Source organism: Phormidium sp. FACHB-592, assembly GCF_014695795.1.
In the GTDB taxonomy this organism is placed as follows: domain Bacteria; phylum Cyanobacteriota; class Cyanobacteriia; order Leptolyngbyales; family Leptolyngbyaceae; genus Stenomitos.
In genome coordinates, this window is record NZ_JACJOZ010000103.1 from 461,219 (window position 1) to 518,889 (window position 57,671).

The following is a 57,671-nucleotide window of genomic DNA, read 5'->3' on the forward strand; positions in this document are numbered from 1 at the left end:
ACCCACGATCGCATTTGCCTGAGGTTGGGCGATTAGCCATGCCAACGCCAGATTGCCAAGGCTGGTTTGGTAGCGATCGGCGATCGGGCGTAGTTTTTCTAAAGCAGTCTGGGCGCGTTGATAGGTCTCGCCTTGGAATAGCTTGTTCTTCGCGCGGTTGTCTTCTGGCGGAAAGCGGTGATCAGGTCCAAATTTGCCTGTCAGAAGTCCTTGTGCCAACGATGAATAAGCGATGATGGAAATCTTCTGCTCTACACAATAGAGCACAGCATCTTTTTCCACATAGCGCCAAAACAACGAGTAGGGTGGTTGCAGGCTGTCAATGCGCCCGTACTGAGCCGCTTCTTCTAGCTGTTTCTGGGAGAAGTTAGACACACCGATCGCCCGGATTTTGCCCTGTTGCTTCAAATCAGTGAGCGCCCGCATCGTTTCTTCGATCGGCACTACTTCACTCTTAAATGCACCAGAGGGCCAGTGGATCTGATAGAGGTCGAGACGATCGGTCTTCAAATTTTGGAGCGAAGCCTCACAAGCGGCAATCACCTGATCGTACTTAAGGTGATTGGAAAATACCTTCGTGGCGTAGACAACCTGATCCCGCACGTCCGAGAGCGCCTCGGCAACAACCCGCTCAGAATGTCCTTTTCCATAAACCTCAGCCGTATCAACGGTTGTGATCCCAGCATCAAACGCGGCTCGTATGGCTTTGATGGTTTCGGCATCTTCAACACCAACCCATTGGCTTTTACCGGCTTGCCAGGTGCCCGTAATAATGGGCGTAATATGGATGCCTGACGTACCAAGTTCTCGCGTTTCCATATTTGTCGCTAGGTTAGGGTTCACGCTCACTGTAACGCTGGCTATGAGTGTCGTGCATCGTTCGAGAGGTTTAGCTATCAGCAGTCAGCAGTTAGCGGTCAGCCTGTGATTTAGTAAATCCTAATAACTGATAGCTGATAGCTCTTAAATTGGTTCTCCATCGCCCTGACAAATTCAAAGGTCAGCAGTCAGTCGGTTATTTAGTGAACCTTGAAGGCTGATAGCTGATAGCTATCCATTAGTTCTTCATCGCCCTTACAAATTCAACGCTAGCTGAAGCTGTGACCGAGAGCGGTTTTCGGGTAGCGGTACAGGGCTGGCACTAACGGCTGAACAGTAACGGGCAAAGGTACAACGATCGCACTGCCGTCCGGTTTTTGGCTCCCAGCCGCGATCGTAGCGTAGCCGCACTGCCAGATTGCTAATCATTGATTCCACCTGCTGCCGATGCTCTGCTGTCGCTTCAAAGCGAATTTTTTCGCCCGTACGTAAAAAGATCAAGCTGAGGTATTTCAGGCTTTGCTGGTAGGTTTGCTCTAGTGCCAGGTAGTACAGACCAATTTGAACATCAATCTCTGTTGCGTCTGGCAGCTTCACCTCACGGCTCGATTTGTAGTCGATCAGCTCCAAGCCATCTGAGAGAAAGTCGAGGCGATCGTACCGTCCTGTGATCAAAAACTCCAAATTTTCGACTTGCAAAAAGCCTTGAATCCGCCCTTCTACCGCCAGCGGCTGCCTCAGTGCAACTTCGCTGGCGATAAAACGGTGGTAATAATTTTCCAGGATTTCAAATCCTTCCATAGCCTGGCTAGCGCTCAGTTCTGTCGAATGCTGCCGCCAGCAATGATGCACCCAGCGTAAATCTGGTATTGGCTGTTCGTAGTGCCAGTCTCGGTGGCATTGGGCAAGCGCCTGGTGAAGCGCAATACCCAATGAGGCTGACCCAAAAAACTCGTTGGTTGTTAGCTTTCGCTCATAGCGGAGGTAGTAGGCGTAGGGGCAGCGGTTGTACGCCTGAAGCTTCGTCGCTGAAATTTGGTAAGCCATACTGCTCGCTTTGAATGAAAGGCACTGGGAATGGAATTGCCAGCTAGTTTTCTGCATTCACCGTCTAGTCAAGGTTGACCACCGGCTACTAGTTACTAACCGCTAACGGCTGCTAGCTAATTGTTTTGCCCGATCGGACGTTTGAACAAGGCATCCAGGTAAATGCGCGAAGCCTGACGTTGGTTTTGCTTTTCTGGGAAAGCATCGGGGCTACGGTTTTGCAGTAGAAATAGCGATAGGGCAGCAGTAAACACCCGATCCTGATCCCAGTCAGGACGGACTTCTAGGTAATGCTTGAGGGAATCGTGTAGTACTTCAGGGACTTCGACTAACAGGCTAACGGTGCTATTCATAGAAATTTTGGTTCTCCCTAATCTGGGCAGGGTGAATGGGTGGAATACCTGGCGTTGCTGGATCTGAGATGAAGTCATCTAATCTGCCCTGCCCTTCTCCCACTCCTTTTGGGAAAGGGAGAAGGGTCAGGAATGAGCACAATTCATCTCGCTATGAAGCAACGCGAATACTTGGCGGATGGTGTGTTAAGCAGCCAAACGCAGCGCAAAGCTGACCTTGCCAGGAGACGCGCCCATCTCTGAAGTTAGACAGGATGGACGTTTGCCAGCAATCGGTCGGTGCGCTTTCAAGCCAGTCGTCACATTGTGCGGTCGGGTTCCCTGTCTTGTCAATGCTGCGAAATGTTACATACGACTTTAGACGATCAAAAGATTCACGAGGGAATCAGGGTTTGAGGCACTTTTTTGTTACATAACTTCATGAAGTTTGGGCGATTTTCGCGCCTTGAACCCGATCGTCCCCAATTGGTCGATCGCGGCGGCAAAGACCGATGCCTTCGTGCAGCCTGTGGAGAACTTTCGCAATCCTGTGGATAAGCTGTGGATTTCGTGGGGAAAAGCGCTTAACAACTTGTGGAAATACTGTGGATTTCGTGGGGAAAAATAAAGGCAATGATAAGAATTGCAAAAGGTGCAAAAGTCACAACTTGTTAGCTTTTTAGCGAGCGCTGTACAAGCTGCTAACACAAAAGCGCCGAGAATGCCGAGGAAATTCCCAGCAAACTCTGCGCCTCTGCTGGACGATACTTTTTGCGATCGCCTCCCTGCCTGTAGACAAAAGTTGTACCAATCCTCCCTAGCCCGCTTTCAAAAAGAAACCAAACTACAACGTTTAAGTTTCTTTATCTAAGGGAACTAAGGAGGGGCACTCTACAACCTGCGGCTCCCTGAGGGATCTATGTACACTGCCCCTGGTTAGGGGGAGATTTAACCTCACTTCTTGGGATGAGACTTGAAGTACGTCTTATAAAGTTCGTGAGCGATCGGCACTGCTGACACAGCCCCAAACCCACCATTCTCGACCACAACTGCCACTGCAATGCGGGGGTTACCTACAGGACCAAAGCCAACATAGAGGGCATGATCCGGTTGCCCCAACACTTCGGATGTTCCTGTCTTGCCGCCAGTCGGAGGAATCGAGCCATCGCTAAGCTGTTTAGCTGTCCCCTTTTGTACAACGGCGTTCAGACCTGCTTTAATAATGGCGATCGTGCCTGGGTCTAACCCAGTTGCTTCAGGTTTCAGTTGGGGATCAGCCGTTTGGGCTTTCAGTAGATGCGGCTTGACACGCTTGCCATCGTTCACGATCGCTGCTGTCATTACTGCCATTTCTAACGGTGTGACCTGCACCAACCCTTGACCGATCGCCATGCTTACGGTGTCGCCACCATACCAGGGTTCTTTGTATAACGTCTCCTTCTCCGCGGGTGTTGGTACTAAGCCCCGGCTTCCACCATCCAAGCCCATCGTGTCTGTAGTGCCAATCCCCAACCGTTTTGCCCATTTAGAAATTTGTTCAGGTCCCGCTGCCAGCCCCACCTGATAGAAGAACGTATTGCTGCTGTAAGCAAAGGCATCCCGAAAGCCAATCACCCCATAGCCAGCGCCATGCTCGTGAAACAAGTGCCCACCCAAGTTGAGTGCGGCAAAGGTTGCCAGCGTTGAATCGGGCGAAAACTTGCCAGACTGAATACCAGCAGCTGCCGTTACCACTTTAAAGGTGCTACCAGGTGGATAGCCTTGCAAAGCACGATTCAAAAAGGGCTGACTGCTGCTCTGTAGCTCTTTCCATTCGGCTGGAGAAATGCGGCGTGTGAACAAATTGGGATCAAACGTGGGTCCACTTGCCAGCGCGAGTACTTCACCTGTATGCACATCCAGAGCCACGACAGCGCCTCGACGCTTTGCCAGCGCTTTTTCTGCCGTTTTTTGTAACTCCAAATCGAGGGTTAGCTGCATCGGCGAACCAGCCTGCGACGGCTTCATGCCCAGCGATTTAACGATTTGTCCGGCGGCATCGACTTCCAGCAGTTGCCCACCCCACACCCCTTGAAGTGAGTTGTTGGCAATGCGCTCAACACCCATCTGCCCTACCAGCATCCCCATATGGTACTCAGGATGCTGCTTGAGATCATCAATCGTTGCTTCACTGATATAGCCCAGGATGTGCGAGGCTAGACTGCCATGGGGGTAGTGGCGGTTTGACTCACTGCGAATCTCTAACCCCGGAAACTGATTATGGGTCTCTGCTAAAGCAACAAAGGCAGACGGTGTCAAATCACGGCTCACGCGCACTGGTGCGGGAGAGTTATACCCACCCTGTTCTAGCTTGGCAAGAATCTCTTCAGGCGGCATGTTAAGAATGCGACCCAGTTTTGTTGCGGTGTCTGCCCACTGCGCCTTGGATTGTTCTCTAGGCGAAAGATAGACCGATCGCGCCAGTCGATTAGATGCCAGCAGCTTGCCATTGCGATCGAGAATGTTGCCTCGATCGGACGGCGAAGGCACTAGTGCAATCCGGTTTTTATCAACAAGATGTCGGTGATACTCACCCTGAACAAGCTGAAGCTGAATCAATCGCAACAGGCAAGTGCTGATCAACCCCGTTACAATCAACAGAAAAATCACCGCGTGCTGCGATCGCTGTGTCAGTCCAACGTGGATACGGCGGTTTTTAGAAGCAAGGGAAAGACCATTAGCCATGACTAAGAACGTCCAACGATAGAAGCATACCGGCTATAACTTTCAAGGCAATTGGGCAAAATTTTACAGTGAAAACTAAATCTATTACTAGCCGTAGCAAGCAACTGTCTGTCTAATACTCTTGCTTCTCTTATGCCTTCAATATATCCGCAAAGTTTATACAAACATTGCATAAGTTTCTCTCTCTAGCAGCGCTCTATCTGACCAAGCCCTGTAGCATTCGTCGTTAGCGCTTAACGAAACTCACTATATTTAGTGCAGCCAATTTTTTAGCGCTTAGATTAAAGTTAGCTGGCACTTAGATTAAAGTTAACTGGCACCAAAGCGAATTCGCAGTAACGATAAATCATCGTCTAACGCCGCTTGATTATTAAGTGTATGGATACGGTTCAGAATATGATCTAAGCCGTGCGCTTCAATCGCAGCGCGATCGTCAACTAATAAAGCAGCAAAGGCATCAAAGCCCCAAAGCTCATCGCCCTGAAAGAACTCATAAAGACCATCGCTGAACACATAGAGAACGCTAGCTTCGTCAATATCGCAACGCTGATCAGTAAAACGTGTATCAGGAAAGAGACCAATTGGCATGCCAGTCGTCTTTAAGTGCGTGACTTGAATACCTTGATCAGTGCTGTCATGCAGCAAGATAGCAGGCGGATGTCCGGCGCTTGAATAAACCAGTTGCTGCTTCGTCTGATTATAAACACCGTACCAAATTGTAAAGTATTTGGCATTCTGACTATCCATTTGAAAGGCTTCGTTAAGAGCCGTCAAAACATGGCTGGGTTGATAGAAGTTTACGTCACCCATTGACTGCGCTCGCAGCATATTTAGGACTGAGACGGATGGCAAGGCTGCACCTAAACCATGCCCAGAAACATCCAAAAGATAAATCGCTAAGTATTCAGGATCAAGCCAGTAATAGTCGAAGCAATCGCCACCTAGATGTTGTGATGGTACAAACCGTGAGTCAATCGCAATGCTGCCCTCTAAAGGCGCTGGCAAGAGCGATCGCACATACTCTGCCGCTTCGCTAAAAGCAGCTTCCAACAGGTTTTTCTGAGTCTGCAAGTCTTGATTTGCTTGCTGCAAACGCAAGCCTGCCCGCACTCGTGCCTTCAGTTCGTTGAGATCAACTGGCTTAGCTAAAAAGTCATCCGCACCATTATCTAACCCATGTACACGGTCTTCGATCGCACCGCGAGACGTTAACAAAATAAAGAAAATGTTGGCTAAATCAGAATCGGTTTTAAGCTGACGACACACTTCTAAGCCATCGATCAACGGCATCAGCCAATCGCAAATAATAAGCGATGGACGAAGTTCTCGTGCTTGTCTAATACCCTCTAGCCCATTGTTGGCAACAGCAACGTTGTGCCCCTGATCTTTAAGTATTTTCTTCAGAATAACCTGAGTAGTTGGATCGTCATCAATAACTAAGATTTGAGCCATAAAAAGAAAGTTAGTTTAAAGGTTTGGAGTTATCTTTTATAGCAATAGTCGGATTAGTTTTCCCAATCCTCCTAACTACCATAGCGATCACTTTAATTAAAATGACTAAAGTAAAAGCAGCAGCTTTAGGTGTCAATCTTTAGGTGTCAGTAAGTAGCTGGGCGTTATTTACAAGCTGCATTTCGACTTCGCGTTTGACGTTTCCGCTAAGCTCAACGTCGAAGCCTAAGCGCCCTTCGGCATGAATGCTCAGGTCGAAAGCTCATGCCGAAGTCTCAATGCTCTCAGTCTTATGTGTAGGCAGGTTGAGCACAGCCGAAACCCAGTCTCTAAGTAGTACTTAATTTAGCCCTCCTACTTAATGATTGATCAGATACCCATTACGGCTCAGGTTTCGGTTGACAGAAAGAGTTGAACAGCATCAAGGGTTTGTTGCAATTTAGCTAATTGTTCAACCGCATCTGCTTGAATTTGATTGTGCCGTGCCTCTTGCTCAAATTGAGACGCGATCGCGGACATTGCCGCTAGACCCACATTAGCACTGGCACCTTTAATATGATGAGCGGTATGTTCTACGTCAAGAAAATGACGGTGTTCGATCGCTACTTTCAGACTCACCAGATGATTACCAACATCTTCGACGAAAATATGCAGTAGCTCACGCTCAAACTCCTCATTATTGTCCGAAAGCTGATGTAAATAATTCCAATCAATCACGTGGCTCAATGCGTTGTTAGCCGTAGGTGGGTTGGCGATCGTAGAGGAAGCGATCGCGTCTGCCGATGGTGCCAATGGTGGCTGGAGAACAGTAGTTATTGCTGGGGATGGTAGCGCACTTGTAGCGGTCTGTCTACGTGCTAGCAGCACCTGGCTCCAGTGGGCTAATTTAGCAGCTAAAACATCCTTCCGCAGTGGCTTACTCAGGTAGTCATCCATCCCGGTTGCAAGACATCGATCGCGGTCTTCTTTCATCGCATTTGCCGTGAGCGCAATAATAATCACCTGTTGCAGTTGCCCTTCTTCCAGCCGACGAATGACACGAGTTGTGCTGTAGCCATCCAGCCCAGGCATTTGACAATCCATCAGTACCAGGTCGTAAGTAGTTTGGGTCATCATTTGTAACGCCACTTCGCCATCAGAGGCAACATCAGCGGTATAGCCTAAATGCTTAAGCTGGCTCAATGTCACCCGCTGATTCACAACATTATCCTCTACAAGCAACAAGGTCAGGGGGATTGCGGGATGAGCATTGTCAGGAGTTGAATCGGTCGATCGCCCTGTCTTGCTAGCTAGTAGCGAGCTAGCATCAAAAGAGCCAGCATCAAAAGGACAAGCCAACGGCTCAGCATCAGATGGTGCAGGGACGAGGGGCAATCGCAGCGATGGATCAGCCATCACGGCATTTAGGATGCAGTCGATCAAGCGAGACTGCTTAACGGGCTTGACCAGGTAAGCCGAAAACCCTTGCGCTAAAATCCGGCTACTGCTGCTCCCCTGATTAAGGGAGGTCATCATAATCAGCTTTGTGCTAGCTAGCAGTGGATCTGCCTTGATCTGACAGCCCAGCATCTCGCCATCCATCTCTGGCATTCGCATATCTAACACTGCTACGTCGTAAGGAATGCCCATACTGGCGTGTTCTCGCAACGCCTGGAGCGCGGTCGTTGCATTTTCAGCTTCATCAGCGTGCATCCCCCAGGCAGAAACCTGATAACGCATGATTTTGCGATTGGTGGCATTGTCATCCACGATCAGTAGACGGAGTTGATGGAGGGGAGCGGCGATCGTCAGTGGCGGTGATGTAGCCGGACGATAGGGGCGATCGAACGTCAGCGTGAACCAAAACCGCGATCCTTGCCCCAGCGTACTTTCCACTCCAATCTCGCCGCCCATCAGCTCGACCAACTGGCGCGCAATGGCTAACCCCAAGCCTGTACCACCATAGCGTCGTGTGGTAGACGCATCTACCTGCGAAAACGGCTTGAACAGCCGCTCTAGACCAGCAGCAGGAATACCAATACCCGTGTCAGTTACAGAGAACATAATGGTGGCTGTGGTAGACGTTTCAGCAATGAGCGATGCCTGCACCACCACCTCACCAGTGCTGGTGAACTTAATCGCATTGCCCACCAGATTGGTCAGAATTTGCCGAAGCCGATTGGCATCGCCGCGAAGTTGAGTCGGTAGGTTTCGGTAAACGAGGGTTGCCAGTTCAAGCCGTTTAGCATGGGCAACGGGAGCCAGGATGCCTGCGACCTCTTCGACACATAGGTTTAGGTTAAAGTCGATCGCGTCTAGCTCCATTTCCCCAGCTTCCAGCTTAGAAAAATCGAGGATTTGATTGATCAAATGCAGCAGCGTTTCACCACTGGTCTGGATCGTCTCGACAAAATCGCGCTGTTCTGAGTTAAGGCTGGTTTCCTTGAGCAGCCCAGTCATGCCCAAGACACCGTTCATTGGTGTGCGAATTTCGTGGCTGACAGTTGCCAGAAAGGTACTTTTCATCTGAGAGGCTTGCTCTGCCTCGCGACGGGCTTGCTCTAGCGCCACATTATGTTGTGCTAATTGTTCGCGCTGTTGGGTTTCGCGTACTAACAAATGCGCCTGCGTCAGCGCAATGCCCACCTGATCAGCTAGCTGGGTCAAAAAGTCAATTTCAAAAGCGCGCCAATGCCTAGGAGCAGCGCAATGATGAGCAATGAGCAACCCCCAAAGCCTGGTTTTGCCAGTGGCACTACGCCCTTCGAGAATGGGCACTACCAGATTGGCTCGCACTTGAAATTGAGCCAGCAGGTCTTTGTAACAGGTGGAAAGGGAAGCCTGTTCAACATCGTCGAGTATCTGCGTTCTGCCCCGGTAGTACACTTGCCAACCACCATCTTTAAAGCAGGTGTCCTGAACCATCGCTCCCAAGGTAGACATGCAGCCCGGAGCGACCGACTCCACAACAACCGTGCCATCCCAATTCGGTTCAAAGCGATACATGAGAACGCGATCGACTTGCAGAAACTGGCGCACCTCAGCCACCGTTGTACTCAAAATCTCACTTAGCTTCAGCGATTGCCGAATACGGAGAGTGATCGCGGTAAGGAGGTAGGCGCGGTAGTTTTGACTTTCTAGCTCTGCTTCTGCCAGTTTGCGTTGGGTGACATCGCGCACGATGATTACGGCTTCATCATCACCACTAACGGCAATGCGGGCTTCTTCATAGTGAATACCATCCTCCAGCGTCAGTTGATATTCACAAAATTGGAGTTCGCCGGTTTTAAGGGCTTGCTCCAGGCAGTGGCGACGCTTCTGAGCTACTTCGGGAGGCAGGGCATCGGCTTCACATTTGCCAATAATTTCAGCAGGCGGCAGAAGCGTACCAAAGTCTTTAGCAAATTTGACATCCAGGTAAACACCCTCACGGTTGACGCGTAGCATCAGGTCAGGAAGGGCATTAAGCAACGCCTGACTGCGAGCTTCAGTCTTGCGTAAGGTTTCCTCGATTTGCTTGCGATCGGTAATGTTGTTGAAGGAACAAAGAACGTGCTGGATGCTGCCATCAGGGTTGAAGTGTGGGTCGGCGTTGACTAAAAGCCAAGCCAGATCACCAAATTTGGGACGATACACGCCCATGACAACGTTATGTACAGGTTTGCCAGTGGCGATCGCCTGAGGTACAGGATGCTCTTCACCAGGGAAGGGAGAGCCGTCTTCATGCACGACTCGCCAGCGAGGATCTAGAGATGACATCCCCATCATTTGGGCTTCGTCTAGCCCCAACATTTTTAGGGCGGCTGGATTAACCAGCAACATTTCAGCCTTTGACCCCTGCAACGCAATACCTGTTGAGAGCTTTTGCACCAGGTCACGAAAATGGGCTTCGCTTTGCTGCAAGGCATGTTCGGTCAGCTTGCGCTGGGTAATATCTTGAAGCTGAGAAACCAGGTGTAGCGGATTACCCTCGGCATCGCGCAACAGAGACGATGTGAGCAAGACCCACACTATATGCCCTGTTTTGTGAAGGTAGCGTTTTTCTAACTGATAGGACTCAACCTCGCCTAACAACATTTGCTGAAAAAAGCGCAAATTTTGCTCCAGGTCATCAGGATAGGTCAACTCTTGAAAGGTTTTGGTCAGCATTTCTGACTCGGAGTAACCAAAAATGGCGCAGATTGAGCGATTGACTTGCAAGAAGCGTCCATCAAGCCCAACGAGCGCCATGCCGATTGCGGCAGAGTCAAACGCACCCCGAAAGCGACCTTCACTGCGTTGGAGTGCGACCTCGACCTGCCGCCGTTCGTCGATCGCAGTCGTCAACGCATCAAGACTCAGGCGTAGCTCTAGCTGTCTGACGACCTGGCGACCGAGCCGACAAAGAGCATCCACAAGCGCTGGCTGCGGTTCGCGAGGCTGCCGATCCATCACGCAAAGGGTGCCGATCGCATACCCTGATGGTGTAATTAAAGGAACAGCCAGATAAAAGCGGACATACGGCGCATCTGTTACCACTACGTTTTTGGCAAACTGAGGATCAGCGGCGGTATCAGCAATGATGAGAGGCTCTCGCCGTTCGACGCAGAGAGCGCAAAAGCCAACGTGAAGCTCTAGGGTATCGATCGCCACCCCTACTTTTGACTTAACCCACTGGCGATCGCCCGCTACCAGAGTCATCATCGCCATCGGTGTACCGCAAACCTGAGCCGCTAGCTGCGTCAGGTCATCGAAGGCTTCCTCAGGCGCTGTATCCAGAATTTGGTACTGAAACAGAGCCTCTAGCCGCTTCGTTTCCTCTGTTTGTGGCACTGCCTTCATATCTACCCTCTGGTTGCCTGCTTCAGTACGCCTTTTGCTCATCTGTAACCATTTCACCTACGCCATAAGACTGTTGTAGAGGCGCAGTTATTAGTCCTGCGTTGCTAGAGCTTTGCTTACAAATGACTGAGGCTGTCCGTGACTGCCCAAATATTTTATGAGTCTGCCCTAATCAGTAGCGACACTCACGCTCTCAGACCATTTTCCTGCACTTGGCAGCACGGCGATCGCCCTACGACTAAGTAGCTGAGCATAATTATTGATAAGCTGCCCTTCGACAGAGCACTTACGCCAGGGTCTCAAGGCTCTCAGTCCTATATGTCGGCGGGTCTCGACTGCGTTCAACCTGGTCTCTCAGTAGTGCTTAATTTAGCCCTCCTACTTAAGACTGCAAGCTTTTAAGCATACAAACTGAAGGCGAAGCTGAACAGACAGGCAATAGCCGTTTGCTAATCGTCGAGGCACCAGGATAGTAGCGCTAATGCCCCAGCTAAATAGAGCCATGTTGGCAGACTCAAGGCACTTAACCAGTCAAGTGGTAGCACTAACAGATTGATCAGCGCTAGGGTGGCAACCATCACGATGGTAAGTGTGACTAGCGGCATACCGATCTCACATTTGCAGTGGGCGTAGATCTAGAAGTTGACCGAATCGTTGACCAGATTGATCGCTACTGTCTGGTTCTACGAACCAAATTGTTTCTTTGCCTGTTCGTAAACCTCGATCGTAATCTGAGTCATGCCAGACTCTTGGGCAAATTTCTCAATCTTTTTGCGGGCAGCAGGACGCACGAAAAACGGAATTTCCTTCAAGCGAGCTTCCGCTTCTACTGTCCACTCAATGGCATTACTCATAAAGCCTTCATACAGGTTTTGTACAGCCTATTTAATGTAACCCGTGTTTTAGGATTAGGCAGCGTCAGGATGGCTCCATCCCTTTAGGATGGATGTAGTATGCAGCAGGCACCGCTCTAATGATGAGAACATTTACGCGAGAACCAGGTTCAGGGCTAGGTTTGGCGATCGCCACCCTCATAGCGATCTTTGCCACGCTGATGGTAAATGTACTGTCTAACCTGTATCCGCCGAAAGGTCTGAATATTGGCGCGATCGCCAACACCATTCTGAAAGGGGTGCAGATTACGCCCGCCAACTATGCCTTTGCCATTTGGGGACTTATTTACCTGGGGTTGCTTGCCTACGGCTTTTACCAGCTTCGTCCGGCTCAGCGTCGGCATCCCACGTTTCAGCGGGTGAACTGGCTGCTGATTGTTGCCTGTGTCGCGCAGATGATTTGGGTGTATCTCTTTACGCTGCGGTTCTTTGGGCTGTCGATCGTGGCAATGCTGGGCATACTGCTGGCGCTGATTGGGGCATACCTACAATTGAGCAGCGGCAACGTGCGAGTCTCACGCGATCGCTTGCGTTTTGCACACCTTCCCTTTAGCCTTTATCTCGGCTGGATTTCAGTTGCAACGGTCGTCAATGTGGCATCAGCACTGTATGCGGCTAGATGGCAAGGGTGGGGTATCAACGCGACTGCCTGGACGGTAATTATGCTGCTGGTGAGTGCAACGATCGCTGCTACTGTTGCGCTGCGGCAGGCAGATATCACCTTTACGCTCGTCTTTGTTTGGGCGTATGTCGCGATCGCGGTGCGTCAGGCTGCCAACCCAGCGATCTGGATAACGGCGATCGTGCTGTCGATCGTGCTGGTCGCTCTACTGGTTTTTAGCCGAAAGAAGCGAAGACCACTAGCCAGTTTTGTGGGCAAGTAAACAACCGTGTTCTGTATCAGTCAGGTTGCGATCGCTCTGTCAGTTAACCTACCACTGATAACACACAACATGAGGGAGCTTAAGCGAGCCGAGAAATTGCAAGTTGAGGATTGAGAAGTTAAAGGATGAGCTACACTGTTTCTAAAATTTTCGGAGTACCTTTTTATTGACTAGTGCAGCTTCATAAAGAACATTGACAGCAGAAAACCGAAGCCACGACGATTTATTTTTTTAGTTGCAATGTTGTTTTTGTATCCAGCTCTCAAATTTTCTAATAATCGTCACTTCAAAAAGATCTATTTCTATAGCCTCTCCTTCTTTAAGTTCTGACACCTTACTCACAAGTTCTTTGGTCAAGGTAAGTTTTCCTCGAATAGTGTCTTCGCGCTTGCCAAGCGAGATTTCTGTTCCAAAAATCTCTGCTGAAGAATTGGCAATTAACTCAACAATTTCAATAAACCCACCTTCGTCAGACTCTTCTATTAAAGGTTTACGTCGATCAGCAGTGTAGTTAATTTTTATCTTAGGGCAGTCAACATATAATATTCCTGTTGAGATGATCTCGAAAAGTTGATTTGTAAATGATATAGCCCAGTCACTAATATCTAAAGGAATATTTATGATGCATCCAGTTAGATTCTGTATTTTATACAACTTATCAACAAATTCAATGAAATAAGGAGGGAGAGGATTCAGTTGAGGTAAAAATTCGCTGAACTCGTCTAGTTTTATCCCATGTTCAGAGTTTGAAAATTCTACTACTATCCTTCCACCAGAAGCAGATATTTCCCAAAAATCTACAATTTTTCTAGTGTCTGTAACATTGTGTCCTGACAATGTGAATTGTGGTTGAAAAGTTTCGGTCCAGCCACCTTCTGTTTTTCGGTACTCTATCTGAAAATGAACTGGGTAAAATTGGTGTTCGTTACTGAGAAGTAACAATTCTGTTCCTGCTCGAATCGCACAGAATACGACATTCTCAAAAACAACTGACTTTCCATTTCTCCCAAGAAACTCAATCTTATTTGCAATAACCTCCTTATCGCCTTTCGGTATAATCTCAATTTGGTAAAAACGAGCACCATCAGGAAGAAACCACTTAGACCACCATTCTGAAAAATCTACTCCTTTGATATACTCTTCATCAAGAATTAAAGGTTCGCCCTTACGTATAAATTTTTGGAAATTTTCTTTTTCTTTCAACCCCTCGCTGGTATTTGTGAAGTTCGTTCTAAGTCTCAATTTGAGTTCTTTGTCTCTTGAGATGAGGGGATAGAAATAGTTCCCTATATTTCTACGAAGTTTTGCAAACCCACTATTGCTTGTATCGTTTTTCCAAACGATATTGACACTAACTGTTTTCTTGTTTCTCCAGGTTGAATTCTTTTCGTTCAGACAAGAGACAGCATCATCTACTAGGATCCATCGTCCTTCTCGAAGAATAATGTCCCAAATTACTAAAACAACTGGTTGATCAAATTCAGCCCAGTGTTTTAAGTCCTTCACCTCAAAGGGATAAGATAAAGAATCACTTCTTTTATTCCTGCGTTGTTCAAGATTAGTCACGCTTTTGAGTTGAATGTGAAATATAGTACCTGTCGCTCGACCATCAAAATAAACGTGAATCAGCATGTCTTCGCCTAAATCACGTTGCGGTTCAATAGCTTGCCAACCAAATCTCGTCAACCACTCCTTGAACTGACATCTGCTAATGTCTTCTTGCTGCATCTTTCCCGTAAGTCGGCGCGGTCGCTGATTCATGCTGATGACACGGATTGACCTATAAAATTTTACACATTATTGAAAAAATCAGAGAGATTGTAATTGCACTTTTGATAACCTCGGCTTTTGAGCAGCTTGTTGAATTTCTGTACCGATTTCCAACAAGTTTCTTGGGTTTGTTCTTTTGTGAATTGTTCCCCTATTACCTGCTATTTGGGTTGCTGTATCGGTTAAGAACCTAATTGCCTGCGCTATCGCCATTCTCTACTTATGCGATCGCCCCTCACTTCAAATAAATCTCTGGTCTCCACGGATCTCTTAATTGGTTTAGAATCTAAAGCCAAAGAACTGAAATCCTATGAGTGCTTTTCGAGTTGGGGTCGCGGGTCCGGTGGGTTCGGGGAAGACAGCGCTGGTAGAGGCGTTGTGTAAGGCGCTGCGCGATCGCTACCATCTGGCAGTCGTCACCAACGATATTTACACCCAGGAAGACGCACAGTTTTTGGTGCGGAGTCAGGCATTAGAGGGCGATCGCATCCGTGGGGTAGAAACAGGAGGCTGTCCGCATACGGCAATTCGGGAAGATGCGTCAATGAACCTGGCGGCGATCGAAGACCTGGAGCAGCAATTTCTTGATCTCGATCTGGTGTTTGTAGAAAGCGGCGGCGATAACCTGGCAGCCACCTTCAGCCCAGAGTTAGTGGATCTCACCATCTATGTGATTGATGTCGCGGGTGGCGACAAAATTCCCCGCAAGGGTGGTCCAGGAATCACCAAGTCTGATCTGTTAGTGATCAACAAAATTGACCTAGCCCCTTATGTCGGTGCAGATTTAGACGTGATGGATCGAGATGCCAAAAAAATGCGGGGCACCAAGCCATTCATCTTTTCCAATCTCAAAACTCAGGAAGGGTTAACGGCTGTCATTGCTTTTCTAGTTGCCAACTTGCCGCCCAGCCTCCACGCGAGTCAAGTGCAAACCTCTGCATAAGTTGAAAGCTCAACGCTGTCGTGCTGCTAAAGGGGTCAAAGCCCAATGACTTAAGGCAGATTGCCTGCGCATGGGAGCAAGGGAGCGATCGTGGCATGAACGTATGCCCTTAGCAATTTGTGATCTATCTCTTTGGTAGCTTGTGATCTGGCTCACCGAGTGCCTTTTAAGCTTGACCAAAAGTTATTTGTATAGCCAGATACAAATACTGTGCAGGCGTAACTCTAATATCACACAGTATTGCTGCACTCCTCTACATAAAGGATTACTAAGTCGGGCTTCGCGATCACGCCAGCTCGGTTGCATGGGATTGCACATACAAGCTTTTTACAGGAAGGAGAATTGCTTCATGAAGTCGCGTCGATCCCAGATCATACTTGGTGGCATCAACCGTCGTCGGTTTATCCAGTATGGTTCGCTTGCACTTGGCTCTAGTATTCTTGCCGCTTGCTCTGGCGGCACCCAAACGGGTGATACCGCTGCATCACCTGGTGCTAGCCCGGTGGCATCAACCGCATCTGGCGATGGCATCAAGGTTGGGGTAATGTACTCCACAACGGGATCGATCGCCATTGTGGAAAAATCTCTGCAAGACGCTACCTTTTTGGCGATCGAGCAAATCAACGAAGGCAAAGGTCCCTGGGCAGGTAAGCAAGGGATTAAGGGCAAAAAGATTGAGCAAGTGGTCGTCAACCCAGACTCCAACTGGGATTTGTACAACCAGATGTCAAAGCGGTTGATCGACGAAGACAAAGTGGTTTGCGTCCTGGGTTGCTATACCTCCGCCAGCCGCAAATCTGTACTGCCTGTCTTTGAAGAAAAAGACAAAATGCTCTACTACCCCGTTTACTACGAAGGAAACGAGTGTAGTTCCAACGTCATCTATACGGGCGCAGCACCGAACCAGCAAATCACTGACTCGATCCCTTACTGCGCTAAAAACTTTGGCAAGAAAGGCTTCTTCATCGGGTCTGACTACATCTACCCCAAAGAAAGCAACCGGATTGCGAAAGCCGAGCTTGTCAAAGCCGGTGGAGAAGTGGTTGGCGATGAATATGCTGCACTGGGGACAACCGAGTTCATCACCATTATCAACAAAATCAAGCAGGCAAAACCTGACTTTGTGTTGAGCAACCTGGTGGGTGATAGCATTCCCGCGTTCTACAAGCAGTACAAAGACGCTGGACTCACGTCAGCCGACACGCCCATCATGGCGTACCCCACCACCGAAGAAGAAATTCAGGCGATGGGTTCTGAGTTTGCCGAAGGGCACTACAGCAGCTTTAACTATTTCCAAACGGTTGATACGCCCGAGAACAAAGCGTTTGTAGAACAGTTCAAGGCAAAGTTTGGTCCCGATCGTGTAACCAATGGGGTGATGGAAGCCGCCTATCTCCAAACCTTCTTTATGGCACAGGCGATGGAGAAGTGCGTGAGCGAAGGCAAGGAATTGACAACCGCAAACCTGCGTGAAGCCACTCGTGGACAAGAATTTAAGGCACCACAGGGCACCGTCAAAGTTGACCCCGATAACTACCACACCTATCTGTACTCCCGCATTGGCAAGTGGAAAGAAGATGGGCAGGCAGAAATTGTGTTTTCCACTGAGGCGGCAGTGAAGCCGATTCCCTGGAGCCAAGCGCTCTACAAGGGTCGGATCTGCAAGCACAAGACACCTGACGATCGCAGCAACCCCACTATAGAAACGAAGAAGGATATTCCGGTTGAGTTTCTGAAGCAGGCATAGCGCCTGCAAACCTGAGCCTGACCGGACGCGATCGTGTTTGGTCAGGCTGTTTTCATCAAGGCTCATTTGACAAGATGCTGTTCTGGTTGAGTAGGGGGGTTCATGGATTTTCTTTCGTCTCTGGTCTATCTAGCACAGTCGTCTCCACCAGCAAAAAGCATTGACCCGATCGCCTTTGCCAATCAACTTTTGAATGGTATCGGGATCATAGGTATTTTGCTGCTAACTGGGTTAGGTTTGGCAATCACGTTTGGAGTGATGCGGATCATCAACCTGGCACATGGGGAGTTCATCATGCTGGGTGCATACACCACCTTTGTGCTGCAAAAGAACTTCAAGATGGATTTGCTGCTCACGATTCCCTTTGCCTTCTTGCTGACGGCAGTAATTGGGGCGATCGTTGAAATTACTATCATCCGAAAGCTGTATGGGCGACCGCTAGAAACACTGCTGGCAACGTGGGGACTCAGCATTGTGTTGCAAGGTGTCGTCAAGCTGATCTTTACGGCGCAGTTAAAGTATGTGAAAGCGCCACCCTATATTAAAGGCAATCTATCCCTCTTCAATGCGGGTGGTCAGTCGGTTGAAATCTCGTACTACCGGCTGTTCATCTTTGCTGTAGCGATCGCGTTACTGGGGTTAACGGCGTTCTTACTCTACAAGACAGCTCTGGGTCGTCAGATTCGGGCAGTGACGCAAAACCGGGAGATGACGCGGTGTTTGGGCGTGAATACGAGCCTAGTAGACATGGCAACGTTTGCCTACGGCTGTGGTCTGGCTGGCATTGCAGGTTCAGTCATTTCGTCCTTAAAAAGCGTGGCACCACCCATGGGGCAAGACTACCTGGTGGATGCCTGGATGACGGTTGTAACGGGTGGTGTAGACAAATTGATCGGCGTACTGGCAGGTTCGGTGCTGATTGGGTCGGCTAACTCCGCGATCGCCTATCTGCTAAACGATCCGGCGGCACGAGTCATTGTGCTCTTTTCTGTCATCGTCTTGATCCGTTACCGTCCCGAAGGTCTGTTCACGGTACAGAAACGGGCTTAGAGTTTTTAGCTGTTGGTTGTGAGATAGATATTCTGTTCTAGACCAGCAGCAAAAAACGTTGCATCGCTTGGCGGGGTTTGTTTTTTGCCATCAATGTAGGGGGTTTTCAACGTGACACAGGTTATGGGTCGGCTGCGACAATCAACCGTACCAGTCAAACTACTGGCGATCGGTGGCATCGCCTTTTTGATTCTCGCTATTCTGCCATTTGTCGCGGGTGAGTTTCAGGCAAACTTGATGGCAAAGCTACTGCTGTTTGGTGTGCTGGGAATCTCACTCGATCTGGTTTGGGGCTTTACAGGCATTTTGAGCTTTGCCCACGGCGTTTTCTTTACGCTGGGCGGTTATGCGATGGCGTATTACCTGAAGCTGAACCTCTCTGCAACTGCCAATAACTATGGCGGTACGCTGCCTGACTTCATGGTGTGGAACGGGCTAAAAGAGTTGCCCTGGTTTATTGCACCCCTGCAATTTTTTCCCATTGCAGCGATCGCGATGGTGGCGCTTCCCGCAGCATTTGCCTACATCATTGGCTCTTTCATTTTTCGCTCAAAGGTCAGCGGTGTTTATATCACGATCATTACGCTGGCGATCGCCTCAGCGCTCACTACATTCTTTGTCAGCCAACAGGCGTACACAGGTGGTACAAATGGCATTACAGATGTCTCTAGATTGACTCTGTTCGGTGGCTTAGTCATTCCGCCGATCGGTCTTTATTTTATGATTCTCATCTTTGCTGCCGCTGTGTTGGCGGGCAGTTATTGGTTAACGCAGTCTAACTTTGGCTTGGTTCTGCGTTCCATCAAAGAGAATGAACAGCGGATTTCCTACCTGGGCTATGACGTTGCCAGCTTCAAAATTTTCATCTGGACTCTATCCGCAGGCATTGCAGGGATTGCGGGTGGCTTGTTTGTACCGTTGAACCGCTTTATTTCACCCGTTTATCTGGGCGTTGCCTTTGGTACACAGGTCGTTATTTGGGTAGCAGTTGGCGGTCGGGGCACCCTGGTTGGTCCCTTAATTGCTGCCATTTTGCTGGGTCAATTGCAAAACTCTGTAGACCGAATTACACAAGACTGGCAGTTGATTGTCGGCATTATGCTGCTGATTGTTGTCTTGTTTTTACCAGATGGGCTGATGGGTTTGTTGCCGAAGCAGTTCAAGCTAGCCGAACAAAGCAGCCTTTTGCCCGCCCCCAACACAACCTCAGGTTTTGTGCAGGCACGGCTCTTTGATTGGTTCACTCCACTACAACGGATGGTGCAGCGTTCAGGTCGATCGCTCATTGCCTGGAGCAGAACTGTAAGCGGTTCAGCACGATCGTCCAAAGGGCGCTCAAAGCTGAAATAGTCTCTGAGTCAATGCGTTCTCAAAGCGCTAGTTAGGTCACAGAACAGCGGCGGCGAGGAATTGTAAGGTACGTTAATCAACTTGAACACAAGGCTAGTATGGATACACTCTTGTCTGCCAACGATGTCAGGGCACAACCCGCCGAATCGATTCTGTCTGTCAGAGATGTGAAAGTTGTGTTCTCCGGCTTTCAGGCGATTAAAGGCGTGAGCCTGGATGTCGCTGATCGGGAAATTGTCACCATTATTGGACCCAATGGTGCGGGTAAAAGTACGCTGCTGGATGCGATCGTTGGCAAATCGCCTGTTGCGTCTGGTCACGTCTATTACAAAGGGAACGAGATCACCAACAAAAGACCGCATGCGATCGCTCACATGGGCATTGGGCGCAAGTTCCAGAATCCCAACGTCTACAACGACCTAACCGTTTTTGAGAACATTCTGCTGGCGCTGAAAGGGTCGCATGGTGTGTTTGCCTCCATCAAAACCAAGCTCACAAGCGTCAAGAAAGCCAAAATTGAAACGGTTCTTGAGCGTATTGGTCTACTGGACAAAGCGTTTACCAAAGTTTCATCCCTTTCTCACGGGCAAAAGCAGTGGATTGAAATCGGCATGGTGCTGGCTCAAGATCCTACAGTAGTGCTGCTGGATGAACCCACCGCCGGTATGACCACAGATGAAACTCACGAGACGGGTGAGATTATCAAAACGCTGGCAAACCATCATGCAGTTGTGGTCATTGAGCACGACATGGAATTTGTGAAACAGATTGCTCAACGTATTGTGGTGTTGCATCAAGGCGAGAAGCTCACCGAAGGCTCCGTCCAGGAAGTACAGACAAATCCCAAAGTTATTGAGGTGTATTTAGGTCGTGAACGAATCGATGCCGCTGCTTAATCTATCGGATGTCACCGTCTCTTACGGTCAAACACCTGTGTTGTTCAACGTCGATATGGCAGTTGAAAAAGGCGAAATTGCTTGCATTCTGGGTCGTAATGGGGTGGGTAAAACGACACTTCTCCGCAGCGTGATTGGGCTGAACAAAGTCTCGTCTGGCAGCATTATTTTTGATGCAGACGAAATCACCAAAACGCCCACTTACTTGCGTGCCCGTTACGGTATTTCCTTTATTCCTCAGGGTCGGGAGATTATTCCCTACCTGTCAGTGCTGGATAACTTGAAGCTGGGCATGACCGCCGCCAAGCAAAAGTCGAAAAAGATCTCAGAAGAAATTTTTGAGTTCTTCCCCATGCTGAAGCAACATCTCAAGCGTCAAGGCGGGCTATTGAGCGGTGGACAACAACAGCAGTTGGCGATCGCCCGTGGGCTCTTGAGCAACCCCAAAATCATGCTGCTGGATGAGCCAACCGAAGGTATTCAGCCCTCGATCGTTCAGGAAATTGAAGAAACACTCAAGCGGATCAACCGTGAAAAAGGCATCACGGTTGTCGTGGTTGAGCAAAAGATTGACTTTGCTCGCCAGCTTGCCCAGAAGTTTTTCATCATGGAAAAAGGTTCGGTTGTGGCAAAAGGCAACACAGCCGATTTAACTGACACGCTGGTGCATAAATACCTTGCAGTTTAGCGTTGGTAGCGCTTGCATCTACGGCAAATAGATCACACAAAGCCCAACTTGCCGTTAGCACTGTCTATCGCTTCTGAGGCGGCTTTAACCACAGCGTAATAGGGAGGTTTACAAATATCTACCGATGTTGGTTCACGCTGTGCCTCATTTAAAGTGGCTACCTTTTGACCCTGCTGCACAATTAGTTCCTTCCCTTGGTCATTGCGGATTCTAAGCTGTCTGCCTGCCGAGTGCTTAAGTTCCTCGCAAGTATAGGTGCGACCGTTAAGCAAAAAGGTAACAGCGGCGATCGCGCTAGGTTTGCGGGCACCGACCAACTCTAGCTCCAGGGAAATTTCGCCGTTCCAGTCATTAGTTCGCAGACGGTACGCAAGATCAAGATGGCTGGGCAGTGGATAGTAGTCTCCCCAGCGCCACGCAATTGCTGTGAACTTGCGCGCTTCAGTTATGGCATCATCCTGGGTGACTACTAGCTTGATATGCCCTTTGCCAATGCGTTTTTGCTCACAGATGCGTACATTCGCAGACCAAAAGACCGGATCGGGGTTTTCGATGCCGCAGGGATGCAGTGCATCAATCTGGGCATAAAGGCTGAGATCAAGCTGTTCGACAGTTGCCTGGGTGTCGATAACGACTAAGGGCTTCAGGTGTTCGGGCTGAAGGCACTGATGTGCAAAAGTTTGAAGGCGCGATCGCAATGCTTCCAAATTGCTAGCCTCTAGGGAAAAGCCCCCTGCTGCGCGATGTCCACCGAACCTGCCAAGCAAATCGCTGCAAAACTGGAGCGCATCAAACACGTTGAATTCGGGAATGCTTCGTGCCGAGCCACGAATGTGGGTCTGGGCTTCATCTTCATAGGTGCCAATAAAGACGGGCACTCCGTACCGCTCCACCAAACGCGAAGCAACAATGCCAATGACGCCGTGATGCCATCCGGGTTGCACTACCACCAGAACACGTCCTTTGGTAGGCGGCGCAAAGGGACTGGCTAAACCGTTCGCTGTTTGGTTGATAGCATCTTCGACGATCGCGATCGCTTCTTGCTCAATCTGTTCACACAACTGCTGGCGCTGCTTGTTAATCTGTTCGCACTGCATTGCCCGCTCTAGCGCCTCACCATCATCGTCAGTCGTCAGCAACTCAATCACAATTTGCGGATCAGCCAACCGACCCACGGCGTTAATGCGCGGTCCTAACCGAAAGCCGATCGCTTCTGGCTTCATCTGCTTGGCACCGCTTAGACCTGTCACCTGAATTAAGGCTTGCACACCTGCCAACTTCGATTTTGGCAACAGTTGTAGCCCCTGCCTCACCCAGCGTCGGTTTACGCCCGTTAACGGTGCCAGATCCGCGATCGTACCGAGGGTAAACAGCTCCAGCAAGGAGTTACCTAACTCGTAGGTTTTGCCCAGGCTTTGTGCCAGCGAGATCGCCAGAATATAGGCAACGCCCACGCCTGCCACACCGCGATAGGGCGAAGTGGTAGCAATCAACTTGGGGTTGAGGATCGCATTTGCGTCTGGCAGTGTTGGCGGCAAATCATGATGATCGGTGATGATGACCGCAACACCCAGTTCGCGGGCACGGGCGATCGGTTGATGAGCCGCAATACCGTTATCAACGGTCAAAATCAGCTTTACGCCTTCGTCGTAGAACTCTTCCACAATGCGCTGGTTAATACCATACCCTTCACTCATGCGGCTGGGGATAGCGTAATCGACCTGTGCGCCCAGTGTTCGCAGTGCCCGTAGCAACAGGGCTGTACTGGTCATCCCATCCGCATCATAATCACCGCAAATCGCAATTTTCTGGCGCTGATTAATGGCATTGATCAGCAGTTCTAAACTGAGCGGCAGGTCTGTAAAGTCGTCCAGTGGTGACGTAAGCACCTCGGTTTCTGGATGCAAAAAGCGTTGCGCTTGCTCTGGAGAGTTGATGCCCCGGTTTAGCAGTACTTGCGCCAGCAGCGGGGAAAGCTTAGTCGCCTGGGCGATCGCCTTTACCTGGTCAGCTTGAGCGATCGCGATTTGCCAGCGTTGATCGGGTAATTTTCTGACGGTAGCGGCATCGGGGGAGAGTTGCTTGATCACAGAATTTGAGTTACAGGCTTTCAAAAAACAGACCAACCGTTAGCAGTGTTGGCATCGCTCAGTATGCACCAAGCGAGAAGCGAACTCCTACAGGCAAGAAAGTTTGGTACAAAGGTATTGCATCCTTCACCGCCATTAAATTTACCGCACGTTCACAGTACTTGACGCATGAATCTCTACAAAAAGGGGGAGCAATTCTGACTAAAAGTTCGTCACTTGAGTCCATTGTCAGCCTTTAGTAAGCACGCTTGTGATGCGACATAAAGATGACTATGATTCCTGTCAGCGTTGCAGAAAATTTGAGGGTGATTACACTGAAGCTATGCATTCGCGCCAATCTAGAGCTAACACTGTTTAATCTGATTGCGAATTAATCTGCTGAAGAAGCAGGTAATCAAAAACCCAGTTACTTACTCCAGGAGTTCACCGATGATGAGACATATTTTGGCAGGTTGTTCACTTCTGGTTGCGGTAGCTGTAAGTAGCTTGCCAGCACAAGCACAGAATACTCCCGCCCCTGCTGTAAAGCCAGCCCCAGCAGCACAGCCTGCTCCTGCAACTCAGCCCGCCCCTGGTGCAAAGCCTGCTCCTGCAACTCAGACTGCGCCAGCGGCAACCCCTGCACCCACTAAGCCAGCCACCGCTCAAGAAAAAGTGAGTCCAGAGGAGCTGAAAAAGTTTGCCAGTGCGACCAAGCAATTGTTGGCGATCGTGAATGACACAGAAAGCCAAATGGTGCAGGCTGTAGAAAAGCAGGGGCTCTCTCAAACCCGTTTCAATGAAATCTACCAGTCGAAGCAAAACCCCAATGCTAAACCAGCGACTCAAATCACCTCTAAAGAAGAGGCAAGCTATAAGCAAGCAGTAACTCAACTCACCCAGCTTCAGAAAGATGCTCAGACTAAGATGGATCAGGTTGTGCAAGCCCAAGGGCTACCTATGGAGCGGTTCAACCAGATCTTTGCGGCTGTGCAAAAAGACCCACAGTTGAAGCAAGAAGTGCGAAAAATGATCCAAAACTAACCGCGATCGCAGTACTCGAAGTCGGTAGCCAATATTAGGCTTAGGCTCAGAAAATTAGATCACCTGCAAACCTCACATATCGTTAGGGCATGGCAATCCCATGCCCCTACATAAAAAAGCTGGCTCTACTTCATCTGTGTCTCTTAAGGCTCTCATCTACCAACCCCTTTCCCCGATCAGAGACAGGTCAACAATGCGGCTTTCCGCACTTTCGCGTCAGCTCTTTGTGGATAAACTTCCTGGATGAATGTTACTAAAACAGCCCCATCTTGTCCCCCACTCTGGACAGGGGTGCTTCTAAATCTGCTTGGCTGGCTTGTTCTCAGCCCTACTCCTGCACAGGCAGCCGAAAAAGTTTATATCTCCTATGGTCTTTTGGAGCGATCGATTCCGGTTTCTTCCCTAGAAGCCTATGCCAAAGACGGTACGATCGATGATGACCTAGCTGTTTACGCGCAGTATGGGGATGCAAAGCAGCTCGCACAGCTTCAAAGTGCGCTTGTAGCACGGGCAGATGTTGATCTCGTGACTGTCGCGCAGTTTCTTTACACGCCTCAAGGCGAAGTGCTGCTGAAACGGTTGGGGCAAGTGATTCAGCCAGAAACGCGAGATTCCGGCTTTAAAGCCATTCGGGCAGCGCTGATTCTAGCAGCAGCCGATCCACAAGGGTTGACATTTCTCAATATTCTGCGTCGGTTCCCAACTCGTGCGTTGCGGATTGATGTAGCACAGAGCTTGCAGATTGCTGCTGACGTAGGGCAACTGATCGATCAAACCCAGCGAGCTACAACGGTGGTGACTCAAGCAGCACAGCAAGAGCAAGCGACAGACGGCATTACGATCCCATTTCCAGATCTGCGGCAACGAGGATCATTCACCTGGCAAAAACAAACGATCGCGTTGGTAGACCCTAGCCGTAGTGCGGTGCTAAATCCTACCCTTACGGGTACTGTTGCACCTTCGGCTCAAGCCGCTTTGCCAGAAGCGATTCCAAGTGATGTAGTTAGCGGGCGATCGATTCCTGTTGATCTCTATCTACCGACTCAAACGCAACCCCAGTCATCCGTCCCAGTTGTTGTGATTTCGCATGGGCTTGGCTCCGATCGCACCACCTTTGCCTATTTAGCTATTCACCTGGCATCCTATGGCTTTGCTGTGCTGGTGCCAGAGCATCCAGGGAGCAACGCCGCACGGCTTCAGGCTTTGGTCACTGGTACGGCTAGCGAAGTTTCGGAACCCGCCGAGTTTGTGAATCGACCACTGGATATTACCTTTGTACTCAATCAGGTCGAAAGTCGAATTAACGCAACACCAGAGCTACGCGGGCGGCTCAATTTTCAACAGGTGGGAGTGCTAGGGCAATCGTTTGGGGGTTATACTGCGCTAGCGCTGGCAGGCGCACCGATTAACTCGCAGCAGCTACAGGCAAGCTGTCAGAATTTAGAAGAAACGCTAAACCTATCGTTGCTATTGCAATGTCGGGCTGGTGCGTTGGCGCAGCCAGTACCCACACTACAGGATGGGCGCATTAAGGCAGTGTTTGCCATCAATCCCATCACAAGTGCTGTGTTAGGACAAGCCAGCATCAGCCAGATCAAAGTGCCAACACTGATGATGACCGGCAATGCCGATACGATCGCCCCGGCTGTCCCAGAGCAAATCCAGCCATTTACTTGGCTCACAACCACCGATCGCTATTTGGTGCTGATGGAAGGTGGCACGCACTTTTCGACCTTGGACCCAACTGCGTCTAAAGATGTGGTGCCGCTACCCCAAGAAGTGATTGGTCCTAGCCCTGCCACCGGTCGTCGTTATGTTAATGCGCTGGCGGTTGCTTTTTTCCAAACATACATTGCCAAGCAGCCAACCTATCGCAGTTATTTGAGTCCTTCTTATAGCAATGCTATTAGTGAAGCACCGTTGCCCTTAACCCTCCTTCGCACCTTAACAGCTGATCAGCTTACTCAAATCGCCGCTGGGTCTACGCAACCCGTTACAACTGCTGCACCGTAAGGAAGAGAGACGAGAATGAGCTGCGATCGCCTAAGGTTCGACCAACTCTGCTGCCAAGAGCTGTTGTAATGGGGCAATCAGCGGAGGCAGATTGTTGTGAATCGTTCGCCAAGCGAGGGTTAAATTGACGCGAAAATATTCGTGAGCGGCTATGTTTCGCATATCGTTCATCAAACGCCAAGGGCTATGAGGGTAGCGAGCCTGAATAGCCATCGGAATATTTCTGCTTGCCTCACCAATCACGATGAAATCAAAAAGAACGGCTTTAACGATCGTGTCATTTGACTCAAATTCCTCTAGCGTAAGGGTTGCAGTGCGCTGATGAATACCTTCAACGGCTTTCAAGATATCTTGACGGCGCAATCGCCAATCTCTAGAAGACATGGATTAGATCCCTTAAGATGGGTCCACGTAAGTCTTCCCTTAACGCCGCTTGAGTGCTTAAATCAACGCCACGTCCCAAAATAGCTTCCAGGTAATGTTGCACCTGAAACAAATCAAAAAAGCCAGCATGGATCGCAAACTCTAGTAAGAATCCACATCGCTTTCAGGACGAGCTTCATCGCGTGCAACAGAGCCAAAGAGGTCAAGTGACTTCACGCCCAGTTGCTTAAGTTCTTCCTGGTGAGCTGCCACTAGAGACAGCACTTCATCCCGTTTCATCACCATCTTTCCATACCACTCTTTCTTCAAACCATATCGGTTGTAAAGCTATAGATGGTTTGGGTTTGTAAGGTTTCGCTGAGCGTCGAAGGCCTTTGCTGGAGGGGAAAAACCTGACGATCGATTTGCACCTGTAAGCCTGTAAGTGGATCAGTGCCAGGAGAAACAATAAACTCAAGCGTTTGCAGGTTGGGCAACGCGACAAGGCTATCCAAAATATTGGCGATCGCTTGCACGTAGGGATGTCCAGGCGTATGATACCAGTCTGGGTTTCCCAAAAGCGGTTGGTCAAAGCCGAGATGAACAATCAGCGCAGAGTCACCAAACAACGCTTTGGCAACGGGTCGCACCTCTTCTTGCAACAGCAGATCGTGTGCTTTTGCAAGATAGCGTAGTTTTTGGAGGCGATCGTAGCGCTCTGCCACAGTATCAGCGGTTGCTTGCCAACGAATTGCCAGCGTCACTAAATACGTCCGTAAGAATAAATGACCCAGCTTTTCGGCTTTCGTTGCCAGGTAATCGGAATTGTAAGCGGTAGCCTCAATCAACAGCGGCACCCGTTCAACAATCTCTAATTCGTAGCCCTTCAGCCCAGCAACTTTGCGGGGATTGTTGGTAATCAGCCGCATTTGACGGATGCCCAGGTCATTGAGAATTTGGGCACCCATGCCATAGTTTCGCAGGTCAGCCGGAAAACCCAAATGCTCGTTCGCTTCGACGGTATCCAAGCCCATGTCTTGCAGTGAGTACGCCTTCAGTTTGTTTACCAGCCCGATGCCTCGCCCTTCTTGCCGCAGGTAAACCACTACGCCCTGTCCCGCATTCTCGATCATCTTCAGGGCGGCTTGTAGCTGCATCCGACAATCGCACCGAAGGGAACCGATCGCATCGCCGGTCAAACATTCAGAGTGCATCCGCACCATCACAGCCGCATCATGAAAGGTCGCTGGATTGCCTTTGACGATCGCTACGTGTTCGGTGTTGTCCAGAGTGTGGCGGTAGGCGTAGATCTGAAAGTGACCAAATTCGGTCGGCAAATCGGCGATCGCTTCCCGTTGAATCAGCCGTTCATGCTCCAGGCGATAGCTGATCAGATCGGCAATGCTGATGATTTTAAGCTGATGTTGTTTGGCATACTCGATCAGTTCGGGGAGTCGTGCCATGGAGCCATCAGAATTCTGAATTTCGCAAATGACACCAGCCGGATACAGTCCCGCTAACCGCGACAGATCAACAGCAGCTTCGGTATGTCCGGCTCGTTTGAGCACGCCGCCTTCTCTAGCACGCAACGGAAACACATGACCAGGGCGACGGAGATCGCTAGGGCGCGTTACCGAATTGATAGCAATCTGAATCGTACGGGCACGGTCTTCGGCAGAGATACCCGTTGTCACGCCAGCACTAGGTGACGCATCAATGCTGACGGTAAAGGCAGTTTGGTTGCTATCTGTGTTGTTCGTCACCATCAGCGGCAAATCGAGTTCGTCGAGTCGATCGCCCGTCATTGCCAGACAGATCAGCCCACGCGCCTCCACTGCCATGAAGTTGATCATGTCTGGTGTGGCAAATTGGGCAGCACCGATGAGGTCGCCCTCATTCTCGCGATTTTCGTCATCGACAACGACGATCGCCCGACCACATTTGAGGTCTGCCAGCGCTGTTTCAATGGCATCAAATTTAAAGGGAATGGGTTGAGAAGAATCAGCAGAGACGTTCAAGGCAGGAGTACCGTAAAGTTTTTTGAAGCGAACTTATCTTTAAATTGTAGTCTTTTTGCTCTGGCAGCATGAGGCTAGAATAACTGACTGAAGGAATCAGCTAACAGCTATCAGCTATCAGCCGTCAGCTATTAGCCATCAGCGAGCAGTGGTTGAGAAAAGCGTTATTGTTTCAGGCTTCCTTGTAGCCTGGACATCAAAGCACATCATGCATTGCTGACTTCTGAACGCTAGGCAGAGAGAGGAGGAAAGAAGGCTAAAGGCTGGCAGAAAGCTAAAAGCTGACCGCTGACTACTGCCCTCTGACTACTGACCGCTAACGCCTCCACAAAGTCAGCAATTCTTGGTAGATGGCAAACGATTTTCCCAAAAATGGGTGCGCTGGTACTACAATGCATCAAACATTGAGTCTTTTGATCCGCAAAGAAGGTAAATCATCATGGGTGATGTAGGACGCATTCCGGTTGGTATTGTCGGTGCGTCGGGTTATGGCGGTGTGCAGCTAGTGCGCCTTTTAATGGATCATCCGCGTCTAGAACTTGCCTATCTTGGTGGCGAAAGCAGTGCGGGAAAGCCGTTTTCAGACCTTTATCCCCACCTGGGACATTGCGTTCAGCAGGTTGTAGAGCCACTTGATCTGGAGAAGATCGCCGATCGCTGTGAGGTGGTCTTTCTGTCGTTGCCAAATGGCTTGGCGCACAAGATGGCTCCCACGCTACTGGCAAAGGGCTGTAAGGTGCTAGATCTGTCCGCAGACTATCGTTTTACCGATCTTTCTACTTACACAAGCTGGTATGGCGGCGATCGAACCGATCAGACGATCGCGGAAACAGCAGTGTATGGCTTGCCGGAACTGTATCGCGATCGTATTGCAGAAGCACAGCTAGTTGGTTGCCCTGGTTGCTATCCCACTGCCAGCTTGCTCGGTCTTTCACCCTTGCTAAAACAAGGTTTGGTGATTCCTGAGACTGCCATCATTGATGCAAAATCGGGTACGTCTGGTGGTGGCAGACAGGCAAAAGTAGGGATGCTGCTGGCAGAGGCTGACAATACTTTTGCAGCCTATAACGTTGGGGGTCGCCATCGCCACACGCCAGAAATCGAGCAAGTTTGCAGTGATCTGGCAGGACATGAGGTGCTGATTCAATTCACGCCGCATCTGGTGCCAATGGTACGCGGCATTTTGGCAACCATTTACGCCACCCTACGCGATCCTGGGCTGGTACGCGAGGATCTCTTGACCATCTACAACGCCTTTTACCGTAATGCACCCTGGGTCAGAGTCTTGCCCAGCGGCACCTATCCTCAAACCAAATGGGCAGCAGGCACAAACCTTTGCTACATCGGGGTAGAAGTTGATCCCCGCACCGATCGCGTGATTGTGATGTCCGCGATCGACAACTTAATGAAAGGACAAGCAGGGCAAGCAATCCAATGCGTCAACATCATGATGGGCTGGGATGAGACCCTGGGCTTACCGCAACTTGCCTTCTATCCCTAACCGAATCTAGCTAATAGCTAGTGGGTTCTTACACCCTCAGGGCACCAGAACTGAGATGGCTTTGGGAATGACGCGAAAATGAGCCGGAGTAGTGGTTGTAAGCTCGCCATCTGTGTTGATGGAGTGCTGTCGCAGCGTTTTGATCTCAATTTCTTGCCCTGAGAGCGATCGCACAAACGACCAGGAGCTATGGGTTCCTGATCGCATATTGGGCAACAGCGCTACCATTTGCCACCACTTCTGGATTTCTAAACTGTAGAGGTCGAGGCGCTGATCATCAATTGCTGCATCTTTGGCTACAGTCATGCCGCCGCCATAATAACGACCATTGCCGATCGCAATTTGCACAGTTCTCACTTGATAGCTCTCGCCATTCACGCGAATTTCAGCAGTAAACGGAACTGACTTTAACAACACCTGGATGGCTGCGATCGCATAGGCAAACACACCCCAACGTCGCTTAATATCACGACTTAGCCGCTGCGTAATCTTGACACCCAAGCCCAAGCTTGCCACGTTGAAGAAGTGGTTGCCGTTGACCCAACCCAAGTCAATCCGTTCCAATTGTCCTTTCGCAATTACATCACAGGCTTCGGCTAGTGACGTTGGCAGATGGAGCGTACGAGCCAAGTCGTTGGCGGTACCCAGTGGCAAAATTCCTAAGGGCAATTGGGTATCAATTAAGCCGTCGATCGCGGCATTTAGCGTGCCATCTCCGCCACCAATGATCACTAGATCAACTGCGTCCTTATGCTGCCGAATCACCTTTGAGATCTGCCCTGCCGACTGAATGGGCACTTCCACTAGCTCAAATTCAAGTTCGCGCAATCGTTCGATCGCCCGTGATAGATCTGTCTGTCCACGACGGGCATGACGGTTGACTAGGAGCAACGCTCGTTGGTTCATGGCAGAAGAGCTTTTAGGATGAATAGATACGTGCTGGCTGTTAGTTTACGCACAAATGCTGTAACAGTAACGTTCTCTAGCAACCCAGAAACAACAATTAACCCCTACGGCTTACGCCAAAGCTTATTTTCCAAGTCTCGAAGCTGTCGTTCTAAGCGATCGATGCGACCACGCAGTTCATCCACTTCTGACTGCCGGGGCACGCCCACATCTTGCATAATGTTACGAATCTGCCGCTGAACGACTGTTTCAAAGTTACCCTGCTCTGACTTTAGTGTCTGCATAAGGTCGTCTACAACGTCTTTCGCCTGCTCTGGGTTCAGCTTGCCGTCCTTCACAAGCTGTTCGCTCACCTCTTTCACCTTATCTGCAACTAGTGATGTTGTACCAACACCCAGCATCAACAGTTGCGAGAGCCAATTATTGTTATCCATGCGGTTTTCCTATAATGACGTTGAAAGTTAGCGTTGTGAGCAGTGGGATGATTGTCTCCGATCACCAACGCATAGTGCGAGGGTTAGAGAGGCGCGACTATGTTACACGGTACACTGCCATCCTGCTTTCCAGGCATTGTCCCTCACGTATAGCTTTATTCTGTCAAATTTGCGGTTACCTCTGTGTTGTTCAGGGTGCGGTTAACCGCATTCAACGCTACAACAGCGCAGTCTTACAGTAAAAAAGATTTACACTCAGCTGATTTCTGAGCGAATCATTCGCTACAAAGTACTTAGCGAGGGCATTAGTTGGTGCCTAATTCATCCAATCGAAACAAAAAACAGTGATTGATGCCGCTGGTTGCTAGTTGCATTCGTTAGCGTGCAGCGCTAGAGTACGTTTTCTCCATCATCACACATTGCTTTTATGGTTATTGAGTGGTTAAAAATCCAGGTTGACCCAGCATTGCGCGAAGCATTTGTTCAAAAAGACAACGAGATTTGGACAAAACAGTTGTCACAGCAACCGGGACACCTCAGCAAAGAGGTCTGGATCGACCCAATACATGCAGACATCGTTGTACTCATTAGTCGTTGGGCAACTCGCGAAGCCTGGAAAGCAGTGCCCGCTCAGGAACTAGAGGCAACAGAAAAGCGGTTCGTGCAGGCAATAGGTGAAGGCGTTCACAAAATTATTGAGGCAGGAGAATATCAAGTGCGGAAATTTCCTCAGGCACGATCGTAGCTTGGCGGTCGTAGCCTGACGTTCAATTGAACACGTGTCGGATAGACGCAGCCTATAACGACTAGCGTCCATCCGTCACGCTTCAGAGGTTCAACCGCTTTAAGGAATCGTGGCTTAGACTAATTAGCTGCACCAATGTAAGTTGCAGCTAATTAATTAGGGCTGTTAGAGAAGTTTCGACCGCCACCAGAAGGGCGGGCACCTTCACGCGGCTTGGCTTTGTTCACTTTAAGTTCGCGTCCCAGCCATTCAGCACCATCTAGCTCAGAAATCGCTAGATCTTCCTTCGCTTCGTCCTTCATTTCGACAAAGGCAAACCCTCGCTTTCTACCTGTCTCGCGATCAGTAGGAAGGCTAATGCGACCGACTTCACCATATTCTGCAAAGACTTCCTGCAAGTCTTCTTCGGTCGCTTGAAAAGATAGGTTTCCAACGTAAATAGTCACGCTTGTCTCCAACCAAATTTGAGGGGGCATCCCAAACTGGAGCGGTTGACCAAAGAACTTTGGCTACTCACCAAACCAACTTGGGATTCTTTTGAAAAATATTATAGCTGAATCTTTCTTAAGAAGCAGCACAAAGCTGGCAAAAAGTCTACAAACCAATTGGAGGAGACTGCAAGGGTAGTTTTCTAACGATGGCTCCAGCGCTTATGATGAGGTGAAGTCAAACACCGGGCGTGGTTGCAACCGAGGAAAAGTATGGATACGAGAGCCTTTAAGCGATCGCTAAACAGTTCAGACAATTATCACCGGAAGGGGTTTGGGCACGAGGCTGATGTGTCAGACCAGATGCAGTCTGAATATCAAAGCGATTTGGTGCAGCAAATTCGCAGCAATAATTTCACCATTCAGCGGGGTGATGTCACGATTCGACTGGCAGAGGCTTTTGGCTTTTGCTGGGGTGTAGAGCGAGCAGTCGCAATGGCTTACGAAACGCGGCAGCATTTTCCGACTGAGCAGATCTGGATTACGAATGAAATTATTCACAATCCTTCAGTGAATCAGCGCTTGCGGGATATGAAGGTAAATTTTATTGATGTTAAGGATAATGAAAAAGATTTTTCGGGTGTCGATCGCGGCGATGTAGTGATCTTGCCTGCTTTTGGAGCCAGCGTGCAGGAGATGCAGTTTTTGAATGAGCGAGGCTGCACGATCGTCGATACCACCTGTCCCTGGGTCTCGAAGGTTTGGAACACAGTCGAGAAGCACAAGAAGGTAGACTACACCTCCATCATTCATGGCAAGTACAACCACGAAGAGACTGTTGCTACTAGCTCGTTTGCAGGCAAGTACCTGATCGTGCTGAATATGGCAGAAGCCGAGTATGTTGCTGACTACATTCTCAATGGTGGCGATCGCGCTGAGTTCATGACAAAATTCAGCCGCGCTTGCTCTGCTGGTTTTGACCCCGATCGTGACCTCGAACGAGTGGGGATCGCAAACCAAACAACGATGCTTAAAGGTGAAACAGAACGCCTGGGCAAACTGTTTGAGCGCACCATGATGCGGAAGTATGGTCCTGACCAGCTCAACCAGCACTTCCTGAGCTTCAATACTATTTGCGATGCTACCCAGGAACGTCAGGATGCCATGTTTCAGCTTGTTGAAGAAAAACTGGACTTGATGATGGTTATTGGCGGCTACAACTCGTCCAACACAACGCACCTCCAGGAAATTGCAACCGAGCGCGGCATTCCCTCCTATCACATTGATAGCGCTAGCCGCATTGGTAGTGGCAACCGCATTGAGCACAAACCCCTGAATCGCGACCTGGAGGTAGTTGAGAACTGGCTGCCCGAAGGTCCGATCGTTGTGGGGATCACCTCTGGCGCATCAACACCAGACAAAATCGTGGCAGATGTGTTGGAGAAGATCTTTGAGTTAAAGGCAGCAGCGACCGTGGCATAAACAGTGCAAACCGCAGAGACGCAGCTTTTTGAGGTCTTCAGCGTCTCTGCGGTTATTGCCTTTGTCTAGGCTGATTGTCGCTAGACCGAGACGATGTACGGCGAATTGATCGCAGTTGATCGCCCTGCCTGGACCAGTCCCTGGTAGACGATCGCGGCAACCTCTGCGCGTGTTGCCTCGCGGGTCGCATTCAACTGCCGCACGTTAGGAAAATTCACGACGATTTTTGCCTTCGTTGCAGTTGCTACTTGAACTTGGGCATTTTGGGGCACGGTAGCACGATCGTCGTAGGCATTTAGTAGGCTGAGATCACCAGCAGGCAACCCCAAACCGCTTACTAGCGAGAGCCAAACCTGAAGCCGCAGCACATTTTGACCCGGCTGAAATGTCCCATCGGGAAAGCCAGAGATAAAGCCACCTCGATATGCCTGGTCGATCGCAGGCTTTGCCCAAAAGTTAGCCGGAAGATCCGCAAAATTGGATGCAGGGCGCTTGGGCGGTGGGTTGAAGGCTTTGGCAATAATGGCGGCATACTGTGCCCGGTTCATGGTGAGATCCGGCTTAAAGCTACCGTCTTCAAAGCCGCTGATGAGGTTTTGGTTTGCCAGCCCGGTGATGAAAGCAGCAGCCCAATGTCCTTGAATATCCGTAAAGACAGACGGCGTTACATCGGGTACAACAATGAACGGAGAGGCGATCGCCGGCACGCGATTCAACGCTACAAGCGTTTGGTAAATAATCGCGACGACCTCCGCACGGGTACTATCCCGCATGGGTTCTAGTTGACGGACGTTGGGATGGTTAACAATAATGCGGCGCTGCGTGGCGGTTGCTACCGTTTCAGTGGCGTAGCTGGGGATCTGAGCACGATCGCTGTAGACCCCTAACACATCCAACACGCCACCTGTCAGCCCAACGCCACCAATTAAGGAGACAATCAACTGCGCGCGCGTCAAGTTCTGATTAGGACGAAACGTATTGTCAGGAAACCCGGCAATAAAGCCCATCTGATTCGCTTTGGCAATGACTGCTGCTGCCCAAAAGTTTTGCGGTACGTCACTAAAACTCTTAGCAGGCTGTTTGGCAGGCAAATCAAAGGTTTTAGCTAGCACTGCTGCATACTGAGCGCGAGTAATGGGTGCCTCTGGCTTAAAGGTGCCATCGGGAAAACCACTGATAAAGCCTCGGCTGACCAAACCTTGAATAAAGCTCTCTGCCCAATGCCCGCGTGTGTCAGTGAAGCCCGCTGGGGTGGTTGGTGGTTGTGTGGGCGCAGGCGTGGGCGCAGGCGTAGGCGCAGGGGTAGACGTGGGCGCAGGCGTAGCTGTGGGCGCGGGCGTAGGAGCAGGCGTAGGTGCAGGAGCAGGGATCTCGTTGCCAACAAGGTCGATCGCCCCTTGCACTTTAGTCGGATCAATCTGATTGCCTACCGAGATCAGCGTCAGTCTCGTGCCGTTTTGAATATCGAACTGCCCATTTTGCCGAAAAATATTGCCGCCTGGAGCCTGACTGTTACCCAAATCGGGTAAGGCTGTTTCTGTTACGACCAAGCCAGTTTCGGTGTTGTTCTGGATCACATTGCCACGCAGTACAGCTTTTGATTGCTTGTTGATCACAATACCGGCGCGGTTCTCAGAGATCTGATTTTCTGCCAGCAGCGGCGCAGCACTATCCCCAACAGCAATCCCAAACCCGGTCTGACGACACACATTCTGCCGCCACTCGCCTTTAGAGTTGCGAGTAATGGAAAAGCCGCTGGCAGCATTTTGGATCGCAACGTTGCCGATTACGAGAGGGCTAGCGGTGCCTGTGGCAAACACGCCCTCTCGCTTGCAGTTGGTGAAGGTATTGTTGGCGATCGTGGGATTGCTGGACTCAACCCATACCCCTGTCCCACGAATCTCTGAATTAGTGACGGTTACGCCCTTTAGTTGGGCATTGTTTGCCAGTTGAAAGGTGACATTCTGATTCGCAAAGGTAGGGCTGGGAAAGATGCCACTACCAGACACCAAAATACCGCTGCCCTTGTTGGCTTCATTACCCACCACCGTTACGCCAGCAGGAACTTTGATGGGAAAGGTCTCACCAGTAGCAGCGCTGTAAGTGCCTGCAGCAAGTTGAATTGCCGTACCCGCTGGAGCGCCCTGAAGCGCACGAGTGATCGTTTTAAAGGGAGCCGCTTGGGTTCCATTGCTGCCGTCATTGCCGGTCGTTGCGTTGACAAACCGTGTGATCGATGGAGTCGCTTGCACCATAATGTTTCCTTGTTCTCGCCTCTTTCTCAAACGATTATTGCCTTCAATTAAAGATTCGGCGATGCCGCGTTGCATTCGTTGATATTTAACCTCCTTTGTACAGGGCGGTAGTTGAGAGGATGAGGGCTGATCAGCAGCGATCGCTCCTACAATAAGCGAAAGGGTTAAGCGTGACGATCGTCCCTTTGTTTAGCAAGCTGGGGACTCGCAAAAAGCGTTTGGTGACGCCTTGCTGACTATGCTTGGCGAACTGTGCCAGCAGAGAGTCACGCGCTGCAAAGGAAAACGCACACCAAAGGGACGTTCAGTTATGTGGGCAGTCGTCGTTATCAGCAATCTTGTGCTTGGGCTGCTCTGCCTGCTGGTGGCATGGCAACTGTGGCACTTTAAACGGCGGTTAGCAAGGGCAGCAGACACCCTTCTAGCGTTTGAGCGATCGGTGCAGCATGTACTTGAACGTGCCCCAGACGCTATTTACAGGAAAGATGGTGGTATCCAGCAGTTGCGAGCAACTTATCAGGGGTTGGAACCACAGTGGCAGCGTGCCCAAAAAGCGCTGGCACTACTTAGCTTGGGACAATCGCTGTGGCAACGTCGCTTGATGTTTCTCGCACCACGCTCACGATCGACCCGCCAAGCCGCACGTCGATCGCTTTAGAGTGTGGCGCGTTGTAAGGAGGCAAGCATTTGGCAAGTGTCTGCTAGCGCTCCGCTGACAGTCCTCATGCACAGACGACAAATGATTGAGGTATTGTTGGGGTAGATTAGAGGGGACAAGCCAAGCTGGTGTCATTGCTACTGTGTTTGTTTAACCTATTGGTCATCAATCTGTTGGTTATTTATGGCTCACCGTTACAGTCAGCGGCGGCTGTAGACTAAACACGTTGCTAACAGTCGTACTGTCCAAACGAGCGGTTTAGCAAGTAGTAGCAATGGGCTATCGTCGCAAATTATAAAGAAAGGGGAAAAGCAAACGATGTCAAACAATCGCTCTGGCGCGTTTTTAGGAGGATTGCTGGTTGGGACTGCGATCGGCACCTTAACGGGCATTTTATTAGCCCCTCGTGCAGGGCGTGAGACTCGTCAGTTTTTGAAAAAATCAGCCGATGCCCTCCCCGAACTGGCAGAAGATCTGTCGAGCAGCGTGCAGCTACAAGCGGATCGCCTGTCTGAATCAGCACTCCGAAATTGGGATGGTACGTTAGTGCGGCTGCGAGAGTCGATCGCCGCAGGGCTAGAAGCGTCTCAGCAAGAGCAGCAGATGCTAGAGACGGTTGACTTCAGGCGATCGCCTGACATTGAACCGCCTGTTCACGATAATTTGCGCTAGGCGAACCTGTGACTGATCCCTTGTTCTGGCTAGTACTGTCTCTGTTGTTTGTCACGGTCAGCCTGACGATCGTGCTTGTAGTAGCTATTCCAGCGCTGAGAGAGCTTGCACGTGCCTCCCGCAGTGCCGAAAAGCTGTTTGATACCCTGCGACGCGAATTTCCACCCACTCTACAGGCAATTCGCCTCACTGGTTTAGAGATCAGCGACCTGACAGAGGATGTCAGCGAAGGGGTGCAGAGTGCTGGTCAGGTAGTAAAACAAGTAGACCAGAGCTTAAGCGACGTGCGCCAACAAACACAGCGTATCCAGTCCAGCACCCGCAGTGTCGTTGTTGGCATTAAAGCTGCCTGGAGAACGTTTACACGATCGCCCAAACCATCCACATCTCGTCGTCCCGTTGATCGACTGCCATCCCCCCGTAGTGAAACTGACTTTAGCCCAGCTCTGCGAGAAAGCGAACGAATCAGCCAACCCTTACCGGACGGACGCATGAGTGAAAAGAGGGCAGAACCCTTAACAAGAGTCGAGCGATCGCGATCGTCCAACCCCAACCCACCCGCTATTTGGAACACACCCAACCAACTCGATCGCCCCCTGGCAGAACACCAGAGCTTAGATCCAGACGAGCATCCTGAGACCCAATTGCCTCCTGACCAGCCATAGCAGCAAGAAATCAAGCAAACCCTTTTTCCTAGCCTCCACTAAGTCGCTAGGATGGAAGCACGCTACCAGCCGTACTCAACTGCTTGTTGTCACCTATGTCTGAGCCAGCTCCAGCGCTAGGCGCGCCTCAAAGCCCTCATCCGTCAAGCTTCAGCCAATTTAGTCAGGAGCTTGATGAAGCCATTCTGGGCTTTGAAGACATTCAAGCAGAATTAAACTATAAACAAGCTCAAAAGGCACTTCACGATCTGGTCGAGAATCTGGACTTGACCCCCCAAGAGCGGCGTGGGCTAGAGCCAGAAATTGGTGGACTCGAATCGCTGCTAGACAAGCTCGATCGTCAGGTCGTTCATATTGCTGTCTTTGGCATGGTCGGTCGTGGTAAATCATCCTTGCTGAATGCCTTACTGGGCGATCGGGTCTTTGAAACGGGACCCATTCATGGCGTCACCCGCGACTCTCAAACCGCAAGCTGGAACATCAAGCGCGAAGCCATTGCTGGCAGTAACCGCCCCATTCTGCGCGTTGCCCTACCCAGCGTTGGTGACTCTCACATTGAACTCATTGACACTCCCGGCATTGATGAAGTCAATGGCGAAGCGCGAGAAGCCCTGGCGCGGCAGGTTGCAAAGCAAGCAGACTTGATCCTGTTTCTGATTGCAGGCGACATGACGAAGGTGGAATACCAGGCATTGTCGGAATTGCGTGATGCCAGCAAGCCCATCCTCCTGGTATTCAACAAAATTGACCAATATCCCGATGCCGATCGCCTTGCCATCTACCACAAAATTCGAGACGAGCGCGTGCGCGAACTGCTCTCCCCCGATGAAATTGTGATGGCAGCCGCATCGCCGCTACAGGCAAAGGCTGTTCGTCGTCCCGATGGTCGCGTCGCCGCACAACTCACTACAGGCGAACCTCAAATCGACGAACTCAAGCTAAAAATCCTCGAAATTCTCTATCGCGAAGGCAAAGCACTCGTTGCCCTTAACACAATGCTGTTTGCCGACGATGTGAACGAGCGCCTGGTCGATCGCAAAATGGTCATCCGTAATCAGAGTGCCGATCGCGTGATCTGGAATGGTGTGATTACGAAATCAGTGGCGATCGCCCTCAATCCCATTACCGTCGTTGACATCCTCAGCAGCGCCGTGATCGATGTCGCGATGATCCTTTCCCTCTCCAAGCTGTATGGCATTAGCATGACCCAACACGGTGCCATCAGCCTGCTGCAAAAAATTGCCCTAGCAATGGGTGGTGTAACAGCCGGTGAACTGCTGGCAACACTGGGACTCGGCTCCCTAAAAAGCCTGCTCGGTTTAGCGGCACCTGCAACAGGTGGTGTATCACTCGGAGCTTATATGTCGATCGCCCTTACCCAGGCGGGCGTTGCAGGTGTCTCAACGTATGCGATCGGGCAAGTCACTAAAGCCTACCTCGCCAACGGTGCCTCCTGGGGAAACGATGGACCGAAAGCCGTCGTTACCCGCATTCTTGCCTCCCTCGACGAAACCTCCATCCTCAACCGCATCAAAGACGAACTCCGTGCCAAACTCGATTTGAATCGACGTAAAGCTAATCCACACCCTGTGGCAAAGGAACTGTAGCTATTGTCTGCTCTATGTTGGGCTTCACAAGTCAACGTGATAAGCAGTAATCGCAATCGTCCCATCAGGACTTTCAGCAGGAAAAGTTGACCAGATTCTGAATCTACACCTCTTTCTTGTGCGCCACCTCGATCACCGTATGCACATTCCCACGTGGCAAGAAATCGCCTTTAATTTTGACCTCTAGGGGATCGCAGGCGGCAACGAAGTCATCCAGAATTTGGTTGACCGATTCTTCGTGAGAGATATAGCGATCGCGGTAGCTATTGATGTAGAGCTTGATTGCCTTCAGTTCCACAACCCGCTGGTTCGGCACGTAACTGAGGTAAATCGTTGCAAAGTCTGGATAGCCAGAAAAGGGGCACTTGCAGGTAAATTCTGGCAGCGTGATATGGATATCATATCGTCGCCCGATCCTGGGATTGGGAAAGGTAATAAGCTTGCCTTCGGTAATCAAACGTTCGCCGTACTTCGGTTCGTCGGCTTGGGTCTGAACATTCAATTCGGCAGTAGAAAACGGTTGTGTTTCGGGGTGGCTCATGGTCGTGCGTAAAAATGTTTCTAGCTTTTTGAGAATTTCTTGGTAAAATCCGCTTCGATTACCCTAATTGCGGCTATTGTGAGCGTAGCTTATCGACTCTCGCGTTCAGACATAGACCTATGACCTCTAGAATAAACGCCAAGCAGCCTCTGCGAAAGGCTCAAACTGCTAGTTCTCCAAAAACTCCAGCCAATCCCCATTCACCATCGGTGCCCATTTCGCTCTATCGAGAAGTTGCGACCGAACTGAAAGCGACCCAGGTAAAAATGGAGTCGCTAACCCAGCAAAACCAGCAGTTGACGCACCAAAATCAGCAGTTGCGTCTAGAGATCGAGCGGGTTGTGCAGTCTGCACTTCAGCTTCGCCAAGTGGCAGATGCTCATCTGCCAACGCCGACGCTACCGGCATCCCCGTCTTCGCTGCAAGGGCTAGAACTACACTTTCAAAACCCGCCTGCTGCACCGCCTCATGGTACCGATGCGATCGCGTCCGATCAAATAGATCCCAGATCGGCGGCACCTAAGTCTCTGTTTACAGAACAAGAAGCAAAACCGCGTCATGGGTCTAAAACAGAGCGAAACGCCGAAAAAATGGGTGGTTGGTGGCTGGCGATCGTCATCTGCTTTATTGTTGTGACAGCATTTGGCACCGGCTTTCTAATTGTGCGTCCGTTACTGCCATCACGCTAACGGTTAGCGGCACAAGGCAGAGCGCTGAGATAGCAAGAGCTGATTGATCACGCTCTTGCCAACAAGCTTTGCTTGTGCTGGTCAGGAATTGTATCTCAGTTTACAAAACACACGCTTTTGACGGTGATAGAAAGTGTTTTGCTAGAGAAGACCGAGTAGCTAAAAACAAGGAGTTGGGGAGTTGAAAAAAGTTGAAGCGATTATTCGCCCATTTAAACTTGATGAAGTTAAAATTGCGCTAGTCAATGCGGGCATCGTCGGCATGACCGTTTCTGAAGTCAGGGGTTTTGGGCGGCAGAAAGGGCAAACTGAACGTTACCGAGGCTCTGAGTACACTGTTGAGTTTTTGCAAAAGCTCAAGGTTGAGATTGTCGTTGAAGACGATCAAGTCGATATGGTGGTAGAGAAGATCATTGTTGCTGCCCGCACTGGCGAAATTGGTGACGGTAAAATCTTTATTACTCCAGTGGATCAAATCATCCGCATTCGCACTGGAGAGAAGAATATAGAAGCGATTTAGTTTAACGGTCACGCCTTGCATCTGCTTGGCGATCGACGATGTGGGTCTGCTTTTAAGTGGCTCCACTCGCTTTAGAAAGAGGCGCTCCTGCTTAGCAGTGAGCGCCTCTTTCTTTAAGCAGCTTATTAATATGGCTGCTTCTCCATAACTGCTGTTTCTCAATAGTTGCAAGGCGTTCTCTCAACTCCACTCTTCTGCCTCCTGTGCCTCTGCTTGCACGAGAGCTTGCCTGAGAGCTTGCCAGTCCATCTGCGTAGCTGGAATGTCTTGCAGCAACCGCCCTTGCTCAAGGTAAAGGACACGATTGCAACCTTGCTCTGCCAGCTCCAGTTGATGGTTCACCATCAAGACCGTCATGCCGTTTACTTGCGTGGTGTCCCTGAGTACATTCAAAAGCAACTCGCTCCGACCAACATCTAACGCAGACATAGGTTCATCGAGCAGCAGCACGCTAGGTTCTGTCACCAGCGCACGGGTGATTGCCACCAGCTGGCGTTGACCCACCGAAAGCTGTAGCTCTGTACGAGACAGCCACTCTGAGGGAATGTGCAGGCGATCGCTCCATTTTTGCACCCGCTCTCGAATCGCCTGTTTCGGCAGTTGACGGAGCACGAGCGGATATTCCAAGGCTTGCTGCACCGTCATACCCAGGAGCTTTGATTCTTGTAGTACCAGCACAATCTGCTGTCGTAAGGTCAGCGTTGGTATTTGAGTCAGCGCCTTCTGGTTGAAGAGAATCACACCACTCGTTGGCTCACTCAATCGATTTAACAACCGTAGCAACGATGTTTTGCCTGAGCCTGAAGCCCCAACGATCGCAATGCGATCGCCCTGAACTGTTTCAAACGAGATGTCCTTCAGCAAATAATGAGTCTCAGCAAACACTGTGGAGCGCTGTCGATGTTTGGCAGACGCAATAATTCCAGACGCAAGGCTCACCTGCTTCACGTCAAGCTGGTTAGTACGGGCAGTGTGCATTAGTTACCGCTCTCGAAGGCTCTTGCCCAGTTTATCGTCAGCGTGAGAAACAGCGCTAATCGCACTCATCAATGCTTATACCGTCTGGCTTAAAGCGGTCACGATCGTCCAAGCATCGATCGCTAGCAACAGCACCGTACAGCCAAGCAGAATGAAGTACATCCAGGGTTGCGCGAGTGGACGCACATCAGCCGTGTCAATGTTCGTTTCCGCTTGCACTCGCTGTACCATACGGTTGAAACCAGCAACCCGCATCGGTAAAAGATATGCCTTTCCCGACTTACTTAGGAGATAGTAAACTAGTCCGCCCTGCCCAGTAGAACGGGGCTTCAATGCCGTCACGTCTGCCCACGGTAACGACCACCCTCGACGAAAGAAACGCGGCACCCAAGCAGCATAGGTTACTTGAATGCCGTCGCTATCAAGTACAACCCGTTCACTTAACGCGGCATACAGCAAGATGCCACCCAAGCCAATGCTTACCCATAAAAGTGGGGATGGTACTACGGCTACCGTCATGTCTGCTAGAAACGGCAACGGTAGCGTTAAAGACACGTACAAGAGCAACAGCGTCAGCCGAATCAGTGGCGAAAGCTTGAAAAGTGAAGCCGCTGGATCAACGTTTGCACTCTGCAAAACACCGTCTTCCGATGCTTCAGAATAGCTGCCTGCCACAAGCTGAGATGCTCGATCGTTTTCCACAGTTGCCTCGCCTTCACCTTTTCTCTAATCTATAGCCTTTTTTGTCTGCGTACCATTTCTTGAAACACCTGTCTGAGCACCAAGTACACGTAGCCCTTCTAGCACTCTACGCTCGCAGCAGCGTACTGAGCTTTCAAGCTTAGAATGACTGATAGCGGAAGCAGCTTGTTAAGTGTGCTAAACACAAGCATATCTCAGTACAGCAGGTATGAAAAAATGCCAAATTAGCAGCAACAAATTAGCACTTTGAGCTTATGCCAAACAGCAAAAGCAGTGCAGAACAAATTATTTCACGATTGATTCTCGGTATATTTTCTAAGTTTTCTACCAAGCAAAGGTATTCAACAAGGGTTTGTATACTTAAAGTTCAAACAGCAACTTTATACCTGCTCAGAAGTAAACATTAAGCTCATTCTTAAAGATTAATGTTTACTTCAAAGGTAAGAATTAATTCTTCATCCGTTTATCTTCACGGCTCTGAAGCGACTGACACGTAGCCACTCAATGTATCCTTTGATCACAATGCAAGCCTCGCTATTACTGAAGCACTAACCAACGCTGCTAGAAAAAAACTGCGATGCAGCTTCTGACATAGCACTCTTCAACTCTCTAACCACCTTCTAAAGGATCTTTATAGCAGCCTCAGGTCAATTGCTTTGATAGCAAGATTAGTTCCAAGAAGGTTTACTTTAAAGGTCTGCTAATTGCAATTATGAAGAGTTTGCAAAGCAGGTTTAAAGTTAGGAATAACCCCAAGAACAAGCAACTTCAAGTTCAGCTATTTAGCGGATTTGAGTTATTTTGTGGGGATGTTAGCTTTGCAATGTAGTGAAAGGTTTCTACTGGAAGTAGTTGCTCAAACCACTCAAAATGTCCAACGAAAGGTTGGTCGTGTGTAACCTGAATTTTCTTTGCAGTGCTAGCGAGTCACCTCAACAATGAACCATGATTTAGAGTGTCAGCCGCCCACCGTTCCTGAGGTAGGTGTTTACGAATGCGAAATCCATCTCAAATTTAGGCTAATTGAGGAGAAGGATGCATTGAACGATCGCGATCGTCTTCTAGAACTGCTCATTGATGCTTTTACTTGCGGTACAGATGAGTATCTAGAGCCAATTCAAATTGAGGTTGCCGCTAACGAGCTGTCTGAGACTGAAGCCTCACCCCAAATGCGGCGGCGGTTGATTCGTCTACGCAACTCTAAAGATCTTGCTTAATCCGCATAACCCCGCATTAGGTAAGGAACGCCGCCACGCATCACACAAAGTCCTTATGGTCTGGTTATAACGTGTGAGTCTAGGTTGACAAACGCAGCAGTGTTCGTTATTCTTATAAAGGTCTGGTCAATACGCCCCCATCGTCTAGAGGCCTAGGACACCTCCCTTTCACGGAGGCGACGGGGATTCGAATTCCCCTGGGGGTATCGGAAAGACTAAAAAAAGGGAGAGCTATTAAGCTCTCCCTTTTTTATTTAAAGATCTACGTTCAGCAGAAGGCATTTTAGGGGTATACGACAGTTCTTACTTAGACAGCAGTACGTCTACGATTCAGTGTCTTAACGTTAGAAGCTGCATTACACCTATCCAGGGTGGTCCAACCGTTAGCAGTCAAATAGATCGAGCGGCAAATGTCCAAAGGTTTCATTCACGCCGCCATCATAGGCAGACTGGCAAGAAATAAGTACACCGCGATGGGTGCCGTTATAGGGAGCAACATGACACCCATTGCGGTTAGGGTTGAATTTGACATAGACGGCACCATCTAGGGTAGGCACTTCAGGCATTGCCTCGTAGCCCAACGCTATCTGATAGCGTTTTAGGGCGATCACTGCCTGAGCGATCGTCTCAGCACAGATGCCTAGTATCTGATAGTCAGAATGGGCTGCGACGAGCAAAAGTGCCTGCCGGACCAGAGGTGCTTGAGGCATAACGGCAGGCGATCGATCATTACAAACAAACTGGTTAAGGATACCTTGAGCTGCATCCAGAGTGAGATTTTCAGAGTCAAGCGCTGGCATAGATTAAAATGGCTTTCACTTTGTGCGTCTCATACATTACAGCAAAAGTTTTAGCTGATGTGATTGATTAGTCAATGCATACATTCTTCATCCTTTTATGCGGTCGCCTGCTCTCCCGGTTCCTAATGTACATACTTTTCAGGAGGCTTCAAACCTAGCCGTGTGCCTAGAACGCGAGCAAGCATAAGTGTGAAAGAACACACTGTTATCGTCAGCAGAGACATGGTCAGCAGAGAAACACGGCTGGCAAAGAATGCGTTTTGCTGTAGGCTAGAGCTAGAGTTTATTGAATAAGTTTCTCAATAAATTGTTGAGCTTCATTATGAAAACATCATGAGTAAACCAGCGCAACCAGTAGCGGTATGGCATCTTGAAGGGCGATTTCTGAGCTTGCTCGTTAAAGATGGTAAGCCTAAGTACATGCGGTTAATGACGGCTGATGGCGAGTACTGCATCAAGCTAGCAAAAGAATTACGTGCTTCAGTGAGTGCAACCCTAGTCCCTGGAGCCTGGATTCAAGTTTGGGGTGAAAAGAAAAGCGGCTATAAAGGCTATAAAACTGATGCTACAAAGCTGAAAGCCTTTAGAATTAGCACTGTCGCTCCTGGGCAAGCCGAACCACCACTGCCCGTGAAAGCAGAGCGTCCAGCCAGCGCTACCATTTTGGTCTGCCAAAAGTCTGATTGTTTAAAGCGAGGCGGTAAAGCGGTTTGTCATGCGTTGGAAGCAGCTCTGAGGGATCGCAACCTTACTGATCAGGTAACGCTTCGGGGGACAGGCTGCATGAAACAGTGTAAAGCAGGACCGCATGTTGTCTTTATGCCTGAGAAAACCCGCTATAGTCGTGTTGCTGCCCGGGACGTTGCCGCCCTCGTTGACGAACAATTTCCGCGTGACCCGCAAAATTAACTTATGCAAAGGCATAGCGTAATCGCCTCGTCTCGGCAAAAACGCGATCGAAAATACCCTCTTACCCTTTTGCAGACATACTCTTAATGTCGGTTGCTTAACGTGAGGTAGGCTCAACGTCAAAGGGGAAGAGGGCATTCAGAACAAATCGTGCACCGTTGTTCGTAGCTGCGATCGCTAGACCTTGGGTGCGCTTCTGCCTAAAACCTGATCTCTTAAGGAGCCAAAGCTTTGGGCTAGCTCTTCTCGGTTAGAGGCTCGCCATAAGTAACGATAGATAAACCAGGCAGTGTAGGCAAAGCCGATTAGCTCAAACGTTGGTGCTAGCAAAGGAATGTCGTTAATGGCATCCAGAAGCGCAAGGGTCAGCTTAACAGACACAATCGAGCCAAAAATAAGACCCAGCGTTATAAGAGGGCGCTTGTACTCGCCAAAAAAGTCTGACAAATAGTCAGGCAAGCCGGACAGAAACTTATAAATACGATCGCCGACTTGCTTCAGTTGTTGGCTCGTCTCGGATTCAGTGGCAGGTGGCAGCAACAGAGGCTCATCCGTTGGCATGCCTAGATCAGGAGCAAAACCAGAAGGGCTTGTATCGGGAAACTCAGATTCTTGAACGTCAGAACTCATACTCATAACCTGGAATTAACAACCTGGGCAAGGCTGGAGAGATTTCAAGCACTCTCAGCCATAACGGGACTGATTTGACAGCTTTTTTAACACTAACAACCTTAGAATCAGGTTTTATCATTAGTAAGACAGATTAAGCAAGAGTGCGTTGCTTCCACCAGCACTACTGGCAGAACATCTGTTCAATTACCTTTTAAGGTTAAAACGATCTGACTGCTAAAGCGTTTAGCTGTGAAGATCTCAGCTATAAGCGCCTGAATTATACCGCTCAATCGCCATTTTGCCTACAAAGGTTTGTCTTGCGCTGCTGCAATGCATAGACCACTGGTACAGAGACACCTACTGCCTGGGTTGCTTTTCTTTACACTTAGGGAACGTTAAAAAAGAACGCTAAAGCTGTCGCTGGTAGTATTGTTGCCGTAGTAAGCTGTCGCCAGATTATTGCATAGAAGGCTCACTTTAGATGTTATCGAGCCTCAACAGTAAAGCTGGCACTCTTACATATCGATTTCTAGAGTCACATCGTCTTCTAGAGCAGGCGCAAAGCTGTTTAGACCAGTGGGGGCGATCGCCCCAGTGCCTCACCGCGATCGCAGCACCGTTCTTGTCCAAAGAGAGCAAGGAAAATGACCCAGATTCTGGTGATTGAAGATGATGCACTTGTCTGCACTTTAATGCTCAAGCTACTGAAAGCAGAAGCCTTTGAGATACTCATTGCGAATGATGGTGCCACAGGCGTTCAGCTTGCACAGATGTATGAACCAGATTTAATCATCTGTGATGTGATGATGCCTGAGTTTGACGGTTACGAAGTCTTGCGGCAACTGCGGGATCAACCAGCAACAGCAACGATCCCGTTTATTTTCTTGAGCGCCAAAGCCGATCGTACTGATCTACGCCAGGGTATGGAACTGGGTGCTGATGATTATTTGACTAAGCCCTTCAAGCGGGCAGAGTTGCTGGGTGCCATTGCCGCCCGGTTGGAGAAACGCGATACCCTGACGCAGCCCTACATTCGTGAAATGAAGCGGGCAGCCAGTATGTTAGGGCAGATGGCGTATGTTGATCCCCTGACAAATCTGCCCAATCGCATTTCCTTTCATAACCAATGCCAGAACGCCATTCAACAGGCACAGGAAGCAGGTTATAGTGTCGCCGTTATGCACCTTAATCTAAAAGATTTTGGTGCAGTTAACACGGCGTTGGGGTACTTCAACGGCGATCGCCTGTTACAAAAAGTTGCCACACGACTCAAGCGGGCTGTAGGCGAAAGTGATGCGGTCGCACGGCTTGTTGCGAATGAATTTGGCGTGTTGCTCAATCAGGTTAGCGACGAAGTTGGTAATGAACGGACGATCGACAACCTTGTGCAGAACCTTTTGGCAAGCCTTACAGAACCCTACGAGCTGGATGAGCAGAGTGTGCAGATCCAGGTAAGGATGGGCATTGCTTTTTACCCAGAGCATGGCAGCAGCCCTGACCAACTCTTTGACCATGCTGAAATTGCCTTACGCTACGCCAAAGCGCAGAACAATCAGTACCAGCTTTACTCACCCGAACTAGCTGTGCTAGAGGCTGAGAAACAGCTCATGCAGAGCCAACTGGCACTTGCGCTTGAGCGGCAGGAATTTCAGGTTTACTATCAGCCACAGGTTAACTTGATCACAGGGCGGATTATTGGCGCTGAGGCACTGTTACGCTGGAACCATCCAACGCATGGGCTAATCAATCCAGACGTTTTTCTTGCTAATGCCGAAGATCCTGCCACAGAGCTGGCGATCGGACGTTGGGCGTTAGAAACTGCTTGCCGTCAGGCAACGGTATGGCAGTCAGCAATGGCTCTACCGCTGCGGCTGGCAATAAACGTTTCAACGCACCAGTTCCAGCAAGAAAATTTGGTCACGACTGTGACAAACACGTTGCAGCAGACCGGGCTTTCTGCCGATGTACTGGTGTTGGAACTGACCGAAGCCTGCGCCATGTCTGCGGTCGAACTGACTGTTTTGAAACTTAAGGAACTCAAGGCGATCGGGGTGCAAATTGCCCTTGATGATTTTGGCACCGGCTTTTCGTCGCTAAACTATCTCAAGCGCTTTCCCCTCGACAGCCTGAAAATTGACAAGTCCTTCATTCAAAACATGATGACGGATACTGATGATGCCGCGATCGCCAAAATGATTATTGCAGTCGGGCAAAGCCTTCAGCTTAAGGTCATTGCGGAGGGCGTCGAAACAGTCGCACAGTTTAACTTTTTGCGCCAAAGTGGTTGTCATGCTATGCAGGGTAGTTTGTTCAGCACTCCATTGTCGGGAACTGAACTCCAAGAACTGTTAGCGGCTGACAAGCGCTTCGATCCAGGTGCTGCAAAGGACTAGCGTTCTGTACGAACGACTACGGCGCTTTTCAATATAGAAAGTCACTTAGCCGTTTTCACGCAGTTCGATGGCGTTGAGCAGTTCATCTCTAACGGTATTTAATCGAAACCATGGCAACTTTTTTCCAGCTTGTGTCGCTGCTCAATCCACTGCGGCACGACATCACGATCGTGCAAGGCACTTTGCTGAAAGGGGTTGGTTTAGAAGCGCTGTGGATGCACGCTTTGGTGCTGGCAGTGATTGCGATCGTTCTGCTAACCCTTAGCGTCAACCAGTTTCGCAGCCAACTCAGCTGGAGGATCGGCAAATGAATGCTTAGATAACTAAGCTCACCTGAGAACCTTGTTCAGTTTTGAAGACTTCAATGCGTGATTGAAACGCCTCTTTAAAGTGAGGGACGTGGGTGACAGTGAGAATGCAGGCAAAGTCGGGGGCGATCGCGTTAATGGCGGCAATGAGGCGATCGCAACCTTCTGCATCCTGCGTGCCAAAGCCTTCGTCAACAATGAGCATTTGCAGCGCGGTGCCCGATCGGTGTGCCAGCAGCCGCGCTAACGCCAGCCGAATCGCAAAGTTAACCCGAAATGCCTCTCCGCCGGAATAGGTTTCATAGGGGCGGGTGCCATGAGCATCGGCAATCAAAATATCTAGCGTCTCAATCAGTTTTGATTGTTGCAGGGTGTTGCGGGCTTTGCTGGCTTTTGCCTGACGCGCCTGGTCACGACGGTTTGAGCGCTGGGTAACAAATTGAATATGTAGCTGGTTAGCGCTGAGGCGGCTAAGGATTTGATTGGTTTCGGCTTCTAGTTGCGGCAGCGCATTTTCGATCATCAACGCCTGAATGCCGTTTTTACCAAAGGCTTGGGCTAATTCTTGATAGATGCGCTGCTGTCGCTGAACGGCTTGTAGTTGAGTGTTGAGCGCTGAGTATTGAGTATTCAGTGTTTCAAGCTGCTGCTGTTGCTGCTGTAGGCGACCGAGGGATGCCAGTTGTTCATCCAGGTGCGATCGTTGCTGCTGCATCCGTGCTTCCAGGGTTTGCATTTGTGCCTGGCAGTCTGGGGTGCGCTCTAGCTGTTGTACCAGTTGCTGCAACTGCATTTGAGCCGCCTGCAAGCCACGCTGGCGATCGTCCAACGCCTGGGCTAATTCGCTGACTCGTTGCTGCATCTGAGGATAGTGCTGGCGGGCACGACCGATTTCTTGATAACGCAATTGCCAATGTTGCGCTTCGCGCAGGGCATGTCGTAGGGCGTTATGTTGCTCCAACTCGTAACCAATCCCAGCGATTTGACGATCCAACAGGGCAAGCTGGGTAGCCGTTTCGGCATTTAACTGCTTCAGGTTGGCTTGCAGTTCCGTGAGTTGAGCGTAAAGGTCGGGTTGCCGTTGCGACAGTTGGTCGTGTCGTCGTTGTGCCTGTTTGATTTCGGCTTGGCGAATTTCTGCCCAACGCCAGCGATCGACCTCGCCCCGCGCGAGTGCATGATCTTTCTCGTCGTAATGTAGCTCCTGCAAACTGCGATCGAGTAAGCGCAGTTCATCATGTAGCTCAGTCGCGTAATTGCCAAGCTGAAGGGATCGCTCCAACTCAGCCGCTTCTGCTACAACCTGCTGCAAGGTTGCCTGCACCGCGATCGTCGTTTGAAGCTGCTCTTGCAGTTGTCCCCGACGTTCCAGCACTGCACTGTATGGCTTTAGTTCGCGCTCCAGAGCACGGTATTCGTCTCGCAAAATTTGAATTTCGCGTTCGGATGCCGATAGCTGCTCCCGAATGACCCACACTTGGTCTAACACGGCTTGCTGCTCAATTTGATGCTTCTCTAACACCAGGTTCCAGTGCTGTTCGTCAAGGGGACGATCGCAAAGAGGGCAGGGAGGATAGGGAGTGGGGAGTAGGGAGTGGGGAGTAGGGAGTGGGGAAGCATTAGGCGTTGTGCCGTGCGCTGCTACGCTAGAAGACTCTGCGGCTTGAGTAAATTCATGTTCCAGCTGTTTACCTTTTGCCTTTTGCCTTTTGCCTTTTGCCTCTCCTCCCTCCTCTCCCCTGTCCTCCGCCACTAACAGTTGCATTTTTTGCTCTAATGCTGCCAGTTGCCCTTCACAGTGCCGTTGCTGTTCTTGAAGCTGCTCCATGAAGCTGCGACGTTCTAAGCCTTTCTCGCGCACTCGTTCTTGATAGGCGCGTCGTGCATCCAGGGCAGCGATGCGATCGCTCACTTCCTGTACGGCTTGTTTAAGCTGGGGTTGGCACGACTGCTGCGCTTGAAGCTGCTGCGCAGAGGCGTGTAGTTCCTCTAAGCGTGTGGTGAGACGAGTACTCAGGCGATCAAGCTGGCTTTGAATGACCTGACGACGCTGTAAAAGGGGAGAAGCCTGCACCTGCCGCTGATCGAGCTGGCTCAAATGGGCACGTGCCTGCTGAAGTTGCTGCACTGCTGCCGCTATGTCTGCCACTTTGGCAAGGGTCTGTTGTAACTCGACATCCTGCTGGGTGAGCGCCTCTAGTTGTGCCTGCACCTGCTGGATCTGACGCTGCTGCTCTGTTAAACGCTCGTTTTGCTGCTGCTGGTATTGCTGACGCTGTGCCTGCGCCTGCTGATGGGCTTTGAACCGAGCCGATACGCTTTCTTCTTGCGCCTGTAAGTTTTGAAACTGACGGTAGCCAGCCACGATCGCAGCTTCTTGCTCCAATAAAGCCCCTAACTCTTGCTGCTGCTGCTGGATTGCCGTTAGTTCTTGCTGCAACCGCTGACAGTCCTGCTCCAGGTGGCGCTGCTGCTGCTGTTGCCAGGTATGCTGCTGCTGCCAGGTCTGGCGTTGCTGCTGCATGGTCCGAAGCATATGTAACTGCTCGCTATCCGCCATCTGTTGCTCGCGCAGCATTGCCAGCGTTGACTCCAGCGCTGCTCGCTCTGCCACAACACGATCGCGTGTCTGTAGCTGTGACTGCATTGCTTCCAGACTGCGTTCTAGTAGCTCAATCTGTCCCTTAAACTGGCGTGATTGATCTTTAGCTTGGTCTGCAACCCGATCGTACTGTTCCAGCTTCAGCAAATCCGCGAGAATTTGCTTGCGTTCGGTGGGTCGCTTCAGCATGAACTCATCTGCCCGACCCTGCCGCAGATACGCTGAATTTACAAACGTCTCATAGTCTAGCTTTAGGTGCTCCAGAATTAACTGCTGCGTTGCGCGAACGCCTTTGGCAGTGAGAGTGCGGAAGCGTAGGGAATGGGGAGTGGGGAGGGGGGAGTGGGGATTAGACAGCCCTACCCTTCTCCCCTGCCCCTCTGCTTCCCATGCTTCCTCTGCACCCGCCGCTGCTGCCCCCTCTACTTCCTCTGCCCTTTGCCTTTTGCCTTCTACTTGCCCGTTGCCTTCCCCCTGCGCTACCTGAAACTCTAGAGACGATGACTGCCCTCGATAACGGCTGCGAAGAATGCGATAGGTGTGCTGGTTGTTGCTGAAGATGAAATCGACTTGCGCCTCTTGAGCGCCAATGTGAATGACATCATCCTCAGAAGCGGCGCGGCTTTGCCCCCAGACTGCCCACGCGATCGCCTCCAGCAACGATGATTTGCCTGCTCCATTGGCACCACAAATACACGCCGTATGCAGACCCCGAAAATCCAGGGTTGCGTAACGGTAGCTGAGAAAATTTTTAAGAACTAGCTTCAGGGGGATCATGCTGCCAATGCCGCAGAGCTACCTTCCAGGTTAGCAGTACACTTGCACTTTAATACGCCTGCACTGAACGATCGCACAACCCATATCCAATCCTGGATCTAGAGAAGCGGCTGCCACTAGTGTGATCGTCGTGATCGCACTAGCTGCCAGGAAAATAAAAGGAGAAAGGCGGGATTGTTAATGAGATAGCGCCGCCACAGGCGTGCTGGTTCCATAGCAAAGCGGTACAGCCATTCCAAGCCCCATGCCATCATCCAGCGTGGTGCTTGAGACACTTCACCACTATGAAAGCTAAAAGCGGCTCCCACGCCAACCATCACTGCGTTGAGCTTGCCCTGCTGTCGTGCCATCCACTCTTCTTGCTTAGGGCAGCCTAACCCTACGAAGACAACAGACGCACCAGACGCATGAATACGATCGCGATCAGCACGCTCCTCTTCTAAAGTCAGCGGGCGAAACGGTGGGGCATGAGTGCCTGCAATGATCAGTCCCGGAAAGCGCTGCACCAGATTTTGCTGAAGTGTGTCCAGCATAAGTTTGGTGCCGCCATAGAGATAGAGCGGAATGCCTGCTTGTGCCGCGCGATCACACCATGCCAGCATCAAATCGGGACCGTAGACCCGTTGTTGCTGCTTGACTCCCAACAAGCGTAAGCCCATCACCAGCGGCATACCATCCGGTGTTACCAGTGCGGCACCATTAATCACTTGCTGATACGATCGCTGCCAATAGGCAGTCATCACTACATGAACATTAGCTGCCACAACATAGCAGGAGGTTTTTGACTGTGCCCATGCCTGAATGCGATCGCACGCATCCTCATAACTAGTTGGATACACAGGCGTTGCAATGATCTGAATAGGATTGAGCGAATTAATCACAAGGGTTTTAGTTAAACAAGAGTGTAGTTAAAGCAAGCGGTTGTCAAATTTTGGCAAGCATTGTAGATAGCACAATCAACGCTTGGAGGTCGCACGTTTTGCCAACCAACGCAGCAGTTGAGTCGGCAAAGCCAGAGCAACTAAGGACGAAAAATGGATATTACCTTGCCAAAGAAATTTCAATAGTTTTTGAGCATAGGTGTTCGTCAAAGCGGTTTGATTAAGCCATTTGCTGCCAAGTAAGAGTAATTCGTAGGCTCGCCATTCTAAACCTACCTGGCGATAAATTTCAAAGTGCTTTTGAGAAATTTTGTACCAGGCAAGCGGTGTAACTTTGCGACTATTTTGACCCAAATATTTTCGCCAGATGTAAATTGGTTCTGCCAGGTGATAGTAAGGGCAACCAGAGGCGATCGCACGCATCCAAAACTCGACATCGTGCAAATCTTGTACACCAAACTCAGGATCGTAACCGCCGAGGGCTTCCCACAGTGATCGCCGTAGTGGTGTTGTACCAACGAGCTTCCATTGAGAGCTAAGCGAAAAAGACTTTGGACTCAGCATTGTCTGAAGTGAAATATTACCCGGATCAACTAAAGTACCAGCAGCAGTCGCTTCATTTTGCCGGATATAATTTCCGTAAATAAAGCCTGCATCGGGATGCTGATCGAACGCTGCTTGAATGAGTTCTAGTGCAGTTGGTGGCAACACATCATCGGCATCGAGCAAAACAAAAAGCTCGCCCGTTGCGGCACCAAAACCACGATTTCTGGCGATTGAAGGTCCTCCATTCGGCTTCTGCCAGATAACTTGAATAGCACCTTGCTGCTCTAATTCACGACAGGCTTCATTCGTTTTGGTATCAGTGGAGCCATCATTCACCAAAATTAAATCGTTTGCTGGCAACGTCTGTTTTAAGACACTGTTCACTGCATCAAAAATCAGCTCCCCTTCTGAGTAGCAGGTAATAACAACGCTAATAGTGCTAGTTGTTAGGCTCATGGGCTGATGTTAGTTTGCTAAATTGCTGACGCAAAGACAACGGTAAAAAGCGTAAAAGCGTTATGAGTAGAATCGAACTATACTTTTTGAGAAACATTACGATGCCCCAAACCGAGTAAGCTTCCCAGTTTAGTCTGAGCCAAACCCGCCAGCTTAATCCAGACTGTGGCACAAAGATTAACTTCAGCAGCTTAAGCGGATCGCCCGGTTGTAGCAGCCAACGAGTGGGATACAACGCTGACTCACCGGGAAGGTTAAAAACCGTTGTTGTGGCATCAACAAAGAGAGAAAAGCCTGCCTTTTTAGCACGAATGAGAAAAAGGGAATCGCCGCCATAATGAGGGACTAGCCTAGGGTCAGGATAGCCGATCGTTTCTACAACAGTGCGAGGGATGCAAACAATATTACCGCTGAGTAAATCGCAAGGAATGACCTGCCCGATCGCAGCCTCAAGAAAGCGATAACCCTGCCATGTTTTACGCTTGCCACCAAAGGCGATCACCCCAGCTGTACCTGCTTCAAAGCCTTGGCAGCCAATAATACTATTTGGATGCGATTGCCCAAAGTCAACTAAATGACTGAGCGTATCTGCCGCAAATTGACAGTCATCATTGAGCCAAATAAAAAATTCTGCCCCTTGCTCATAGGCGTATTGCATTCCTAGCGCGATCGCACCTGTCCACCACAGGTTGCCGTCACCGGATAAGATTTCAACCTGCGGGTATAGCTCACGGACTGTTTGCCCAGTGCCATCTGTAGAGCCATCATCTATTATGACAATGCTGTAGCGTTCTAGTACTTTATATTGTTTAAGACGCTCCAGACATTGCACTGTAATATTCTTCCGATTGTGAACCGGAATAATGATATAAACAGGCTCTTTTGGAGGCGTACTCATTGCAAATAGTGAATTGAGCTAGTTAGCCAATGGAGCTAAATTTGGTTTCTTGAAAGAGCCAGCGTTTGACCCGTCGCAGCACTTCTTTAGGTTCGGTAGAAAGCGGCAGAACCGGAACAGAAGCATTGATTGCTTGCAGTTGCCGCAACGCTGCTTTCAGTGCTGTCGTATAGTCTTCATACAATCCCAAGCCTTGCTGACCAATGCGGTACTGAGCATACAATTGAATGCGGTTAGAACCAACAATTTTCAACCCATGAAAATGGTAGAAAACAGGCTGTAGCTTTCCTTCTAACCGTTGTTCAAAAAATCTGACATTCCAGGGCGCTAACGTTCGTTCAACTTGTTCAACAATCTGAACATCCTCAGCAAATAATTCTGTCCAGGCATCTAGATAACGCTGATCACCAAATTTGCCATCCTCAACGCGGTTAAAGCACCATTCCAGACAACGATCTTGCCACCAATGCATGACCCTAGCTGCCTCTGGAGTGCGTTTAAACGTTAGAAACTGCACACAAAAACGTCCGCTGATTTTGGCTTGATCATATTCCGGTGCATAGGCGTGTTCTGTAAAAAGTACGTGCTGATCGGACGACAGTTCCTGAAGAAGTAACCTCGGATCGGCAAAGAAGAACAGGTCTGCATCCAAATACGTTACCTGCTGTACATGAGCATCTCGTTCAAAGACTGCCTGGAAGGTAAAAGATGTAAGCGTCCAACAATATTCACCACGGCTCCGCTCAGGTTTGACTGCCAGCAATGCGGGTGTTTCGACGTCCTTCAGCGAAATCAAGCTAACGTGTGGTAGCGAAAGTTGCTGTAACTGCTGCTCTACCTTTTCATCCATGCAAACAATCCAGAGATGAAACGGTAGCGCATGGGTCATTAGGGACTGATGCAATGCCATACCTAATGGCAAGTAGTTAGAGTCAAAGAGAGTGCAGAAATGCTCGATTGCGCGGGTGTCGTTCTTCACGCTATTTAAAGTCATTGATCACCTCAATTACTTGGGCAACGTCACGATCGCTCATTTGAGGATGGCAGGGAATGGATAGGCATTGAGCTGCATGGGTTTCAGCCTGAGAGAGTCCCTGTGGATCGCGTTGGATGTCCTGACAGGGGGACTGGTGCTGTATGGGGATGGGATAGTGACTCAGGTTAGAAACCCCTTGTTCGGTCAAATAGGCGCTCAGTCGCTTTCGTTGCTCACAGCAGATCACAAAAAGGTGATGGACGTGGTTTTCCTTGCTCAATGGCGGTGCTAGAAGTTGAATGTTGGAGTTCTGAATGCCAGTGTAGTAGGCGTGGGCAATCTGCCGCCGTCGAGCCGTAAATTCCTCCAGCCAGCAGAGTCGCACTGAAAGCAATGCCGCTTGTAATTCATCAAGACGACTGTTTAAGCCTAGTTCTGGATGCTGGTAGCGTTGGCTCTGACCATAGTTCCGTAGAATCTGTGCCTGTTGGGCGATCGCGTCTGTATTCGTCACCAATGCGCCACCATCCCCAACGGCTCCCAAATTTTTTGTAGGGTAAAAGCTATACGCGCCCCACGTGCCAAAGCTGCCTGCGACTTTTCCCTGCCAG

Annotated in this window: 52 protein-coding genes and 1 tRNA gene (2 of these 53 running past the window's edge); 25 read left to right on the plus strand and 28 right to left on the minus strand. The window is 50.0% G+C overall.

Features of this window, described 5'->3' with window-relative positions:
• The 3 genes from H6F86_RS28820 to H6F86_RS28830 all read right to left on the minus strand — a co-directional run.
• Positions 1 to 819 carry the 5' portion of an aldo/keto reductase gene (locus H6F86_RS28820; protein ID WP_190454100.1) on the minus strand. It extends 144 nt beyond the left edge of the window, so 819 of the gene's 963 nt are visible here — the first part of the coding sequence; the start codon lies at positions 817 to 819; the stop codon falls past the left edge of the window.
• A 255-nt stretch (positions 820 to 1,074) separates the two neighbouring features.
• Positions 1,075 to 1,866 (minus strand): PD-(D/E)XK nuclease family protein, encoded by a 792-nt coding sequence (locus tag H6F86_RS28825; protein ID WP_190454103.1) that lies wholly within the window; start codon positions 1,864 to 1,866, stop codon positions 1,075 to 1,077.
• A gap of 116 nt (positions 1,867 to 1,982) precedes the next feature.
• Positions 1,983 to 2,297, minus strand: coding sequence for a DUF2811 domain-containing protein (locus tag H6F86_RS28830; protein WP_347241304.1), 315 nt, complete (start codon positions 2,295 to 2,297; stop codon positions 1,983 to 1,985).
• A 349-nt stretch (positions 2,298 to 2,646) separates the two neighbouring features.
• On the opposite strand from H6F86_RS28830, the gene H6F86_RS28835 reads away from it, so the two are divergent.
• Positions 2,647 to 2,826 (plus strand): hypothetical protein, encoded by a 180-nt coding sequence (locus H6F86_RS28835; protein WP_190454110.1) that lies wholly within the window; start codon positions 2,647 to 2,649, stop codon positions 2,824 to 2,826.
• A 326-nt stretch (positions 2,827 to 3,152) separates the two neighbouring features.
• Here the strand turns inward: H6F86_RS28835 and mrdA are convergent, their stop codons facing one another.
• The 5 genes from mrdA to H6F86_RS28860 form a co-directional block, all read right to left on the minus strand.
• Positions 3,153 to 4,922: a penicillin-binding protein 2 gene (gene mrdA, locus H6F86_RS28840; RefSeq protein ID WP_190454113.1), complete on the minus strand. Its 1,770-nt coding sequence runs from the start codon at positions 4,920 to 4,922 to the stop codon at positions 3,153 to 3,155.
• A 309-nt stretch (positions 4,923 to 5,231) separates the two neighbouring features.
• Positions 5,232 to 6,374 carry a SpoIIE family protein phosphatase gene (locus H6F86_RS28845; protein WP_190454116.1) on the minus strand — a complete coding sequence of 381 codons (1,143 nt, stop codon included), beginning with the start codon at positions 6,372 to 6,374 and terminating at the stop codon, positions 5,232 to 5,234.
• Positions 6,375 to 6,761: 387 nt separating this feature from the next.
• Positions 6,762 to 11,216 carry a PAS domain S-box protein gene (locus H6F86_RS28850; protein WP_190454119.1) on the minus strand — a complete coding sequence of 1,485 codons (4,455 nt, stop codon included), beginning with the start codon at positions 11,214 to 11,216 and terminating at the stop codon, positions 6,762 to 6,764.
• 407 nt (positions 11,217 to 11,623) lie between these two features.
• Positions 11,624 to 11,752 carry a hypothetical protein gene (locus H6F86_RS33030; RefSeq protein WP_277881723.1) on the minus strand — a complete coding sequence of 43 codons (129 nt, stop codon included), beginning with the start codon at positions 11,750 to 11,752 and terminating at the stop codon, positions 11,624 to 11,626.
• A gap of 105 nt (positions 11,753 to 11,857) precedes the next feature.
• A complete protein-coding gene (locus H6F86_RS28860; RefSeq protein ID WP_190454126.1) occupies positions 11,858 to 12,028 on the minus strand; it encodes a PCP reductase family protein in 171 nt (56 codons plus the stop codon).
• 119 nt (positions 12,029 to 12,147) lie between these two features.
• Between H6F86_RS28860 and H6F86_RS28865 the strand changes: the two genes are divergently transcribed.
• Positions 12,148 to 12,951: a tryptophan-rich sensory protein gene (locus tag H6F86_RS28865; protein ID WP_242033724.1), complete on the plus strand. Its 804-nt coding sequence runs from the start codon at positions 12,148 to 12,150 to the stop codon at positions 12,949 to 12,951.
• Between the two features lie 231 nt (positions 12,952 to 13,182).
• Here the strand turns inward: H6F86_RS28865 and H6F86_RS28870 are convergent, their stop codons facing one another.
• Positions 13,183 to 14,679: a DUF4365 domain-containing protein gene (locus H6F86_RS28870; protein ID WP_190454129.1), complete on the minus strand. Its 1,497-nt coding sequence runs from the start codon at positions 14,677 to 14,679 to the stop codon at positions 13,183 to 13,185.
• A gap of 352 nt (positions 14,680 to 15,031) precedes the next feature.
• Between H6F86_RS28870 and ureG the strand changes: the two genes are divergently transcribed.
• The 6 genes from ureG (at position 15,032) to urtE (ending at position 21,395) form a co-directional block, all read left to right on the plus strand.
• Entirely contained in the window at positions 15,032 to 15,664 is a 633-nt protein-coding gene (gene ureG, locus H6F86_RS28875) for an urease accessory protein UreG (RefSeq protein WP_190454133.1), read from the plus strand.
• Between the two features lie 349 nt (positions 15,665 to 16,013).
• On the plus strand, positions 16,014 to 17,411 hold the full coding sequence (locus H6F86_RS28880) for an ABC transporter substrate-binding protein (protein WP_190454136.1): 1,398 nt from the start codon (positions 16,014 to 16,016) through the stop codon (positions 17,409 to 17,411).
• 102 nt (positions 17,412 to 17,513) lie between these two features.
• Entirely contained in the window at positions 17,514 to 18,461 is a 948-nt protein-coding gene (urtB, locus tag H6F86_RS28885) for an urea ABC transporter permease subunit UrtB (protein WP_190454138.1), read from the plus strand.
• A gap of 111 nt (positions 18,462 to 18,572) precedes the next feature.
• Entirely contained in the window at positions 18,573 to 19,811 is a 1,239-nt protein-coding gene (gene urtC, locus H6F86_RS28890; RefSeq protein WP_190454141.1) for an urea ABC transporter permease subunit UrtC, read from the plus strand.
• Positions 19,812 to 19,909: 98 nt separating this feature from the next.
• Positions 19,910 to 20,707, plus strand: coding sequence for an urea ABC transporter ATP-binding protein UrtD (urtD, locus tag H6F86_RS28895; RefSeq protein WP_190454145.1), 798 nt, complete (start codon positions 19,910 to 19,912; stop codon positions 20,705 to 20,707).
• Positions 20,682 to 21,395 (plus strand): urea ABC transporter ATP-binding subunit UrtE, encoded by a 714-nt coding sequence (gene urtE, locus H6F86_RS28900; protein WP_347241309.1) that lies wholly within the window; start codon positions 20,682 to 20,684, stop codon positions 21,393 to 21,395. Before urtD ends, urtE begins: the two co-directional genes overlap by 26 nt.
• Positions 21,396 to 21,427: 32 nt before the next feature.
• Here urtE and recJ read toward each other — a convergent pair whose 3' ends face one another.
• On the minus strand, positions 21,428 to 23,485 hold the full coding sequence (recJ, locus tag H6F86_RS28905) for a single-stranded-DNA-specific exonuclease RecJ (protein WP_190454150.1): 2,058 nt from the start codon (positions 23,483 to 23,485) through the stop codon (positions 21,428 to 21,430).
• Positions 23,486 to 23,914: 429 nt separating this feature from the next.
• On the opposite strand from recJ, the gene H6F86_RS28910 reads away from it, so the two are divergent.
• The gene (locus tag H6F86_RS28910; protein WP_190454153.1) at positions 23,915 to 24,508 is read left to right on the plus strand and encodes a DUF4168 domain-containing protein; all 594 of its coding nucleotides are present in this window, start codon (positions 23,915 to 23,917) and stop codon (positions 24,506 to 24,508) included.
• A 243-nt stretch (positions 24,509 to 24,751) separates the two neighbouring features.
• Positions 24,752 to 26,521 carry an alpha/beta hydrolase gene (locus H6F86_RS28915; RefSeq protein ID WP_190454157.1) on the plus strand — a complete coding sequence of 590 codons (1,770 nt, stop codon included), beginning with the start codon at positions 24,752 to 24,754 and terminating at the stop codon, positions 26,519 to 26,521.
• A gap of 30 nt (positions 26,522 to 26,551) precedes the next feature.
• Here H6F86_RS28915 and H6F86_RS28920 read toward each other — a convergent pair whose 3' ends face one another.
• The 3 genes from H6F86_RS28920 to ribBA all read right to left on the minus strand — a co-directional run bounded on the left by H6F86_RS28920 (position 26,552) and on the right by ribBA (position 28,902).
• A complete protein-coding gene (locus H6F86_RS28920; RefSeq protein WP_190454160.1) occupies positions 26,552 to 26,905 on the minus strand; it encodes a DUF86 domain-containing protein in 354 nt (117 codons plus the stop codon).
• A gap of 141 nt (positions 26,906 to 27,046) precedes the next feature.
• Positions 27,047 to 27,190, minus strand: coding sequence for a nucleotidyltransferase domain-containing protein (locus H6F86_RS32605; RefSeq protein ID WP_242033725.1), 144 nt, complete (start codon positions 27,188 to 27,190; stop codon positions 27,047 to 27,049).
• A gap of 20 nt (positions 27,191 to 27,210) precedes the next feature.
• Positions 27,211 to 28,902 (minus strand): bifunctional 3,4-dihydroxy-2-butanone-4-phosphate synthase/GTP cyclohydrolase II, encoded by a 1,692-nt coding sequence (gene ribBA / locus H6F86_RS28930; RefSeq protein ID WP_190454164.1) that lies wholly within the window; start codon positions 28,900 to 28,902, stop codon positions 27,211 to 27,213.
• A 439-nt stretch (positions 28,903 to 29,341) separates the two neighbouring features.
• On the opposite strand from ribBA, the gene argC reads away from it, so the two are divergent.
• The gene (gene argC / locus H6F86_RS28935; protein WP_190454167.1) at positions 29,342 to 30,403 is read left to right on the plus strand and encodes an N-acetyl-gamma-glutamyl-phosphate reductase; all 1,062 of its coding nucleotides are present in this window, start codon (positions 29,342 to 29,344) and stop codon (positions 30,401 to 30,403) included.
• Positions 30,404 to 30,439: 36 nt separating this feature from the next.
• Here argC and H6F86_RS28940 read toward each other — a convergent pair whose 3' ends face one another.
• Together H6F86_RS28940 and H6F86_RS28945 are read right to left on the minus strand one after the other, a co-directional pair.
• Positions 30,440 to 31,309: a lipid kinase gene (locus H6F86_RS28940; protein WP_190454170.1), complete on the minus strand. Its 870-nt coding sequence runs from the start codon at positions 31,307 to 31,309 to the stop codon at positions 30,440 to 30,442.
• Positions 31,310 to 31,413: 104 nt separating this feature from the next.
• Complete coding sequence (locus tag H6F86_RS28945) at positions 31,414 to 31,743, minus strand: phasin family protein (RefSeq protein ID WP_190454173.1); 330 nt, start codon at positions 31,741 to 31,743, stop codon at positions 31,414 to 31,416.
• A gap of 427 nt (positions 31,744 to 32,170) precedes the next feature.
• On the opposite strand from H6F86_RS28945, the gene H6F86_RS28950 reads away from it, so the two are divergent.
• The gene (locus H6F86_RS28950) at positions 32,171 to 32,488 is read left to right on the plus strand and encodes a TIGR03792 family protein (RefSeq protein ID WP_190454176.1); all 318 of its coding nucleotides are present in this window, start codon (positions 32,171 to 32,173) and stop codon (positions 32,486 to 32,488) included.
• Between the two features lie 152 nt (positions 32,489 to 32,640).
• On the opposite strand, the gene H6F86_RS28955 is transcribed toward H6F86_RS28950, so the two are convergent.
• Entirely contained in the window at positions 32,641 to 32,934 is a 294-nt protein-coding gene (locus H6F86_RS28955; protein WP_190454179.1) for an RNA-binding protein, read from the minus strand.
• Positions 32,935 to 33,189: 255 nt separating this feature from the next.
• Here H6F86_RS28955 and H6F86_RS28960 point away from each other — a divergent pair, with 255 nt between their 5' ends.
• Positions 33,190 to 34,398 carry a 4-hydroxy-3-methylbut-2-enyl diphosphate reductase gene (locus H6F86_RS28960; RefSeq protein ID WP_190454182.1) on the plus strand — a complete coding sequence of 403 codons (1,209 nt, stop codon included), beginning with the start codon at positions 33,190 to 33,192 and terminating at the stop codon, positions 34,396 to 34,398.
• A gap of 80 nt (positions 34,399 to 34,478) precedes the next feature.
• Here the strand turns inward: H6F86_RS28960 and H6F86_RS28965 are convergent, their stop codons facing one another.
• On the minus strand, positions 34,479 to 36,653 hold the full coding sequence (locus H6F86_RS28965) for an S-layer homology domain-containing protein (protein ID WP_190454185.1): 2,175 nt from the start codon (positions 36,651 to 36,653) through the stop codon (positions 34,479 to 34,481).
• Positions 36,654 to 36,882: 229 nt separating this feature from the next.
• On the opposite strand from H6F86_RS28965, the gene H6F86_RS28970 reads away from it, so the two are divergent.
• From H6F86_RS28970 to H6F86_RS28985, 4 genes are all read left to right on the plus strand, one after another.
• Positions 36,883 to 37,311 (plus strand): hypothetical protein, encoded by a 429-nt coding sequence (locus H6F86_RS28970; protein ID WP_206756121.1) that lies wholly within the window; start codon positions 36,883 to 36,885, stop codon positions 37,309 to 37,311.
• Between the two features lie 318 nt (positions 37,312 to 37,629).
• Complete coding sequence (locus H6F86_RS28975) at positions 37,630 to 37,983, plus strand: YtxH domain-containing protein (protein WP_190454192.1); 354 nt, start codon at positions 37,630 to 37,632, stop codon at positions 37,981 to 37,983.
• A gap of 8 nt (positions 37,984 to 37,991) precedes the next feature.
• Entirely contained in the window at positions 37,992 to 38,648 is a 657-nt protein-coding gene (locus tag H6F86_RS31805) for a DUF948 domain-containing protein (RefSeq protein WP_199305551.1), read from the plus strand.
• A gap of 95 nt (positions 38,649 to 38,743) precedes the next feature.
• Positions 38,744 to 40,255, plus strand: coding sequence for a GTP-binding protein (locus H6F86_RS28985; RefSeq protein ID WP_190454195.1), 1,512 nt, complete (start codon positions 38,744 to 38,746; stop codon positions 40,253 to 40,255).
• Positions 40,256 to 40,358: 103 nt separating this feature from the next.
• Here H6F86_RS28985 and queF read toward each other — a convergent pair whose 3' ends face one another.
• Complete coding sequence (gene queF, locus H6F86_RS28990) at positions 40,359 to 40,796, minus strand: preQ(1) synthase (protein WP_199322352.1); 438 nt, start codon at positions 40,794 to 40,796, stop codon at positions 40,359 to 40,361.
• Positions 40,797 to 40,915: 119 nt separating this feature from the next.
• Between queF and H6F86_RS28995 the strand changes: the two genes are divergently transcribed.
• Positions 40,916 to 41,485 (plus strand): hypothetical protein, encoded by a 570-nt coding sequence (locus H6F86_RS28995; protein WP_190454199.1) that lies wholly within the window; start codon positions 40,916 to 40,918, stop codon positions 41,483 to 41,485.
• Between the two features lie 181 nt (positions 41,486 to 41,666).
• Entirely contained in the window at positions 41,667 to 42,005 is a 339-nt protein-coding gene (locus H6F86_RS29000; protein ID WP_190454202.1) for a P-II family nitrogen regulator, read from the plus strand.
• A 180-nt stretch (positions 42,006 to 42,185) separates the two neighbouring features.
• On the opposite strand, the gene H6F86_RS29005 is transcribed toward H6F86_RS29000, so the two are convergent.
• Positions 42,186 to 42,983, minus strand: a complete 798-nt coding sequence (locus H6F86_RS29005; RefSeq protein WP_190454205.1) for an ATP-binding cassette domain-containing protein — start codon at positions 42,981 to 42,983, stop codon at positions 42,186 to 42,188.
• Between the two features lie 75 nt (positions 42,984 to 43,058).
• Complete coding sequence (locus H6F86_RS29010; protein WP_190454452.1) at positions 43,059 to 43,619, minus strand: hypothetical protein; 561 nt, start codon at positions 43,617 to 43,619, stop codon at positions 43,059 to 43,061.
• A 1,004-nt stretch (positions 43,620 to 44,623) separates the two neighbouring features.
• Between H6F86_RS29010 and H6F86_RS29015 the strand changes: the two genes are divergently transcribed.
• Positions 44,624 to 44,902, plus strand: coding sequence for an Npun_R1517 family heterocyst differentiation transcriptional regulator (locus tag H6F86_RS29015; RefSeq protein WP_190454208.1), 279 nt, complete (start codon positions 44,624 to 44,626; stop codon positions 44,900 to 44,902).
• Positions 44,903 to 45,035: 133 nt separating this feature from the next.
• Positions 45,036 to 45,108 (plus strand) — tRNA-Glu (locus H6F86_RS29020).
• A 177-nt stretch (positions 45,109 to 45,285) separates the two neighbouring features.
• On the opposite strand, the gene H6F86_RS29025 is transcribed toward H6F86_RS29020, so the two are convergent.
• The gene (locus tag H6F86_RS29025; RefSeq protein ID WP_190454211.1) at positions 45,286 to 45,702 is read right to left on the minus strand and encodes a DUF1824 family protein; all 417 of its coding nucleotides are present in this window, start codon (positions 45,700 to 45,702) and stop codon (positions 45,286 to 45,288) included.
• Between the two features lie 333 nt (positions 45,703 to 46,035).
• Between H6F86_RS29025 and H6F86_RS29030 the strand changes: the two genes are divergently transcribed.
• Positions 46,036 to 46,611 (plus strand): (2Fe-2S) ferredoxin domain-containing protein, encoded by a 576-nt coding sequence (locus H6F86_RS29030; protein WP_190454214.1) that lies wholly within the window; start codon positions 46,036 to 46,038, stop codon positions 46,609 to 46,611.
• Between the two features lie 177 nt (positions 46,612 to 46,788).
• On the opposite strand, the gene H6F86_RS29035 is transcribed toward H6F86_RS29030, so the two are convergent.
• Positions 46,789 to 47,241 (minus strand): CAAD domain-containing protein, encoded by a 453-nt coding sequence (locus H6F86_RS29035; protein ID WP_190454217.1) that lies wholly within the window; start codon positions 47,239 to 47,241, stop codon positions 46,789 to 46,791.
• Positions 47,242 to 47,704: 463 nt separating this feature from the next.
• Between H6F86_RS29035 and H6F86_RS29040 the strand changes: the two genes are divergently transcribed.
• The 3 genes from H6F86_RS29040 (at position 47,705) to H6F86_RS29050 (ending at position 49,927) form a co-directional block, all read left to right on the plus strand.
• Positions 47,705 to 47,890: a hypothetical protein gene (locus H6F86_RS29040; protein WP_190454221.1), complete on the plus strand. Its 186-nt coding sequence runs from the start codon at positions 47,705 to 47,707 to the stop codon at positions 47,888 to 47,890.
• Positions 47,868 to 49,616: an EAL domain-containing response regulator gene (locus tag H6F86_RS29045; RefSeq protein WP_190454224.1), complete on the plus strand. Its 1,749-nt coding sequence runs from the start codon at positions 47,868 to 47,870 to the stop codon at positions 49,614 to 49,616. The genes H6F86_RS29040 and H6F86_RS29045 overlap by 23 nt, the downstream gene beginning before the upstream one ends.
• Positions 49,617 to 49,726: 110 nt before the next feature.
• Positions 49,727 to 49,927: a hypothetical protein gene (locus tag H6F86_RS29050; RefSeq protein WP_190454227.1), complete on the plus strand. Its 201-nt coding sequence runs from the start codon at positions 49,727 to 49,729 to the stop codon at positions 49,925 to 49,927.
• A gap of 4 nt (positions 49,928 to 49,931) precedes the next feature.
• Here H6F86_RS29050 and H6F86_RS29055 read toward each other — a convergent pair whose 3' ends face one another.
• The 6 genes from H6F86_RS29055 to H6F86_RS29080 form a co-directional block, all read right to left on the minus strand.
• Positions 49,932 to 53,303: an SMC family ATPase gene (locus H6F86_RS29055; RefSeq protein WP_190454230.1), complete on the minus strand. Its 3,372-nt coding sequence runs from the start codon at positions 53,301 to 53,303 to the stop codon at positions 49,932 to 49,934.
• Positions 53,304 to 53,419: 116 nt separating this feature from the next.
• Positions 53,420 to 54,184, minus strand: coding sequence for a WecB/TagA/CpsF family glycosyltransferase (locus H6F86_RS29060; RefSeq protein ID WP_190454233.1), 765 nt, complete (start codon positions 54,182 to 54,184; stop codon positions 53,420 to 53,422).
• Positions 54,185 to 54,259: 75 nt separating this feature from the next.
• Positions 54,260 to 55,186, minus strand: a complete 927-nt coding sequence (locus H6F86_RS29065) for a glycosyltransferase family A protein (RefSeq protein ID WP_190454236.1) — start codon at positions 55,184 to 55,186, stop codon at positions 54,260 to 54,262.
• Positions 55,170 to 56,084, minus strand: coding sequence for a glycosyltransferase family 2 protein (locus H6F86_RS29070; RefSeq protein WP_190454239.1), 915 nt, complete (start codon positions 56,082 to 56,084; stop codon positions 55,170 to 55,172). The genes H6F86_RS29065 and H6F86_RS29070 overlap by 17 nt, the downstream gene beginning before the upstream one ends.
• A 22-nt stretch (positions 56,085 to 56,106) precedes the next feature.
• Positions 56,107 to 57,078, minus strand: coding sequence for a glycosyl transferase (locus tag H6F86_RS29075; RefSeq protein ID WP_190454242.1), 972 nt, complete (start codon positions 57,076 to 57,078; stop codon positions 56,107 to 56,109).
• Positions 57,065 to 57,671 carry the 3' portion of a DegT/DnrJ/EryC1/StrS family aminotransferase gene (locus tag H6F86_RS29080; protein WP_242033755.1) on the minus strand. It continues 515 nt past the right edge of the window, so the window shows 607 of its 1,122 coding nt (coding positions 516-1,122); its start codon lies off the right edge, out of view; the stop codon is at positions 57,065 to 57,067. Before H6F86_RS29080 ends, H6F86_RS29075 begins: the two co-directional genes overlap by 14 nt.

Excerpts from the sequence above, each read along its gene's own strand:
- H6F86_RS28825 (WP_190454103.1), bottom strand. The coding sequence starts at position 1,866 with ATGGCTTACCAAATTTCAGCGACGAAGCTTCAGGCGTACAACCGCTGC.
- H6F86_RS28830 (WP_347241304.1), bottom strand. The coding sequence starts at position 2,297 with ATGACTTCATCTCAGATCCAGCAACGCCAGGTATTCCACCCATTCACC.
- mrdA (WP_190454113.1), bottom strand. The coding sequence starts at position 4,922 with ATGGCTAATGGTCTTTCCCTTGCTTCTAAAAACCGCCGTATCCACGTT.
- H6F86_RS28845 (WP_190454116.1), bottom strand. The coding sequence starts at position 6,374 with ATGGCTCAAATCTTAGTTATTGATGACGATCCAACTACTCAGGTTATT.
- H6F86_RS28850 (WP_190454119.1), bottom strand. The coding sequence starts at position 11,216 with ATGAGCAAAAGGCGTACTGAAGCAGGCAACCAGAGGGTAGATATGAAG.
- H6F86_RS33030 (WP_277881723.1), bottom strand. The coding sequence starts at position 11,752 with ATGGTTGCCACCCTAGCGCTGATCAATCTGTTAGTGCTACCACTTGAC.
- H6F86_RS28860 (WP_190454126.1), bottom strand. The coding sequence starts at position 12,028 with ATGAGTAATGCCATTGAGTGGACAGTAGAAGCGGAAGCTCGCTTGAAG.
- H6F86_RS28865 (WP_242033724.1), top strand. The coding sequence starts at position 12,148 with ATGATGAGAACATTTACGCGAGAACCAGGTTCAGGGCTAGGTTTGGCG.
- H6F86_RS28870 (WP_190454129.1), bottom strand. The coding sequence starts at position 14,679 with ATGCAGCAAGAAGACATTAGCAGATGTCAGTTCAAGGAGTGGTTGACG.
- ureG (WP_190454133.1), top strand. The coding sequence starts at position 15,032 with ATGAGTGCTTTTCGAGTTGGGGTCGCGGGTCCGGTGGGTTCGGGGAAG.
- H6F86_RS28880 (WP_190454136.1), top strand. The coding sequence starts at position 16,014 with ATGAAGTCGCGTCGATCCCAGATCATACTTGGTGGCATCAACCGTCGT.
- urtB (WP_190454138.1), top strand. The coding sequence starts at position 17,514 with ATGGATTTTCTTTCGTCTCTGGTCTATCTAGCACAGTCGTCTCCACCA.
- urtD (WP_190454145.1), top strand. The coding sequence starts at position 19,910 with ATGGATACACTCTTGTCTGCCAACGATGTCAGGGCACAACCCGCCGAA.
- H6F86_RS28910 (WP_190454153.1), top strand. The coding sequence starts at position 23,915 with ATGATGAGACATATTTTGGCAGGTTGTTCACTTCTGGTTGCGGTAGCT.
- H6F86_RS28915 (WP_190454157.1), top strand. The coding sequence starts at position 24,752 with ATGAATGTTACTAAAACAGCCCCATCTTGTCCCCCACTCTGGACAGGG.
- H6F86_RS28920 (WP_190454160.1), bottom strand. The coding sequence starts at position 26,905 with ATGTCTTCTAGAGATTGGCGATTGCGCCGTCAAGATATCTTGAAAGCC.
- H6F86_RS32605 (WP_242033725.1), bottom strand. The coding sequence starts at position 27,190 with ATGGTGATGAAACGGGATGAAGTGCTGTCTCTAGTGGCAGCTCACCAG.
- argC (WP_190454167.1), top strand. The coding sequence starts at position 29,342 with ATGGGTGATGTAGGACGCATTCCGGTTGGTATTGTCGGTGCGTCGGGT.
- H6F86_RS28940 (WP_190454170.1), bottom strand. The coding sequence starts at position 31,309 with ATGAACCAACGAGCGTTGCTCCTAGTCAACCGTCATGCCCGTCGTGGA.
- H6F86_RS28945 (WP_190454173.1), bottom strand. The coding sequence starts at position 31,743 with ATGGATAACAATAATTGGCTCTCGCAACTGTTGATGCTGGGTGTTGGT.
- H6F86_RS28950 (WP_190454176.1), top strand. The coding sequence starts at position 32,171 with ATGGTTATTGAGTGGTTAAAAATCCAGGTTGACCCAGCATTGCGCGAA.
- H6F86_RS28960 (WP_190454182.1), top strand. The coding sequence starts at position 33,190 with ATGGATACGAGAGCCTTTAAGCGATCGCTAAACAGTTCAGACAATTAT.
- H6F86_RS28965 (WP_190454185.1), bottom strand. The coding sequence starts at position 36,653 with ATGGTGCAAGCGACTCCATCGATCACACGGTTTGTCAACGCAACGACC.
- H6F86_RS28975 (WP_190454192.1), top strand. The coding sequence starts at position 37,630 with ATGTCAAACAATCGCTCTGGCGCGTTTTTAGGAGGATTGCTGGTTGGG.
- H6F86_RS28985 (WP_190454195.1), top strand. The coding sequence starts at position 38,744 with ATGTCTGAGCCAGCTCCAGCGCTAGGCGCGCCTCAAAGCCCTCATCCG.
- queF (WP_199322352.1), bottom strand. The coding sequence starts at position 40,796 with ATGAGCCACCCCGAAACACAACCGTTTTCTACTGCCGAATTGAATGTT.
- H6F86_RS28995 (WP_190454199.1), top strand. The coding sequence starts at position 40,916 with ATGACCTCTAGAATAAACGCCAAGCAGCCTCTGCGAAAGGCTCAAACT.
- H6F86_RS29005 (WP_190454205.1), bottom strand. The coding sequence starts at position 42,983 with ATGCACACTGCCCGTACTAACCAGCTTGACGTGAAGCAGGTGAGCCTT.
- H6F86_RS29015 (WP_190454208.1), top strand. The coding sequence starts at position 44,624 with ATGAACCATGATTTAGAGTGTCAGCCGCCCACCGTTCCTGAGGTAGGT.
- H6F86_RS29025 (WP_190454211.1), bottom strand. The coding sequence starts at position 45,702 with ATGCCAGCGCTTGACTCTGAAAATCTCACTCTGGATGCAGCTCAAGGT.
- H6F86_RS29030 (WP_190454214.1), top strand. The coding sequence starts at position 46,036 with ATGAGTAAACCAGCGCAACCAGTAGCGGTATGGCATCTTGAAGGGCGA.
- H6F86_RS29035 (WP_190454217.1), bottom strand. The coding sequence starts at position 47,241 with ATGAGTTCTGACGTTCAAGAATCTGAGTTTCCCGATACAAGCCCTTCT.
- H6F86_RS29040 (WP_190454221.1), top strand. The coding sequence starts at position 47,705 with ATGTTATCGAGCCTCAACAGTAAAGCTGGCACTCTTACATATCGATTT.
- H6F86_RS29045 (WP_190454224.1), top strand. The coding sequence starts at position 47,868 with ATGACCCAGATTCTGGTGATTGAAGATGATGCACTTGTCTGCACTTTA.
- H6F86_RS29050 (WP_190454227.1), top strand. The coding sequence starts at position 49,727 with ATGGCAACTTTTTTCCAGCTTGTGTCGCTGCTCAATCCACTGCGGCAC.
- H6F86_RS29055 (WP_190454230.1), bottom strand. The coding sequence starts at position 53,303 with ATGATCCCCCTGAAGCTAGTTCTTAAAAATTTTCTCAGCTACCGTTAC.
- H6F86_RS29065 (WP_190454236.1), bottom strand. The coding sequence starts at position 55,186 with ATGAGCCTAACAACTAGCACTATTAGCGTTGTTATTACCTGCTACTCA.
- H6F86_RS29070 (WP_190454239.1), bottom strand. The coding sequence starts at position 56,084 with ATGAGTACGCCTCCAAAAGAGCCTGTTTATATCATTATTCCGGTTCAC.
- H6F86_RS29075 (WP_190454242.1), bottom strand. The coding sequence starts at position 57,078 with ATGACTTTAAATAGCGTGAAGAACGACACCCGCGCAATCGAGCATTTC.